The organism is Streptomyces sp. BF23-19 (genome assembly GCF_041106355.1).
Classification (GTDB): Bacteria; Actinomycetota; Actinomycetes; order Streptomycetales; family Streptomycetaceae; genus Streptomyces; species Streptomyces virginiae_A.
Genome location: NZ_JBGBPT010000043.1, coordinates 1 through 49,855, shown reverse-complemented (window position 1 = coordinate 49,855; position 49,855 = coordinate 1). Strand labels below are relative to the sequence as shown.

The 49,855-nt window shown below is 68.7% G+C and carries 45 protein-coding genes and 6 pseudogenes; 20 read left to right on the top strand and 31 right to left on the bottom strand.

The genetic code is table 11. From position 1 onward, the window contains the following. The 12 genes and pseudogenes from AB8A24_RS23825 to AB8A24_RS23770 form a co-directional block, all read right to left on the bottom strand. A pseudogene (locus AB8A24_RS23825) lies at positions 1 to 603 on the bottom strand (hypothetical protein); the annotation flags it as partial. Positions 604 to 914: 311 nt separating this feature from the next. Next, complete coding sequence (locus AB8A24_RS23820; protein WP_369477593.1) at positions 915 to 1,475, bottom strand: hypothetical protein; 561 nt, start codon at positions 1,473 to 1,475, stop codon at positions 915 to 917. A 60-nt stretch (positions 1,476 to 1,535) separates the two neighbouring features. Next, entirely contained in the window at positions 1,536 to 2,405 is an 870-nt protein-coding gene (locus AB8A24_RS23815) for a hypothetical protein (RefSeq protein ID WP_369477592.1), read from the bottom strand. Positions 2,406 to 3,454: 1,049 nt separating this feature from the next. Beyond that, positions 3,455 to 3,838, bottom strand: coding sequence for a helix-turn-helix domain-containing protein (locus AB8A24_RS23810; RefSeq protein ID WP_369477591.1), 384 nt, complete (start codon positions 3,836 to 3,838; stop codon positions 3,455 to 3,457). A gap of 138 nt (positions 3,839 to 3,976) precedes the next feature. Continuing rightward, on the bottom strand, positions 3,977 to 4,378 hold the full coding sequence (locus AB8A24_RS23805) for a hypothetical protein (RefSeq protein ID WP_369477590.1): 402 nt from the start codon (positions 4,376 to 4,378) through the stop codon (positions 3,977 to 3,979). Between the two features lie 126 nt (positions 4,379 to 4,504). Beyond that, the gene (locus AB8A24_RS23800) at positions 4,505 to 5,953 is read right to left on the bottom strand and encodes a hypothetical protein (RefSeq protein WP_369477625.1); all 1,449 of its coding nucleotides are present in this window, start codon (positions 5,951 to 5,953) and stop codon (positions 4,505 to 4,507) included. A gap of 49 nt (positions 5,954 to 6,002) precedes the next feature. Continuing rightward, positions 6,003 to 6,170 carry a hypothetical protein gene (locus AB8A24_RS23795; protein WP_369477624.1) on the bottom strand — a complete coding sequence of 56 codons (168 nt, stop codon included), beginning with the start codon at positions 6,168 to 6,170 and terminating at the stop codon, positions 6,003 to 6,005. An 85-nt stretch (positions 6,171 to 6,255) separates the two neighbouring features. Continuing rightward, a pseudogene (locus tag AB8A24_RS23790) lies at positions 6,256 to 6,375 on the bottom strand (hypothetical protein); the annotation flags it as partial. A 117-nt stretch (positions 6,376 to 6,492) separates the two neighbouring features. After that, positions 6,493 to 6,970, bottom strand: a pseudogene (locus tag AB8A24_RS23785) (DUF6248 family natural product biosynthesis protein). Positions 6,971 to 7,207: 237 nt separating this feature from the next. After that, positions 7,208 to 7,414: a hypothetical protein gene (locus tag AB8A24_RS23780; protein WP_369477589.1), complete on the bottom strand. Its 207-nt coding sequence runs from the start codon at positions 7,412 to 7,414 to the stop codon at positions 7,208 to 7,210. 566 nt (positions 7,415 to 7,980) lie between these two features. Then, positions 7,981 to 8,409 (bottom strand): hypothetical protein, encoded by a 429-nt coding sequence (locus tag AB8A24_RS23775; RefSeq protein WP_369477588.1) that lies wholly within the window; start codon positions 8,407 to 8,409, stop codon positions 7,981 to 7,983. A gap of 151 nt (positions 8,410 to 8,560) precedes the next feature. Beyond that, positions 8,561 to 8,953 carry a WYL domain-containing protein gene (locus AB8A24_RS23770; protein ID WP_369477587.1) on the bottom strand — a complete coding sequence of 131 codons (393 nt, stop codon included), beginning with the start codon at positions 8,951 to 8,953 and terminating at the stop codon, positions 8,561 to 8,563. Between the two features lie 666 nt (positions 8,954 to 9,619). On the opposite strand from AB8A24_RS23770, the gene AB8A24_RS23765 reads away from it, so the two are divergent. After that, positions 9,620 to 9,916 carry a hypothetical protein gene (locus tag AB8A24_RS23765; protein ID WP_369477585.1) on the top strand — a complete coding sequence of 99 codons (297 nt, stop codon included), beginning with the start codon at positions 9,620 to 9,622 and terminating at the stop codon, positions 9,914 to 9,916. Positions 9,917 to 11,437: 1,521 nt separating this feature from the next. Further along, the gene (locus AB8A24_RS23760; protein WP_369477583.1) at positions 11,438 to 12,622 is read left to right on the top strand and encodes a S8 family serine peptidase; all 1,185 of its coding nucleotides are present in this window, start codon (positions 11,438 to 11,440) and stop codon (positions 12,620 to 12,622) included. Positions 12,623 to 13,210: 588 nt separating this feature from the next. On the opposite strand, the gene AB8A24_RS23755 is transcribed toward AB8A24_RS23760, so the two are convergent. From AB8A24_RS23755 to AB8A24_RS23745, 3 genes are all read right to left on the bottom strand, one after another. Beyond that, positions 13,211 to 15,049: a pentapeptide repeat-containing protein gene (locus AB8A24_RS23755; protein WP_369477581.1), complete on the bottom strand. Its 1,839-nt coding sequence runs from the start codon at positions 15,047 to 15,049 to the stop codon at positions 13,211 to 13,213. A gap of 440 nt (positions 15,050 to 15,489) precedes the next feature. Further along, positions 15,490 to 16,293 carry a hypothetical protein gene (locus AB8A24_RS23750; RefSeq protein WP_369477579.1) on the bottom strand — a complete coding sequence of 268 codons (804 nt, stop codon included), beginning with the start codon at positions 16,291 to 16,293 and terminating at the stop codon, positions 15,490 to 15,492. Between the two features lie 133 nt (positions 16,294 to 16,426). Continuing rightward, a complete protein-coding gene (locus AB8A24_RS23745) occupies positions 16,427 to 16,792 on the bottom strand; it encodes a DUF6233 domain-containing protein (RefSeq protein WP_369477577.1) in 366 nt (121 codons plus the stop codon). Positions 16,793 to 16,992: 200 nt separating this feature from the next. Between AB8A24_RS23745 and AB8A24_RS23740 the strand changes: the two genes are divergently transcribed. Continuing rightward, a complete protein-coding gene (locus AB8A24_RS23740; RefSeq protein WP_369477575.1) occupies positions 16,993 to 18,012 on the top strand; it encodes a hypothetical protein in 1,020 nt (339 codons plus the stop codon). A 909-nt stretch (positions 18,013 to 18,921) separates the two neighbouring features. On the opposite strand, the gene fxsT is transcribed toward AB8A24_RS23740, so the two are convergent. The 4 genes from fxsT to AB8A24_RS23720 all read right to left on the bottom strand — a co-directional run bounded on the left by fxsT (position 18,922) and on the right by AB8A24_RS23720 (position 23,981). Continuing rightward, positions 18,922 to 21,504 carry an FxSxx-COOH system tetratricopeptide repeat protein gene (fxsT, locus tag AB8A24_RS23735; protein ID WP_369477573.1) on the bottom strand — a complete coding sequence of 861 codons (2,583 nt, stop codon included), beginning with the start codon at positions 21,502 to 21,504 and terminating at the stop codon, positions 18,922 to 18,924. Between the two features lie 215 nt (positions 21,505 to 21,719). Continuing rightward, on the bottom strand, positions 21,720 to 22,196 hold the full coding sequence (locus tag AB8A24_RS23730; RefSeq protein ID WP_369477571.1) for a hypothetical protein: 477 nt from the start codon (positions 22,194 to 22,196) through the stop codon (positions 21,720 to 21,722). Positions 22,197 to 22,439: 243 nt separating this feature from the next. Then, positions 22,440 to 23,516 carry a hypothetical protein gene (locus AB8A24_RS23725; RefSeq protein ID WP_369477569.1) on the bottom strand — a complete coding sequence of 359 codons (1,077 nt, stop codon included), beginning with the start codon at positions 23,514 to 23,516 and terminating at the stop codon, positions 22,440 to 22,442. 57 nt (positions 23,517 to 23,573) lie between these two features. Beyond that, the gene (locus tag AB8A24_RS23720) at positions 23,574 to 23,981 is read right to left on the bottom strand and encodes a hypothetical protein (RefSeq protein WP_369477567.1); all 408 of its coding nucleotides are present in this window, start codon (positions 23,979 to 23,981) and stop codon (positions 23,574 to 23,576) included. Between the two features lie 344 nt (positions 23,982 to 24,325). On the opposite strand from AB8A24_RS23720, the gene AB8A24_RS23715 reads away from it, so the two are divergent. Then, positions 24,326 to 24,547: a hypothetical protein gene (locus tag AB8A24_RS23715; protein ID WP_369477565.1), complete on the top strand. Its 222-nt coding sequence runs from the start codon at positions 24,326 to 24,328 to the stop codon at positions 24,545 to 24,547. Next, positions 24,547 to 24,798, top strand: a complete 252-nt coding sequence (locus tag AB8A24_RS23710; RefSeq protein ID WP_331745536.1) for a hypothetical protein — start codon at positions 24,547 to 24,549, stop codon at positions 24,796 to 24,798. The genes AB8A24_RS23715 and AB8A24_RS23710 overlap by 1 nt, the downstream gene beginning before the upstream one ends. Positions 24,799 to 26,081: 1,283 nt before the next feature. Here the strand turns inward: AB8A24_RS23710 and AB8A24_RS23705 are convergent. The 3 genes and pseudogenes from AB8A24_RS23705 to AB8A24_RS23695 all read right to left on the bottom strand — a co-directional run. After that, positions 26,082 to 26,252, bottom strand: a pseudogene (locus AB8A24_RS23705) (DUF5999 family protein); the annotation flags it as partial. Between the two features lie 204 nt (positions 26,253 to 26,456). Then, positions 26,457 to 26,633, bottom strand: a complete 177-nt coding sequence (locus tag AB8A24_RS23700) for a hypothetical protein (protein WP_369477563.1) — start codon at positions 26,631 to 26,633, stop codon at positions 26,457 to 26,459. 75 nt (positions 26,634 to 26,708) lie between these two features. Next, positions 26,709 to 26,945: pseudogene (locus tag AB8A24_RS23695) on the bottom strand (WhiB family transcriptional regulator); the annotation flags it as partial. 352 nt (positions 26,946 to 27,297) lie between these two features. Between AB8A24_RS23695 and AB8A24_RS23690 the strand changes: the two are divergent. Next, the gene (locus tag AB8A24_RS23690; RefSeq protein WP_369477561.1) at positions 27,298 to 27,513 is read left to right on the top strand and encodes a hypothetical protein; all 216 of its coding nucleotides are present in this window, start codon (positions 27,298 to 27,300) and stop codon (positions 27,511 to 27,513) included. A gap of 428 nt (positions 27,514 to 27,941) precedes the next feature. Here AB8A24_RS23690 and AB8A24_RS23685 read toward each other — a convergent pair whose 3' ends face one another. Continuing rightward, positions 27,942 to 29,054, bottom strand: coding sequence for a tyrosine-type recombinase/integrase (locus AB8A24_RS23685; protein ID WP_369477559.1), 1,113 nt, complete (start codon positions 29,052 to 29,054; stop codon positions 27,942 to 27,944). A gap of 65 nt (positions 29,055 to 29,119) precedes the next feature. On the opposite strand from AB8A24_RS23685, the gene AB8A24_RS23680 reads away from it, so the two are divergent. Further along, positions 29,120 to 29,515, top strand: a complete 396-nt coding sequence (locus AB8A24_RS23680; RefSeq protein ID WP_369477557.1) for a hypothetical protein — start codon at positions 29,120 to 29,122, stop codon at positions 29,513 to 29,515. Positions 29,516 to 30,180: 665 nt separating this feature from the next. On the opposite strand, the gene AB8A24_RS23675 is transcribed toward AB8A24_RS23680, so the two are convergent. From AB8A24_RS23675 to AB8A24_RS23665, 3 genes are all read right to left on the bottom strand, one after another. After that, a complete protein-coding gene (locus AB8A24_RS23675; protein ID WP_369477555.1) occupies positions 30,181 to 31,473 on the bottom strand; it encodes a tyrosine-type recombinase/integrase in 1,293 nt (430 codons plus the stop codon). Between the two features lie 105 nt (positions 31,474 to 31,578). After that, positions 31,579 to 31,788, bottom strand: coding sequence for a hypothetical protein (locus AB8A24_RS23670; protein WP_369477553.1), 210 nt, complete (start codon positions 31,786 to 31,788; stop codon positions 31,579 to 31,581). 94 nt (positions 31,789 to 31,882) lie between these two features. Further along, positions 31,883 to 32,434: a hypothetical protein gene (locus AB8A24_RS23665; RefSeq protein WP_369477551.1), complete on the bottom strand. Its 552-nt coding sequence runs from the start codon at positions 32,432 to 32,434 to the stop codon at positions 31,883 to 31,885. Positions 32,435 to 32,871: 437 nt separating this feature from the next. Between AB8A24_RS23665 and AB8A24_RS23660 the strand changes: the two genes are divergently transcribed. From AB8A24_RS23660 to AB8A24_RS23625, 8 genes and pseudogenes are all read left to right on the top strand, one after another. After that, positions 32,872 to 33,615, top strand: a complete 744-nt coding sequence (locus tag AB8A24_RS23660; RefSeq protein WP_369477550.1) for a GntR family transcriptional regulator — start codon at positions 32,872 to 32,874, stop codon at positions 33,613 to 33,615. Between the two features lie 638 nt (positions 33,616 to 34,253). Further along, complete coding sequence (locus AB8A24_RS23655) at positions 34,254 to 35,294, top strand: hypothetical protein (protein ID WP_369477548.1); 1,041 nt, start codon at positions 34,254 to 34,256, stop codon at positions 35,292 to 35,294. 83 nt (positions 35,295 to 35,377) lie between these two features. Further along, positions 35,378 to 36,820: a replicative DNA helicase gene (gene dnaB, locus AB8A24_RS23650; RefSeq protein ID WP_369477546.1), complete on the top strand. Its 1,443-nt coding sequence runs from the start codon at positions 35,378 to 35,380 to the stop codon at positions 36,818 to 36,820. A gap of 10 nt (positions 36,821 to 36,830) precedes the next feature. Further along, complete coding sequence (locus tag AB8A24_RS23645) at positions 36,831 to 39,038, top strand: Mucin-19 (protein ID WP_369477544.1); 2,208 nt, start codon at positions 36,831 to 36,833, stop codon at positions 39,036 to 39,038. Beyond that, positions 39,035 to 39,283 (top strand): hypothetical protein, encoded by a 249-nt coding sequence (locus tag AB8A24_RS23640; protein ID WP_369477542.1) that lies wholly within the window; start codon positions 39,035 to 39,037, stop codon positions 39,281 to 39,283. Before AB8A24_RS23645 ends, AB8A24_RS23640 begins: the two co-directional genes overlap by 4 nt. Next, positions 39,280 to 40,086 (top strand): hypothetical protein, encoded by an 807-nt coding sequence (locus tag AB8A24_RS23635; protein ID WP_369477540.1) that lies wholly within the window; start codon positions 39,280 to 39,282, stop codon positions 40,084 to 40,086. The genes AB8A24_RS23640 and AB8A24_RS23635 overlap by 4 nt, the downstream gene beginning before the upstream one ends. 201 nt (positions 40,087 to 40,287) lie before the next feature. Further along, entirely contained in the window at positions 40,288 to 41,745 is a 1,458-nt protein-coding gene (locus AB8A24_RS23630; protein WP_369477538.1) for a protein kinase, read from the top strand. Between the two features lie 272 nt (positions 41,746 to 42,017). After that, positions 42,018 to 43,191: pseudogene (locus AB8A24_RS23625) on the top strand (IS30 family transposase). A gap of 7 nt (positions 43,192 to 43,198) precedes the next feature. Here AB8A24_RS23625 and AB8A24_RS23620 read toward each other — a convergent pair. Continuing rightward, positions 43,199 to 43,567 (bottom strand): hypothetical protein, encoded by a 369-nt coding sequence (locus AB8A24_RS23620; RefSeq protein ID WP_369477536.1) that lies wholly within the window; start codon positions 43,565 to 43,567, stop codon positions 43,199 to 43,201. 166 nt (positions 43,568 to 43,733) lie between these two features. Continuing rightward, positions 43,734 to 44,533 (bottom strand): IS5 family transposase gene (locus tag AB8A24_RS23615; protein WP_369477622.1). Its coding sequence is split into 2 segments (ribosomal slippage): positions 43,734 to 44,195 and positions 44,198 to 44,533, totalling 798 coding nucleotides; the frame shifts between segments, so codons are not numbered across the junction. Between the two features lie 176 nt (positions 44,534 to 44,709). Here AB8A24_RS23615 and AB8A24_RS23610 point away from each other — a divergent pair. The 4 genes from AB8A24_RS23610 to AB8A24_RS23595 all read left to right on the top strand — a co-directional run bounded on the left by AB8A24_RS23610 (position 44,710) and on the right by AB8A24_RS23595 (position 47,680). Beyond that, positions 44,710 to 45,453: a hypothetical protein gene (locus AB8A24_RS23610; protein ID WP_369477534.1), complete on the top strand. Its 744-nt coding sequence runs from the start codon at positions 44,710 to 44,712 to the stop codon at positions 45,451 to 45,453. 24 nt (positions 45,454 to 45,477) lie between these two features. Beyond that, positions 45,478 to 46,377, top strand: coding sequence for a hypothetical protein (locus tag AB8A24_RS23605; RefSeq protein ID WP_369477532.1), 900 nt, complete (start codon positions 45,478 to 45,480; stop codon positions 46,375 to 46,377). Between the two features lie 225 nt (positions 46,378 to 46,602). Next, positions 46,603 to 46,803, top strand: a complete 201-nt coding sequence (locus AB8A24_RS23600; protein ID WP_369477530.1) for a helicase associated domain-containing protein — start codon at positions 46,603 to 46,605, stop codon at positions 46,801 to 46,803. A gap of 538 nt (positions 46,804 to 47,341) precedes the next feature. Next, positions 47,342 to 47,680: a hypothetical protein gene (locus AB8A24_RS23595; protein ID WP_369477528.1), complete on the top strand. Its 339-nt coding sequence runs from the start codon at positions 47,342 to 47,344 to the stop codon at positions 47,678 to 47,680. A 204-nt stretch (positions 47,681 to 47,884) separates the two neighbouring features. Here AB8A24_RS23595 and AB8A24_RS23590 read toward each other — a convergent pair whose 3' ends face one another. Both AB8A24_RS23590 and AB8A24_RS23585 read right to left on the bottom strand, forming a co-directional pair. Next, positions 47,885 to 48,706, bottom strand: a complete 822-nt coding sequence (locus AB8A24_RS23590; RefSeq protein ID WP_369477526.1) for an SMI1/KNR4 family protein — start codon at positions 48,704 to 48,706, stop codon at positions 47,885 to 47,887. A 119-nt stretch (positions 48,707 to 48,825) separates the two neighbouring features. Next, a complete protein-coding gene (locus AB8A24_RS23585; RefSeq protein WP_369477621.1) occupies positions 48,826 to 49,041 on the bottom strand; it encodes a transposase family protein in 216 nt (71 codons plus the stop codon). A gap of 246 nt (positions 49,042 to 49,287) precedes the next feature. On the opposite strand from AB8A24_RS23585, the gene AB8A24_RS23580 reads away from it, so the two are divergent. Continuing rightward, on the top strand, positions 49,288 to 49,473 hold the full coding sequence (locus tag AB8A24_RS23580; protein WP_369477524.1) for a hypothetical protein: 186 nt from the start codon (positions 49,288 to 49,290) through the stop codon (positions 49,471 to 49,473). Between the two features lie 105 nt (positions 49,474 to 49,578). Here AB8A24_RS23580 and AB8A24_RS23575 read toward each other — a convergent pair. Then, the coding region (locus tag AB8A24_RS23575; protein ID WP_369477522.1) for a hypothetical protein at positions 49,579 to 49,855 on the bottom strand (277 nt) is incomplete at its 5' end.

Below are 49,855 nucleotides of genomic sequence, written 5' to 3'. Positions count from 1 at the left end.
ATCAATCTTGTCGGCGTTCCGGCTCACCGCTGCTATTGGGCTGCCGGGAGCCGCCGCCAGCGGTTGATGGCCGGGAACCAGGATCTGAGGTCGACTCCATCCGCCCTCAATCGGCCAGAACTGCGTGACGATGCTGCCGTCCCGGCTGACCCAGAACACCTGCAGCATCCCCCGGCGGCTGACTACGCTCGGAGCCGAGTGCGGCGCAGCGATGAACTCGGGCTGCGGGAGCAGTGAGGCGCGGTCGATCCACCGTGATCCCTTGACGTCGTAGATCCAGCTGTTGCGCAGCCCCGGCCAGTGATCTGTGTGGAAGCCGCCCTCCTCGGCCGACTTCGCATATGACGCCGTGCCGCCGGCCGCGAGCAGGTTCCCGTCAGCAAGCAGCGAATGGCCGCAACAGAACAGGTCCTGGACCGGTGAGCCGACCTCCGTCACCTCGCCGGTGACGCAGTCGTACAGCCGCGTATGGTCGTTGAGGTTTTCGTTGTGCTGATCCGCGTCGTATTCACTGCCACTGAAATGCAGGATCTTCCCGGTCCGTAGCAGCACAGCGTGGGCCGCTAGTACATCGGTCTTACCTAACCTCGGGTCCCAACCCATTGGTCTCCTTCCTCGCGCCTGCCGCGAAGAGCCGTAGGGGTGCGCAGCAACCCTAAATGCGTACGGTCCCCCGGAACATCGTCCACACAGGTCCGTCTCGGTCGGTCATCGCGCGGCGTGTCCAGACAGCACCGAGCTGAATCGTCGACGCCGGACGGGTAGAAAAGCACGTGAAGTCTCTGGTGGAGACGGTCCTCCCGGTATTCCTTACGTGCTGCACGCGTGGATGGATAGGTATCAGGCTAGTTCCCCGGAACACGGCTGTCGCGTTGAAGATCCCCAGCGCGGGAGCCAAGCTCCCGGAAGGCCTGCTATTCCATGCTCGCGGGGGCCTTGGCGGCTCGGAGGCGGCTGGCGACGTAGCTGGCGCGGTCTCCGCCGTTCAGTTTGTGCCAGTTGTGGGCGGTGCCGTCGGCGAGGCCGAGGATGTCGGCGAGCATCTTCCAGTGGACGGCGCCGACCATGGCCAGCCAGGCGCCATTTCGGGCTTTGCTGACGCTGGGGATTCCCAGGCGGTTCAGTCGTTTCTGCAGGGTGCTGGAGTGCATGGGCTGGTCGGGGCGGAGGCCAGGAAAGAGGAACGGTGTCTCGCGTGTCCTGAGCGGGGCGGCCAGTTGACTCCGCTCGTTGAGCATTTGTTGCAGCAGTGCCGACAGTCGTGCCCGAAGCCAGAGGGGATCACGGCCGAGTCGGAGGCCGAGGACTCCGGGTTCTTCCGGGTGGGACAGCACGTGGTCGGTGGTGAGGTTCACCAGCCGGTCGGTTCGTTGGCCGTATTGCAGGACGAGGCAGCCCGCGACGCGGTCGAAGATGTGCAGGGAGTCGTCGGTCTCCAGGTTGAGGGCGGTGAGGATCCGGTCGGCATCACTCATGATCGACCGGTCGACTGTCTTGATCGCGGTGGCGATGGCGACGTTCTCAGGAGCCAAGTGTCAGGTCGCTGCCCAGAGCAGGAACGGACGGGCATAGCTCTGGCGGGTCTTGTTCGCGATGAGCCATCGGTCGATGAGGGTCTGGGTGACATTTTCGAGGGTGCGGCCGCGGCAGTGGATGTGGTCGAGCAAAAGACGTGCGGTTCGGAGCTGGCGGCGGAGGTTCTCGCGCTGGAAGCGGGTGAATCCGGCTCGTTCGAGGCGGTGGTGTGCGAGGGGCATGAGGTGCCAGCTTGCGTATCGGGCGAGGATGGACCGGTTGTACGGGATCGTCACCTCGTCGAGGCAGACCCGGATATCCCGTTTGAACTGAGCGAGTTGTTCCTCTCGCGGTTCCAGGACCTCCGCCAGCACCGGCAGTCCCCGGAGCTGGTGGACGGAGGGTGTCTGTCTCAGCGCGTCCAGGGCCTCGTGCGAACACTCCAGGTCGCCGCTGGCCATCGCCCGGATGAGCTGACCACCAGGTCGCCTCAGGTAGAGGACCAGAGAGTACGGGTTGTCGTACCGCTCCAGAACTTCGGCCAGGGGCGCGAGTTGGGACGAGCGGTGGCCGTCGGGGCCGGCGAACGTCTCGTTGAGTTCCTGCAGGGCCCGGCAGCGGGGGCACTGGCCATGCAGGAGGCGGCCCATCGAGTCGCAGGTGGGGCAGCGGTAGGTGAAGGCAACCCCGGCGCATTCGGGGCAGATCGGCCCGGCTTCCTCCTGGCGGAAGACGGCCGCCGGCTGGCCGCATCGGTGGCACTCTGCGTGGGTGAAGCGGACGACGTCGGTGCAGGGCAGGCAGACCGGCCCCTCCAGCCAGCGACGCTCGGCCTTGGCGAGAGTCCCGCAGCGGCTGCAGGGGACGCTCGCGGCCGCGTAGCACGACACACAGCGGGGGGGTTCCGTCCCAGGTGGACAGGGGCATGGACGGGCTCTGTCCGCAGTCGCCGCAAGTGGGTCCGGGGCGGGCGTGCTGCCAGCAGACCATGCACCAGGGGCCGCGGTGGTCGCGTGCGCTGACCACCTTCATGATGCCGCAGCCGGAGCAGGGCTCGGCTCGGTCCCGGCGGCGGCAACTGTCACACCAGGGCTGGCCCTCGTCCTCTCGGAAGGAGACCGGCAGGCTCTGGTCGCAGATGCGACATGGTTCACGAGGACGGGTCTGCTGGACGCAGGCCCGGCAGACCCCGCTGCTGAGAACGCCGATCTCGCGGCGCTTGCTGCAGCGAGGGCAGAGCACCACCGGCGCCCGGCGATTGTTGCACTTCTCGCATAGCGGCCCCTCCTCCGCGATCCGGTCGACGGCCCTCATCTCTCCGCAGTCGACGCACTTGTGCCGCGGCCGATCGCCCCTGTGTAGCCGCTGGTAGCAGGCACATTGCAGACCGGCCCGTCCTCTTCTCGAACGGTGATCTTCCGGGTGATGCCGCAGAGGGAGCACGGCTCCGCGCGAGCCCGGTTGCGGCAGGTCTCGCACCAGGCGCCCTCGTCGGTGTGCGCGGACGCTACGACTTCCCGGCCGCAGACGCAGCACGCTTCCCGTGGCAGAGTCTTGCGGTAGCAGCCGTAACACATGACGCCCGTGGGGGTGTTCCTCGTTGCCTTGAGGGTGCGGCCGCAGACATGACACGGACGGGGGACACGGCGCTCACGCTGCCAGCAACGTCGGCAGACCGGCAGGCCCTCGCGGCGAACTGCGACCCTGCCGACCCGGTCGCAGACGGAACACGGCTCGACGCGGGCCTTGCTTCGGCAGAGGGTGCACCAGGCCCCGTGCTCGTCGCGGAAGACCGGGACCTCGGAGCGTCGGCACTTGCAGCAGATCTCCGCCGGTCGGCTGTTCTTGTAGCAGGTGTGACAGAAGCCCTTCGCCTTGTAGGTGATGTAGCGGTCCTGGCCGCAGCTGTTGCAGATGCCCCGCCCCTTCGGGTCCATCGTCAGCCCTCGGCGTCAAAGAAGTCCGTGGCCAGCAGCGACATGCCGGGAACCACTGGACGCGGGCCCTTGGGAGTCGGCTCCTGGACGGACGGTTCGGGCTCGACCTCGACGACCAAGTCCTCGAACTTGCACTTGAGGATCTTGCAGAGCGCGAGGATCAGCTCCAGCGGCATCTTCGGCGGTCGGTCGGTCTTCACCAGCCGGTAGATGCTGCTGCGGTCCATGTCGAAGCCGTACTTGCGCAGCTCGGGCCCCAGCTTGGTGGTGCTGTACCAGTCCTTGCGGACAGCCATGAGTTCCTGCAGCCGCCACTCGTAGCGGGGCTGGCGAGCATCCAGCCCCTCCTTCCCCTGCGGGGTGCTGCCGGCGGGAATCGCGGCCATCAGGTCCTCCTCGGGCGACCGGCGCCGACGGGTTCACCGGCTGTCTGATCGCTGAAGTCGTCGTCCATCTCGGCTTCGGCCTCCGCCCGGGCGAACTTGGGCGCCGGGCGGCTGCCACTGCCGCCCGGCCAGGGTGGATCAGAAGGTGCAGAACCGGCGTGCGACTGCCGGGATGTTGCTGCGGCGGCGCCGGCTGAGCCCCTCGGTCACCTCGCGGGCGCACCGGGCGGCGTCTGCGGCCGCGTCGAGCAGCGCGGGGGAACCGTCGACGAGGGTTTCGAGGTAGGTGCCGTCGGCGGCGTGCAGATGCGCGGACCACGGTTCGCAGTGCTCGGACGCGGGCCGGTCGGCCCGCTCGCCGGCGTACATCAGGACGTGCAAGACGCCGTAGGCGGCGTCCTCGCCGTCCGGGGCACCCGGGGCGGCGGCCATGATCAGAAAGGTCATGCCGCCCTCACCCCCAGGGAAGGCGTGACGGCCGCGGGCGGCCAGTTCGGCGCGCAGCAGCTCGCCCTCGGTGGGTTCATTCAGATCGGTCATCTCGTTCCTTCGCATCGGGGGACGTCCGTCGGACGCCCGGGGCGGCCGGACACTCCAGGTACCGGCCGTGGAGGCGGGGCGGAGCCAGGGGCGCCCGGTCCCCGGGTGGGGCCGGGCGCCCGGGGGTCAGCGGACGGCCTGGTGGTCCTCGTCGGCGGGCAGGGGTTCCCAGGCCAGGGAGCGCGCGGTCTTGCGGGATCGGCCGTCAACGGCGACGGTCACACCGTCCATGTACGCGCGGGCGCTGGTCATCCGTACGTCCACCGCTTCGACCGTGCCGGTCTGGCCGCTGGCCACGTGCCGGACCCGCTCGCCAACGGTGCGGAGCAGGTCCACTTCCCTCAGACGCCGCGCTCCGAGCCGGTGCCCAGCCTGCTGGACCAGCTGGCCCCCTCGGGTGGCCACGGCGGCCGCGAAGGCTCCGTCGGAGTCGGGAGCCTCGACCCTCAGGAAGCAGCGGCCCTCGGGCAAGCCGGTGTGAGTGATGGTCCAGGTGTCGGTGATCGCGCCCCGGGCCTGCTCGGCGGCGGCGCCACGCTTAGCCGTGGCATCCAGGGTCGGCACGTGCCAGACGAACAGGGACGGGTGGTCGCCGGGCTCGACAAGCCAGCCTTCGGTGCGCTCGAACAGCTCCCTCGCGACGCTCAGCGCGACCAGGGGCGGCCGCCCGTCGGCGCTGGTGGTCAGCTCGCCGTCCTTGACCCAGCCGACGGCCAGGCGGCCGCTGGCGCCGTCCGGGCGGACCCAGTAGCCAGCCACCTCGCCGAGGCCGTGCGGGCCGGTGACGTCGGCGAGCGGCTGCCCGGACAGGGCGGTCAACGCTGCGGCGACCGCGGGGTGTTCGGCGTCCTCGGTCCGTACGCCCGTACCGGCCGCCGGAGCGGTCTCGGCCGGGCCGTCGGCGGGCGGCGGAACGTAGGCGGCTTGCCAGGAGCCCGGACCGTACTCCGTGAGCTTGACGAGGCCTGCGGCGTGCAGGCTCCGGACGGCGGTGAGGTTGTGCCGGTAGCCGGTGCCGATCGCGCCGTCGCGCTTGACGATGGCGTACACGCGCCGCTGCGGTTCGGTCAGGGCGTCCTCGGTGCCCTTGCGGTTCTCCTGGGCGTTGAGGAAGTCGGCGCGCTCCTGGGCGCCGGTCTCGGTCTGCCAGTCGCCCGATACGACCAGGCCGCCGGTGTTGACGACGTCGAAGCCTCCGCCGGCAGCCGGGCGGACGGAGTAGAGGGTGAGCGGTTCGCGTTCGGCGGCCGGGGCCGGCCGGGCAGCGGCGGGCGCCTGCTTCGGGGTCGTCCTGCGGGTGCGGGCCGGCTTCTCCTGGACGTTCACTTCCTCGACCGTGATGTTCTTCCAGCCGGCGCGCTCGGCGGTCCGGGCGGCTCGGCCGACGTTGGCCGCGGACATGGACCAGGTGTGCACGATGCGGCCCTCGCCGTCGCGGCGGTCTGCGATGACCGCGTGGGTGTAGTGGCGGGTTTCGCTGGTGCGGGTGCAGCCGGTGGAGGCTACGAAGGTGGTTCGGGCCTTGGCGGAACTCCTTGTGCTTGTGGTGTGTTGTCGGTGCTGGTCGGCTGCCACGGCCGAGCAGCGGGGGGCCGGGGGCGGTGGTCCGCCCCCGGCATGGGGCCTACCGGCCCAGGCGGTTGGCGCGGAGTCGAAGGCCCGCCTTCTGGATGCGGTACCGCACCTTGGAGAACTGGTCGAGGTCCCGCAGCCACCGGTGGAGGCGGAGCAGCGTGCGCTCGGACATGTCGTCGACCGTGCCGACCACGGTGGGCTCGTTGGCGAACGCCATGCCCAGCGTCCTCGGCGCGAAGGAGAGGGGCGCCGAGCGTGTAGAACCACACGCGGTATCCGTCCTTCGGCTCCTTCTCGTTCCAGAGGCCGAGGACGATGGCCCGGCGGACGCCGGTGTTCTTGCCCTCGTCGTAGCGGGGGGTGCGCACGACCGTGCCCGGCTCCAGAACAGTCTGGGTGGTGGAGGCGGTGGCGACGGTCATGTGGACTCCTTTGGAGAGGGGTGGGGGTGTCGGCGGGAATCCCCCGTCGACAAGAAAACTATACCCACTGTTCATCACTTCTGCAAGGGTGCCCCGCCCTCGGCGCGCGGATCACCGTCAGAAGGGGGCGTACTGCGCTCCGTCGTCGGCCGCGCGGCCTCCACCCCGGCGGCCCCCCGGCGCGGCTTCACCTGGCGGCGCGGCAGCCTCCTCCGGTGCGGCCGCGCTGTCGGCCGCAGCCGCGGGCTCCGCCGGGGGCATGTCGCTCTTGGGGCACGCGCACCGGCACCACCACACGCACGGCTCGCCGCCGGGCCGCAGGATCAGCTTGGCGACGCACCGGCCGCGCCCGTCTCGCACCCAGTCGGTATTGCCGTCCACGTGCGGGCCGCCTTCCTGCCGGTGGACGCACAGGTCGCAACGGCCGGCCAGGCAGTTCCAGCAGGTGCCCCGTTCGCACATGGCCCACCGGGCGAAGCCGAAGGGGTATGCGCTCGATCTCCTGGAGGTAGGCGGGCCACACCCACCCGCGCACCCAGGCGCCCTCGGTCTCGTCCATCGGCGACGGGTTGGGGACCGGGTCCACGATGCCCATGATCAGGGCGCCCTGGAAGTTCAGATTGGAGATCCCCCGTACGATCTCGCGCTCCTCCGACGTGAGGGTGTGCTGCGGACGCCGGATGACCGGGTGAATGATGTGCCGCTCCGCCGGCTGCCAGCCGGCAGCGCTGCGGGTCTCGTTCATGCGGATCCCTTCGATGCTGAGGGTTCGGCAGGCCCGCGCACGGCAGGGGGCGGGTTCCCCCGCTCCCGCTGCCGTGCGCGGCGTAGGTCAGCGCTCGGTCCGGGCGCAGTTGTGGCGGTCGTCGGTGGCGGCGAACTCGACCAGTTCGGGAACGTGCGCGCCCACCCAGGTCGCCAGCGGGCCGGGGGTGTCCTGCCGGCCGGTGAGCCAGCGGTAGACGTCCGGCTGCTTGCGGATCGGCGCGGAACAGCGGTCGCATTCGAGGATCACACGGATGGCGAGGGTGTTGGTCATTGCGCGCTCCTGGTCTCGGGCGGCATGAGGCAGCCCGCTTCTCGCTGTGTTTTCGGTGCCGGCTGGGCACCACTCCCAATCGATGGAGAAAACAATACTCATCATTCATCACATACGCAATGCTGTCGACGCCTTCACATGTGACTGCCCGTCAGATTCGTGGCCGGTACGGCCGCCGGCCGCCCTCTGCCGAGGCCCCGCCCCGGCCGCAGGCTCCGGCACCGTCCGGTGCGGCAGGGGATATCCGCCGCGTTCCGTGCAGCCGCTTCGGGACCGACTGGCCCAAGGCCGAGAGGCGGGCCACCAGCCGCCGGACCGCGCGCGGCCCGGCGGCGCGGGCCCCGGGCGCACCGCGCCCACGCGGGCGGACCGTAGCGCGCAGGATCTTCCCGGAGTGGGCGCCCGACTCCATCCACCCCCACACACCCTCAGGCCCGGGCCACGTGGTGGCGCCGGGTGGAGGGCCACCGCACGGGAAGGAGTCCGCGTTCCGCAGCCAGCGCCACCAACACCCGCTTGCACCCTCGGGGCCGTCCGGCGCGCCGGGCACCCGACGGGCCCGTCCGCTAGATCAGCGCCAGCTGCGCAGCGGCGTCGGGCGTCGCGTAGTGGTTGGCCTCGACCTCCACCAGGTAGCCAGGAATCTCACCCGTGAAGCGGAACTTGGGTGTCGGGCGAAGGTCCGCCGCCCACGGGGATGCGTGGGACACGAACGTTCCGCGCTCAGCCCGCCGGAGGATGACGCGCGCACGAACCGCTTCCTGCTCTTGCAACCACCGCTTCCCCACCCGCTCCGAAGCCGCCTCGGCGGCGACAACCGCAGCTCGGTAGGCGGGGAGGTTGGCACCGCGCAGCTCCGCGATCTTCGCCTTTACGGCTTTTGTGTGTGCGGTTTCGAGCTGCGCCACGGTGCGAACCCGGCCTTCAATCTCTGTGCGGACCTGGTGGTCGACACCAGCGACACGAACCGTCGTCTCGCGGAATCGGTCTGCCATGACTTCTCCTTCGTAAGCGCTGGTCAGTTCGCGTGCCCCGGGCCGGAGACGATCCGGCCCGGGTGGGGCGGGGGCACCCGCCGCTGTCCGGCCGGCCCCGGGGGAGGACACAGGGGCGCGGGCCCGCCCCGGCGGGGCGGGCCCCGCTCGCCTACGCGGCGAGCTTGGGCGCCGGGTAGTCGCGCTCCAGCTCCAGGTCGACCAGCTCCTGCGGGGTGACGGCAAGGTGCGCGAGGGGGAACACCTCCGCCGCCTTCTCCTTGGGGACGGCGAGCACGTAGCGGATGCGGTGGATGGTGTACGCCTTGATCTGCTCCAGGCTGAAGGTGCGCATCTCGCCCCGGGCGCGGCACATCGCCTGGACGTTGATGTCGCCCTTGGCGGTGGTGAGGATGTTGTGGATCTCGATGGTGCGTACCGACTTGTCTCCCTTGCTGTCGACGTAGGTGATGGTCGTGGCGCGCTGGCCGTCCATGGCGCGGATCAGGTCGGTCAGGGTGCGGGTGGAGGTCTGACCGGCGGTGTTCCTCATGGAGTTCGACACGGGTTTCTCCCTGGAGCGTGGGTGTTCGGTGGGGTGTTGACCGGGTGCCACTCCCGACCAACAAGACAACTATAACTCATATACATCACTTTCGGCGCCGGATCGCCCGCTTTTCTTTCCGCGATTTCAGATTCACCCGGCTGGCGCCCCGCGCATCGACCGCGCCCCGACGCGCGAAGAAATCACAGGCGCCCCGCTTGACAGACGATGATGAATGCTAGGCATAGTTATCTCGTCGATCGGCGGTGGCAGCCGGTCGGCGACCGAGGAACGCGCACCACTACAAATCCACAGCGAGGAGCCCCGAGATGGCCCGCACCTACAACGACCGCCCCGCACACCTGCAGTACCAGGAGCGGCCGTGGCCGACCCCCTTCCTGAAGGACGGCAGCAGGTGCCCGCTCCAGCGGGCGGCTCACAAGCGGGACCGCGCGGCCCGGCTGGCGCTGCGATTCGGCGTCGAGCCCCCGCTCCCCCAGCGCCGTCGCGTCGACTTGGACATGCCCCCCGCCGGCGGGGCCGCTTCACATTCAGGCCTTCACTCGAACGCGCACGACCAGGACCCACGCTCACCACTTGACCAAGTGATGTATGTGAGTTATTGCTTTCTTACCGAGCCGGCAGTGGCAGCCGGCTGAACCCGGAACCACGATTCGAGGAGCCCCGATGAGCGTCACCACCCTCTGCTACAGCGCCCCCTGGACCGCCCTGCCCTCCAGCCTCTGTACCGCGCTCGTCGGCTCCGGCGCGACGCTGAGCGCGAGCGCTCGCCCCCACTCCCTGTACGACCTGATGTGCAACCTGGACGACACGGCCAAGCTGCGCACCGCCCGCACCAAGACCACCGACCCGGTTTCCATCGGCTACCTCGACGGCGAGCTCGTCGACCTCGCCACCGAACACACCGAGATCCGGCACTCCCTGATCGCCCGATTCCACGGCGTTGAGCACGACCACTTCTGACCGCCCGCCCGAAGCGGCCCCGCCTTCCGGGGGGGCCGGCTTCGGCATGTCCGGACGAAGCCTTCACACGCGGAGGCGGACGCGGCGTCGCCGGCAGGCGGGGCGGCGCCGAGGCTGGGACGCGGCGTCACGGCGGGCGGACGGCGGCGCGGGGCGATGTCGAGCGGGGCCGGGAGCCGAGCGGCTGGGCAAGCGGTCGGACCGTCGACAGGCCAGCCCCGGGGTGGACTGAGCCGAGCCGGGCTGGACCGTGGGGTGAAGGCCGGGCCGGCCCTCGAAAGAAGCAGGCCTCTTGCTCCGGCTATCGCGGAGAAAGAGGTGTCGTCGTGGCGATCAGGCTTGCCCACGGGGCCTGACCAGGCACGATGATCAAGATCGAAAAAGTGGGGGTCCCACTCCCGGTCACACCTCCGGTGCAACTCCTAGTGCACCTCTACGTGCAACCCTCCAGCACCCCTCCGGTGCAACTGTCCTGAGGCCACGTTCACATGGGCTTGCCCACCTCAGCAGCGCACCGAACGGCCGGCTCCTGTCTACCTCGTTCGGTGGTACCGAAGATCGTGGCGGCCAGGCTGGCCGGACATCACGTCGTAGCGGTCGGAACAGGACAGCCCGAGCGAGGCGATCATCCAGCCCCCGATCGCGACGGTCGTCCCGCAGCTTCCGCAGTGGTCGACGTCGGGGGTCGGGCAGGTTTCCGGAAAACGGCCCCGCGATTTTCGTGCTGGGGAAGGCCGGGCAGTATGCGATCCAGCTGCGCAGCTGATACTCGGCGCAGGCGTCCTCCAGGAGGTAGAACTGGCTGGGAGCGTCCGCGAGTTCGTCGGCCTGGGGACCGTGCACCTCGACGTCCCACGCCCGACCGACTACCCGTCGCCGAGGGGTCAGGGCAGTTCCACGATGCGCATGCAGGTCGCCGTCGGCCCCGAGCCGCGGACGCCCTTGTCGTCCGGGATCTGCACGTCCACGGCGGAAGCGACACGGAACTCCTTCACGGCGTGGTGCGGTCGCGGCGCCGGCCTCGGCGGCCGCGGCCTGTCTCTTGTCCTCCGTCTCCTGCTCGACGGCCCGTTGGCCGGCCGGACCAGCCTGGCCGCCAGCTGAACCCCACAGGGGTGGGGGCAAGCCTCCTGAGCAGGCATCTTGCGGCCTGGGCAAGCCCCCACGCCCCTCGGGCAAGCCTGGACGTCAGGGTCTGGGCAAGCCTCTGCAGATCGTGGGCAAGCCCGGTCCAGAGCGGTGGGGGTCAGTTCGGTGCGGCCGAGCCACACCGGCGCAGCGTTCAACGCCGGGCCCTTGACGAGGACCCGACGCTGAACGCTGCGGCAGTTCGGGCCACAGGGGCGAGGTCGAGGCCGCGGACGCGGGTGGCGAGCTCGCGGCGTGAGGGTCGGGCCGTTGTCCGATACGGGTGGACATGGCGAGCGGAGTTAACGGAGGGTCAGGTGCTGCCCTGGACAGACAGTGTGATGGGGTGGGTCCGCGCGAGATTGCAGCGCGCATGGACACAGAGGGGCACAAATGCGGGGCGACATACGTCGACACGGGTCGTGGCGGAGAGCGGCGGCCCTGATCGTCGCCGTCGGGACGATCAGCGCGGGCACGGTGATACCGGCGGCCGCCGATACCGACCTGCCGGAGTACCTCAAGAAGATGAGAGCCGAGGAGATGTGGAAGGTGTCGGACGGCACCGGCATCACGGTGGCCGTCATCGACAGTGGCGTCAAGGATCTTCCGGGGCTCAAGGGGCGGGTCCTGCCCGGCGTTTCGTTCATGGAGCCGCCGGTCGGACACCCGGATCAGACGTACCCGGCGCACGAAGATTTCGGCGGGCACGGGACCACCATGACCGCGGCGATCGTCGGTGACGGCTCGGGGGGCGGCCCGCAGGGCCTCGCTCCCGGCGCCAAGGTGATGCCCATCCGCACCAGCATCGGCACGCCGATGGCTTTCGGCGCGATCGGCGAAGCCGCCAAGGGGGTTCGGTACGCGGCCGACAACGGCGCCAAGATCATCAACCTGTCCATCGGCGGCTGGTGGTCGTTCGACAAGCTCAGGCCGGCTGTCGAGTACGCCCAGAGCAAGGGCGTGCTCGTCTTCACCGCCATGGGGAACGAAGGGGAGGATAACAACTCCACCAACCCCATCGCCATCTTGGGGGGAATCCTCGGCGTAGGAGCCGTCGACATCAACGGTGAGCCCATGTCGTTGTCCTCCCACGGGCAGGACACGGACCTGGCCTCCTTCGGTGGCAAGGCCCCGATCCGCTGCAAGGAGAACACCGCCTGGTGCATGTCGGACGGAGGTACCTCGTACGCCACCGCTCTGGCCTCCGCCGCCGCCGCGCTCGTCTGGTCGGCGCACCCCGACTGGACCGCGAACCAGGTGGCCCGCGTCCTCATCGAGACCGCCGGCGCCCCCCGCGACGGCGTCAAGCGCAACGACTACGTCGGCTACGGAATCCCCCGCCCCAGCAAGGTGCTGCTCGATCGCGCGGGAGACCCGGGGGCGCCTGACGTCGACCCCTTGGACGGCCCGGCCCCCTCGAAGGCCCCCACCCCCAGCGCTGGCCAAACAGCTGCTGCGGCGCCACGCGCGGAATCTGCGGCTGCGAAATCCGGCTTCTCCTGGAAGTGGCCGGCACTCGGCGCCGTCGCCGCCGTGTGCCTCGGCGTCGGCGTGATCGTCAAACGCCGCCGACGTTGACCCGGGCTCGCCCGCTTCGGACAGCATGAACATGGCTGCGCCCCGCCCCGACCGTGCGGAGACGGGGTGCCGCCAGGCACCGGCCTGCCACACTTGAGGCCACCCAAGGGAAGGAAGGCCGTGAGTACCGACTTCGTCCGTCTGACCGTCACCGACACCGCCCACGGGGCGCCATGCATCGTGTCGACGCCTTACAGGCGCGAGCTGTGGGATGACGTGACGGAGCACGATCGCCAGGGCCCGGTACGGCAGCTGGTTCCGCGACGAGTTCGGGTTCCGGCTTTCCGACTCCCACCTCGACGCCCTGCCCGTCACGGCTGACTGATCCCTGCCCTTTGTCGGCGCCCGTCGCAGGCCTCTTCGCACCCCCATTCAAAGGTTGACGCGGGCGCCTCGTTACATGATCCCGTCCCACCGGACCCCACACGAGGACAGCGCCCGGTGGGGCGGAGGTCCGTCAGGCCTCGTCGGCCGGCTCCGGATGCCGTACGGCCTTCATCACCGCGGCCACCACCTGATTCCAGGGCGCTTCCGCCCGACTCCGGAACACCGTTTGCCGCCCCAGGCTGCCCGGGTGGCGCCATCGTCTCAGCGTTTGACGCGGTTGCGGACGGCGAGAATCGCGAGGCCTAGGAGGATGGGTTCGGTGAGGCGGGAGGTCATCTCGATGTAGGTGCCGGCGGTGGTCAGGTCCTGGCCGGAGGAGCGGAACACCACCGAATTGAGAGTGACCTTCAGCGCCTTCTCGAAGCGCTTTCCGGTGAAACGGTTCCCGGTGGGGTTCTGGGGGTCGGCTTTGTCGATCTCGAAGGTGACCTTGCCGCCGCCAGCCGGCACGGTACCGGTGGCCCGCTGCTTCGGGTCGTCCTGGGGCAGCCCGAATCCCATCATCAGCACGATGGTGGCCAGCATGCAGGCCGCGAGCCAGCCCAGAGCGCGGGAGGCTCGCAGGCCGTAGCCGGACAACGCCCAGTAGGCGGTCAGAAGACCTCGCTCGCTTCGGGGGACGTCGTCGGCGTGGCGGCGCATCTCCATCTCCCCGTAGTAGAAGTCGGCGGCTCCAGGCTCGTGCTTACCGTCCTCGAACGCTTTGCGCAGCGCCCGGTACACCGGCGCCAGCTGCAGCGGTCCGACCCGCCCGGCGCCGGGCGCGGCCTCGTTCCAACCCGGCACCGCTGCAGGCTGTCGGGCGCGCCAGTGGTGCTCCTCGGCGAGCGTGCGGCGCTGAGTGAACTGCACCGGGAGCCAGCCCCGCCAGTGTCTGCCGGACGGGACTGAGGCGAAGGAGCAGGCGCCCTCCAGGCGCACCTGGTCCAGGTGCACGGTTCCCGTGAACAGGCACTCCGACAGGTCGACGTCGGAGAGAACCAGGTGCGCCGCGTCCACTCCGCGCAGCGAGGCCATCCGCACGGAGGCATCGGGGTCGGTGGCGAAGAGGGTCTCTTCCATCGGCTGCAGGAGGGGCTGCGGGAATGGGCCCGTCTCCGCTGCGATGGTGAGGGGGTACTCGAAAACGGCCTGGGCGAAGTCCACCGTGGTGTAGCGCAGACGTATCTCGGCCGTGGACAGCCAGCGGGTGCGTCGGCACTCCAGGTGACGCACGGCGAACGAGAGGGTGACCGGCCTACCAAATATCGCCCCGGACAGGACGACCCGCCCGGCACACACCAACGGCCCCAAACTGACCGCCCGCTCGAAGGTCACCGACTCGAAAATGGCGTCGCCCTCGAAGGTCGCCGACCCCAAATCGGCGCCTCGCTCGAATGTCGCCGACCTGAAATCGGCGTCATCCTTGAAGATCGTCGACTGGAACGAGCCTCGCTCGAATGTCGCCGACCCGAAATCGGCACGGTGCTTGAACGTCGCCAGCCTGAAGCTGGCGGTGTCCTTGAAGGTCGCCGATATGAAGCCAGCGAAGCCGGTGAAGGTCGCCGACCTGAACAGGACGCCGCGCTCGAAGGTCACCTCCCTGAATTCGGCGTGGCCCATGAAGGTCGCCCGCCGAAACTCGGCGCCAGCCTCGAAGGTCGCCAACACGAAATCGGCGTCGCCCATGAAGGTCGCAAACCCGAAATCGGCCTCGCCCTCGAAGGTCACCGCCCCGAAATCGGCCTCGCCCTCGAAGGTCGCCGCGCTGAAGCCGGCGGTGCCGAGACGGGGGTGTCCGGTTCCGGGGTCGTGGAAAGCGCCTAGTAGTGCCGCGAGAAGGGTTTGCCTGAATGTGGTGCCTCTGTGATCGACGGTGCTGCCGGGGGCGAGGCTGGCCAGGTAGGCGTCGCGGTCGGCGTCGGTCACGTGGGCGAGGCACTCGGTGTGGCCGGGAATGTGAATGCCGGGGCAACCGACCGGGTCCTGCGGGCTGCTGCCGTGGGCACAGTGCTGCCAGGCAGGCGGAGTCGGTAGGGGTGCGGGAGTCGGCTGCGGCATACCCCGGAGGACGACCATGTACGGCTGAACGGTTGCTGTCCGCGCCGCGGGTCGTGCGAGGTAACGGCTCGGCGGCGCAAGACAACTCTTTTGGGGGCTGAGACCTGGGCGCCTCCTGACCACTGCAGGATCGGCGTAGATTGCCGGTGAACTGGCAAACAGTGGTGCACGAACCGGGAGGACGCCCCGCTGATCGCCCTAGGGTATACCGCACACCGCGGCCCGTACGCCCGGGCCGACGTCCTGCAGCACGGTCCCGACCTCGGGGTACGCCGCCCTGGTCCGCGGCAGTGACGTGCGTCCGTTAGACGCACCGGAGCGTCCCCGCCCCGACGTGGTGCTCGGTCCGCATCCGGCCTCCCTGGACCAGGTGCGCCGCCGCACACGTACGAGCAGGCGCGCAGCCCCGTGCGCCGGCACCCCGACCCGCGCACCGCCGGTTAGGCCGCACGTCCCATCTGACGGGCGGTGACCTCTCGCTTGGCCTGGCGCCGTTGCCGCCACAGCCATCGACGCCGGGGCCGCTGCTCGACGAGACCGGCCTTGCTGCGGCGACGGCGGGGCGGGTTCTCCCCCCAGGCCACGACCGCAGCTTGTAGGGCGTCGCGGGCGGTGGTCAGCTCCTCGCGTCCGACGTGCAGCATGTTGTTCTTCCTGCCCTGCTCCGAGGCGATGCGCCTTTGCCTCTCGGCCGAGATGAGCAGCAAGTCGACGGCGCTCTCGCTGTACGCCAGTGAGTCGAGCAGGGCCTTACGGATCGGCTCGGGGTCGGGGTGACCCCCTTCCCGCTCTTCCTGCCGGTAGCACCGGAGCATCTGATACGCGCCCAAGAGGGCGAAGTCGGAGTCGTCGAGCTTGTCGAACTCCTGGGGGTCCTTCTGCATCAACTCGATCGCGCGTACACGCTCCTTGAGCTGTCGGCGAAGGATGGTGTACGGGTGCCGGATCTCGCCGAGCCGTTCCCGAGTGCCGTGGTAGTCGCTCCCGGCCTCGATGACCCTCTCGGCGAGGACGCGCAGCGGGCCCGTCACGGAGATCCGGACATCGTCCGTCGCGCGCAGGATCTCTTGGACGCTCCCCCTGTCCGGGTTGCTTGCCCGGTTCAACTCCTTGAGGGCCTCGAACACGTTCTTGCTGTGGGCGGCCCGCCACGTCATGCCGCTGGTGCGCAGCGCGGCGCGGGTAGCGGTGGTCGCCGCGACGGCCGACGCCCCCGCCGCCGTCAGGATGGTCGCTATGTCCATGAGAGGACGATGCCGTGCGCGGGGACGCCGGGGTGCACATTTGAGGGAACTCAGAGGTGCGCTGGCACCGCATGGCAACGCCGCGCCCCTCCCGCGCGTAGGACCAGTGATGGTGCACCGCGGCCCACCGGGGTCAGGCGTCGGTGATGCCGAGCTCTCGGGCAGCAGGGCAGATCGAGCAGGCTTCGACCTGGGGTTGCCGGAGCGTGTCGAGGGCTTGCTCCTGGGTGACGGGCCGCGTACGGCCTGATGCGAGGTGGCAGTCCGCCGTGTGAACGAGCATGCGCGACCCCTTGCCGATGGGGTGCTCCAGCTTCCATTCGGTGAAGGGCGTGACGATCGGTCCGCTCCGCGCGGCTTCGGTGACTCGGTTCCGGCGCTCGATCTCCGTGACGCGGCCGCGGATCAGCTCCAGCAGCACCAGGCACCACCGCTCCAGGGTCCTTAGGCGCTCGACGTCGGGCGGGAGCAGCCAGTCGAGGTCACGTCCGGCGGGCATGCTCTACGCCTTCCTGCGCGGCTGGAGGCGGCCCGTGGAGGCGCCGGTCGTCCTGACTGGCGGTTCCGGGCGGTGTGGTGCCGGGAGGGCAGGGTCGGAGGATCACAGGAATATCGTACCTCTGTTCGAATCATTCGTTCCGCTTACCGAGGTGCTTGTTCGAATATATTTTCGATACAGTGGTTGTGGGAGGTGTCGCCGTGGACGACGAACAGACCGATCAGGTGGGCGCCGGCTCCCCGATCCTGCACGTGCGCTGCCCCATGGACGTGGATCCGGTTCTCTACCGGCACCTTCTCGGCCTGTTGGCGGATGTGACACCGGTGGTGCAGGCCGTTCCACCGTCCGTGCTGGTGGCGGACGTGTCAGGCAGCGTCCGATTCTTCGACCGGGATCCGGCCGAGCTGGGCTGGATGGTCCGGGCGCGGGCGATGGCGCTGTACGGGCTGCCCGTGGCGGTCGGTGTCGGGCCGACGTGGTCGGTGGCCGCGATGGCCTCCCGGGACGCCGCGCGCTGCGGCGTGGTCGCTGTCGGATCCGCTCCGGAGCAGGTGGCCGCGTTCCTGCACCATCGGCCGGTCGGGGAGCTCTACGGGATCGGCCGCGCCCAGGAGCAGCGGCTGGTCCGGTTCGGGGTGCACTCGATCGGTCTGCTGGCGCAGTTGCCGGAGGCGACCGTGCAGCGGGTGCTCGGAGGGCGGGCGGGGCGGCAGTTGCGTGAGGTGGCCCGTGGGATCGACCGTCGGGTGGTGGTGCCGGCGGAGCTGCCGCACAGCACGGCCGCGCAGCGGCGGTTCGGCCTCGACACCCTGTCCCCCGAGGCGGTCCGTGCCGCGCTGCTGTCGCTGGCGGTCGAGCTCGGCGACCGGCTGCGGACCCGTCGGCAGGCGGCCAGGACGATCACGATGACCGTCACCCTGGCCGACCGCTCCCTGGTTCACCGCAGCCGCCAGCTGCCCGGCGGCCCGACCGCGCACACCGAGGATCTCCGCGACACCGCGTACGAGCTGTACCGGGTGCTCGGCTTCCAGCGGGCCCGGGTGCGCGGCATCGCGCTGCGCTGCGAGCAGCTGGTCGACGCGGCCTCCGTCGCCGAGCAGCTCTCCTTCGACCAGGGCCGCGAGCGCCGACTGCGGGCGGAGAAGGCCATCGACCTACTCAACGGCCGGTTCGGCTCCGGCACGGTGGGACCTGCGGCCAGCTACCGCCAGGCTGGCTGACTCCCTCACTGCCACACTGCTCCGTGCCGACGTCGTTGCCCCGGGAGTACGAGATGGAGCGGGCCGCGTAGGCACCGGCCCCCTCTGGCGGCAGGGCGGTTCGGATAGCCCCGCGGGAACAGCGGGTACAGGTAGGCGCCGCCGGAGCTCGGGTCGCCGAGGACGACCACCACCCGCCGTAACGAACCGATGCCCAGGCTGGCCGAATGTGCGGATCCGTCGTCCGGCGTACGGTCGAAGGAAGCACGCCGTGCGCACAATCGCGATGAGAGCGGCCAAGTTCCCCTCGTCTTGGCGTTTGGACGCCAATCGCACCCCCTCCTGGTTCGGTTGGTCTACGCTGATTCAATTTGATGCCGTTAGCCATTCTCTGACAAGCCCTCCGCAGAGAAATTGATCCCGGATTTCACGACCTTTTCAGGGAGGCGCCATGGAAAGAACATGGATACCGGAATACGTGGTCTACCCAACCTCCGGGCCGTCGCCGGTATCATTCCCGCAGCTTATTGATTTGGCAACTCGGGAGGACGCGCCGTCCCCAGACGTCTGGCTGGCGGGTAAGGACGGGACGCTCTGGCATTATGGTGGCGGAGCCTTCCCTCCTCGTATTGCAGGCCAGGAACCCAGCCCTGGCAATGTCACCGGCTTAGCCGTGGCACTCGACGACGGATTGTGGGTCGTGCTCCCGAGTCAACCCCCGAAAGACTTCCGGAGCCGACCACTAAGAGGCAGTCACGCAGGAAACGTCAGAGGGCGGCCCACATCCGGGCCCCCCTCTGGCGTTCACGGACTAGGCCACCGAATTGCGCAGGGTTGGAACACCGCCTCTTCACCAGTAGAACGAGAAAGCGCATCGGCTGCAAGCAAGGGGCAAGAATGCCTATGTATGTGGCTTGCTGGTCACCACTGCTATTCGGACGCTCGCCATTGAGCGAGGATCATTTGCGCATCCAGAGTTAGGGGGTGAGCGGGCCCTAGCACCCGCAGCAGGTCGTCCACAAGTTCGGTGAAAGCGATGACCGCCTCGTCCGAGCCCCCCCAATGCACCTGCAAAAGACCGAGGGTGGTCCGGGCCTCCAGGGTTGTCACATCGTCGGGCCCCAGTACCCGCAGCAGGGCGTCCACATTTTCGGTGAGAGTGACGACCGCCTCGTCTGCGTCCCCCGATTCCAACTGATAGCGACCGAGGGCAGCCCGGGCCTCCAGGGTTCTCACATCGTCGGGCCCTACTATCCGCAGAAAGCCGTCCACAAGGACGGTGTAGGTGATGACGGCCCCGTCCACGTCCCCCGATTCCCCCTGCCATCGGCCGAGGGAGGACCGGACCTCCAGGGTTCTCACATCGTCGGGCCCGAGTACCCGCAGCATGTCGTCCACCAGGTGGGTGAGGGCGGCGAGGGCCCCTTCTGCGTCCGATTCCCTCTGCCAATGAGCCAGCATGCTGCGGTTGGTCAGAATGTTGGGGTGGTCGGGTCCCAGTACCCGCAGAGAGTGGTCCAGCACTTCGGTGTAGGCGGTGACGGCCCCGTCCACGTCCCCAGCTTCCCACCGCCTATGTGCAAGGTTGGCTCGGGCATTGAGGGTGCTTGGGTGGTCGGGCCCCAGTACCCGCAGAAAGTCCTCCAGTACTTCGGTGTAGGCGGTGACGGACCAGTCCAGGTCCCCAGTTTGCCCCCGCCAATAGGCAAGGTTGGCCCGGGCAGCCAGGGTGCTCGGGTGGTCCGGCCCTAGTACCCGCAGCAAGTCCTCCACCAGGTCAGTAAAGAGGCTGACGGCCTCGTCCTCATTCCCTGATTCCCCCTGCCATCGGGCGAGGTGCTGACGAGCGGTCAAAATGTCGGGGTGGTCGGCTCCCAGTACCCGCAGAGAGTCCGCCAACACCTCGGCGAAGGCGCTGACAGCCCCGTCAGAGTCTCCTGACTCCCCCCGCCACCGGGCGAGGACGACCCGGGTGGCCAGAGTGGCGCGGTGATCGGGACCGAGCACCCGCAAAAAGACCTCCAGTAGCTCACCAAGCGCCGTGACCGCCCCCGCCGCGTCGCCCGATTCCCCTCGCCAAGCGGCGAGGGTCATCCGGGTGGTGAGAGTTCCTGAGTGGTCGGGACCGAGAACCCGGACTTTGTCATCCAGTAGTTCGAAGGCCGCGCTGATGGCTCCACCCACGTCCCCTGAATCCGCCTGTGCGTTGGCAAGGCGCTGACGGATGTCCAGGGTCTGGGGATGATCAGGACCAAGATGATGACGGGAGGAACTGAGCAACCCCTCCCAGTAGGCGTGCGTGGCGTCGACGAGACCGCTTGCCGTGAGGCTGTCCCCGGTACGGAAGAGAACTGGATGGCCCTCTGGCTGCCACAGCACACCTGGGGCATGACCGGTCAAGGCGTCAACATTGGCACGCAGGGTGTGGGTGAGAGAGGTATCGCGCTCGATCTGCGGCCAAGCGCTGTAGAGCGCGGCGGCACAGCTGCGGGCAACGGCATCGTGCTGGTCGCGAGGGAGGGCCTCTCGGGTGGCACGCTGGACAAGGTTGTGGACGCGCAGCGCCTGGTGGGGGGTGTTGGGCGTGTGGTCGACCAGGCTGAGCCTGTGTAGGCACCGCAGCGCGTCTGCCGCATCCTCCGCACTGGCCGCAAGCGAGTGCCCATCCAGGGCGTCGGCGCTCTCCCAAAGCGTGCGGTGTTCGGTCAGATAGGCCAGCGCGGGAGGACTGGTGAGGACGGTGGCGGGAATGCCGTTGGGATCCAACATGCTGGCGAGTTGTAGCAGAGGGCGTGCCAGGCCCCTCGGCCTGAGGCGGTCGGCGTGCTCGGTGGAGAGCGACCAGGAGGCGGCCAGGGTGGCTCGCTGATCATCGGGCAGGCCGCTGTTCTCAGGAGCCAGATCGGCCAGTGCCCGACGGCGGTCGGCCAACCGCGTGCGGTAGCCGGCGCAATCTAAATGGAGGTCGAGAAGGTAAGCGGCGGCCTGGGACAGCGCCAAGGGTAGGTGACCCAGATCCGCGGCGAGCCCCGCGATTTGGTCGGGATGGTCCGAGCGGTCTTGGGCGGCGAGTTTCGCGGCGAGGTAGCCCGTGGCTTCGGCGGGGGTGAACAGGCCGACATCGACGCGGCGGCGCTTTTGGCCAAAGAGAGCGGCGTCACGGCGCCGGGTGGTGATCAGCACCCGGCACCCGGGCTGGGCGACGGGCCATAGGCCTTGCAGGTCGGCGGGGTCGGCAAGGTCGTCCAGCACGATCAGCCACCTGCGATCGGTGGTTTGGGCCCAGGTCAGGAAACGGGTGGCCGCCTGTGCGGGATCGCCCGGGTCGGCCCCGGTAACGTCGGTGCCGGTTTGCGCATATCCCGTGACGATCGCTTCCCGGCTGGAGGCGGTGACCCATACCAGCAGGTCCACCATCCTGGCCTGCTGGACCGTGCGGGCGTAGCGAGCGACGAGTTGTGTCTTACCGGTGCCGGCGGCCCCGGTCAGTACTGCTGTTCCGCCGGCGAACATCGCGGAATCCAGAGCAGTGAGCGCCCCACGGTGCTGGAAGCACTCCGCCTGGCCCGGGATCGCCCCCACCTGGTGCGGCCAGGACAAAGCCGTCCGCGGCGCGGCAGGAAGAGCCAAATGCTCGATGCGCAGGTACTGAGCGGCGACGGAACCGTACTGGGCCAGGATCGATGTCTCTGCAATGACACGCGGGCTTTGCTCAGCGCCGGGTGCGGTCAGCTCCGATCCGGACCCGGCCGCGAAGGGTTTCCCAGGCTCACGTCACCCATCACCCCGGCAGCCGCGGACCCGTGATCGGCCCGGATGCTCGCGTCCCCGCCGACAGCCAGTCCCCCGTCCCCGGCCGAGACTCCAGCAGGGGCCTGGCCTGCCAGGGCCACCAGCTCGCGCAACCGACCGGTCGCTTCCGCCCGTTCGGCCTCGTCCAAAGTCTCCAGCCAGTCCTGAAGGCGGGTCTGCCAGGAGGCCGCCATATCGGCACGTATCCGTTCGGTCTCCTGGGCGCCGACACTGTCCAGGTCCGCCGCCGACCGGTCCAGACGTTCCAGAGCAATGCGGCTTCCCGGTGAGCCGTCCTGACCGAAGACGCGGGCCAGCCGTTCCCGGAAAGCCGTCCAGATATCCGTCCCAGCGGCCGTGGCCACCGCTGCCCCGCCGGCCGAAGCAAGAGCAACCAATGCTTGATCCAGCATTCCAACCCCCGTGATCCGCACCGCACATGACGAACAGAGCTCCACAGCAGAGCGTACCGACCCGCACGGAGCACAAGTGCAGGACGGGCAACATCAACCGGCTACCCGCCCCCGCCCGAGGAGAAATCCGACGACATGAAGACGACCGTCAGGGCAGCACTCGTCGGTCTCGTCGACATCGTCGCCGCACGAGTTGCAGAACCAGTAGACGGGCTCGCGTTCTTCCTCAGGCATGGCTTCTTCTTACTCCTCACCGCTGATGGCATCGTCCGTGGTCACCTTCGGACGCTTGGTACCGCGGCGCTGATCGCGCAAGGCAGCGAGCAGCTCTTCGGGTTCGGGCCGCAGCCCGCTGCCCAGGTAGCGGATTCCCTCCCCCTCGGGCGGGGTGTCGGTGGCCTTGCCGATGGGGTGACGGCGGCTTGTCGAGGTCCGCCATCCGTAGCGGGAGTCCCACACCACGGCCGGTGCCGGCTGGTCGGCGTCGAGCGGCACGGCGGCCGCGAGGTGCTCTCCTTCGAGCTGGCGCATCTCCACGTGGGCCTGCTGGGCGATGCCGGCTGCGGCCAGGAAGTCGGCGGTGTGCTGCAGGTACGGCTTGGCGCTGCGGGCGCGCAGTTCGCGCTCGGCGACTGCGATGGCGCCGCGGTGGGTGCTGGTGGGGTAGCCGAGCTGGAGGGCGGCGTCCTTCAGGTCGAGGTCGGGCCGGTTCTCGACGAGGTCGGCGATGCGTCGGCCGCGCAGGGTGGCCAGGCCGGACTGCGCGGTGGGGAACTTGGTGATGCCGAGGGTGTCGGAGACGGTTTCCACGGTGATGGCGGGGTTGGCGTCCAGGAGCTCGGCGATCCGCGGGAGGATCTGGTCGCGGGGGATCATGTCGCCGCTGCCTTCGCGGCGGCCGCCGCCGGCGCCGCGGCCGGGCCGGCTGTTCTTGTAGGCGAGGACCAGGCGGCGGGGCCAGTGCTCGGTGCCCTTGGGGCCTTCGGGTACGAGGACGACACCATCGACCAGGTCCTGGTCGCGCTTGTACGTGTTCCAGGTCACGGGGGCGATGCCGAGCAGCTCGGCGGCCTCGTGGCGGTCCAGGAGGTCCTCGTCGTCGTCGGTCCGGGGCAGTTCGGGAATGGGCCGGTCGGCGTAGTAGGCCTTGGTCTGCTCCGAGTCCCAGAGCTGGTTCCGGGCGTTGGGCGAGCTGATCGGCGCCGGGTGGCCTTCCGCCGCGTACGGCTTCTGGTTCCGGATGGTGACGAGCTTCTTGCCCAGGAGGTCGGCCAGGTCGGACATGGTCTGGACGTACTTCAGGCGTCCGGCGCGGATCATGTGCTTCTCCTACATCACGGGGGCGGGGCGCCCATGGCGCCCCGCCCGCGGGGCGTGTCAGTCGTTCGAGGGGTCGGGCAGGCAGAACGGGTTGCACGGCTCGCCGGCTTCGGCGCCGCATCCGTCGCAGGGGCGGGCTGCCGCCTCGACGAGCGGGCGGAGGACGGCGAAGGCGCTGTCGGCGCCGGTGTGCGGGGTGAGTTCGCCGCCGCCGATGACGTACAGGGCGTGCGGCGGGCGATTGGTGGTGCGCACCCGGATGCCGGCGGTATCGCCCGGGCCGCTGGCGAGGTCGGGGATCGCCAGGACGCCGGCGGCGGGGATGACGGTGACGCCGGCTTCCGCCAGGAGCTCGGCGAGCCGGACGAGTTCGGCCTGGGCGGCCTCGGTGGTGGCCGGCCACGCGGATGCTTCGGTCGCGGCCTGGGTCGGGCTGCCGGCGGGGTGCGTGATGGAGAGGGACATGGAGCCTCCGGGAGGTTGGTGTGTTCGGTGTCGGCGAGCTGCCACGACCCGCCACAAAAAAACATTACCCATCTTACGTCATCTCTGGCAAGTGGATGGGGTCCCGCAACGGCGCGTCGTACGGATACACTCGGAAGCGAGATACGCCTCTCGGGTCTCCCGGAGTGTGTGTTTTCGGTTGGCCGGCGCCCTTGCCACCCGCCTCGGCGGAAGTGGGCGCCGGCCGCTTTCGTTTCCGCCGACTGCAGGGCCGTGTCCGAGCACCAGGCAGCTCCCCGGATCCTCTTCGTCTTCCGGGTTCCGGCGGCGTGCTGCTGCGCTAGCCTCGATGCAGCATCTACGACTTGGAGGCCGCGATGCGGATCGTCTTCGACCCGGCCGAGCAGGAGGCCCTGCGGGCCGACGCGCGGGAGATGGCTGACGGCGACCCGCAGATCGCCTACGTGCTGGAGCGGCTGGCCGGCGAGGGTGTCGACCTGGACCGCGTCACCTCCTGGGAGGACCTGCGCGAGAACCTCGGGCAGCCCCCGCTCGACGACTCCGCTCCGACCTCGCACGTCGCCTGATGGGGCGGCACGCCCCCAAACGCGCCCGCATCGTCTTCTACGACGTGGCGCAGGACCAGGTCGAGAAGATGACGGAGGCCGAACGCCTCCGCCTCGACCCCGTACTGGTGGCCGTCTCCAGGAATCCCGAGATCGGCGTGCTGTCGAAGCACGGTGCGATCCGTGAGCACCGCGAGGGCGGCGCCCGGATCCTGTACGTGCCGACGGCCCTCGGCACCCTGGTCCTGGTCGCGTACGTCGAGACGGACTGACCGCAGCGCACCGGATCCCCCGCCAGCTCCTCGACGGAGCCAGCCACCGTAGAGCCCCGGACAGACGTCCGGGGGCCTCGCCCCGCACCCGCTCCAGGAGCGCCTCGGCGTCGGCACGGGTCTGCGCCGCAGCGCGCTCCGCGCCGGCCACCAGCTCGGTCCGCGTGCTCTCCGCGTCGGCGAGCGCCTTCGCGGCCTCGGCACGGACCTGCTCCGCCACCGCGGCCGCCGTGGCGGCGACCTGCTCCGCTTCTACGGCTGCCGCCGAGGCGATCTCCTCCGCCTGTCGGCGGGCACCGGCGAGCACCTGCTCGGCAACCGTCTTGGCGGCGGCGAGGACCTGGTCGGCCTCGCCGCCCCCCGTCTTCGTGACGGCGTCGGCCTCGCGGCGCGCGTCGGCGAGCAGCTGCTCCGCCATCGCCTCGGCGGCCGCCCGGAGCTGGTCGGCGTCGGAGGCCGCCGTGGTGGCGGCCTCCATACGGACCTGGTCGGCGTCCGTCGCGGCGACGGCCAGGAGGCGGGCCTGCTCCGCGGTGGCGGCCTCGGTGATCGAGGCCGCCTCGGTGCGGGCGCCGTCCAGCAGCTCGGCAGCGCGCGCCTGGCCGTCGGTGAGGATCCGCGCGACGTCGTCGACGGCCAGGTCCCGGAGGTCGGCGGCGCGGTCGGCGGCGTCGGCCACAACCAGGTCGGCCTCCTCGAACACCAGCGGCACCGTGTTCTCGGAGGTGGCGGCCTGGGCGGGAGCGGAGGTCGGCGTCGCCGGTGCCTTGGCGCGCCCGTTGCGGGGCTTCAGGTTCGCCGCGGGCTGGCGCCGGCGGCGGGTAGCGGGCTTGGTGGCCACGGAATGTCCTCTCTTCCGGGCGCCTCCGAGAAGGGGCACCGTGGATCTGCGGCGGTGGGTAGGGTCACGGACCAGGCCCTCCGGGGCCCCGGCAGCGTGAATGCCGGGGCCCCGGAGGGCCGTTGTGCTGGGGCGGTCAGCACGGAGCAGCCGAGGGTCAGGCCGCCTGCTCCTGCGCCCTGGCCGCGCCGGGACCGTAGGTACGGGCGAACCGGGCGCCCGCGGCCAGCAGAGCGGTGATGTCCGCGTGGGTACGGTGCTGCCGCTCCGACCACGGCGTGGCGCGGGCGGTGTCCGATCCGGCGTGGGCCCGGATGACCAGGTCCATGACGTCGGACGCGATGGAGGCGGTGTCCGTGTCGCCGTGTCCGCCGGCCTCGCCGATGTGGCGCAGGGCGGTGGACAGGGTCCGCTGCGGGTCCTGGCCGATCTCGTCGCGGAGCCGGTGCGGGGCGATGACCTGGCCGTCGGGGAGGAGCTCCCCCGTGTCCTCGAACACCAGAACGGCGTTGCAGAGGAGCGCCCAGCCCTGCTCCGGGTGGGCGGCCACGACGCGTGCGGCCTCGTGGTCCGGGCTGTCGGCCGTCGGACACTTCGGGGTGTGCGTGCACAGCGAGTCGGGCAGCCGGGTGGTGCCGGTGGCCGTCGCGGTGTCGAGCGGGGTGCTGGTACGCATGGGCTCTCCTGCGGGGGTGCGGGCCCGAGACTCTCCTGGGCTGGAGGCGTGCGAAAGGCCGCCCGCCCGTGGTGCGGGCGGCCGGTCTGGTGGAGCAGCGGGACGCGGGTCAGAAGTTGGGTTTCCGTCCCGCAGGGCGGGTCAGCCTCGCTTCTGCTTCTGCTGGGCGAGGTAGGAGTCCTGGAGCCGGGCGAACGACTCGTACAGGCGTCGGCCGGTGTCGCACCGCGCGTCCGGCGAGCACCCGTTGCAGGTATCGCCGTGCGTGCGGTTGGCGGCCGCGGCCTTCATGTAGCGGTCGTACAGGCCCTCAGCCATGAGCGCGGCGACCGAAGTCGTGCTCCTGCTCGGTCCGGCGTCGCCAGTCCTCCAGGCGCTTCTGGTCGGCGTCACTCATGCCGTCGCCACCGTGTTCCGGGCCCGGTTGCGGGCGGCGCGGCGCTTCATCGCCCGCCGCTCGTCCTCGGACAGGCCGCCCCAGACACCGGTGTCCTCACCGGACTCCAGCGCCCACTGGAAGCACTGCTCCATGACCGGGCAGCGGCAGCAGACAGCCTTGGCCTCCTCGATCTGCAGGAGCGCCGGGCCGGTATTGCCGATGGGGAAGAACAGCTCCGGGTCTTCCTCGCGTTCTCTGAACTAGAAGAACGACACCGACTCAAGGGGCAATGAAACCGATCAACCCACGGCGCCGAGTTCCGCGCTTCGCGAGGGTAATGATCGGATACGCAGGCATGGATCCTCGTGATCTAGGGGTTTCAAGTCAAGATCGCGCCGGTAGGGTCAGAAAGCGGGCGACAGAAAGGAAAGATCGATCCGGTTTCACTCGACCACGATCTGAGTAGGGTTCGTGGTGCCAGCCTGGTCGAACCAAGGCCCGCGCGCACTGGTCGCCCTTCTGGGCATGGAAAGAGTGGGTCGCTTTGCAGAGCGACCCACTCCGGAAGGTCCATTTCAGCCTTAGCGAGCGAGGAGACCTCCCATGGCTAAGAAACGTATCACCTGCAAGGCATGCCCCCCTGAGGGCTGTCCTAATCAGGCGTCGATTGAACCTGGCCGCAGGCCGAGCCGGGCGTATGCCCGGCTCAAGGTGCATGGCCCGGTCGGCGTCGTGGTCATGTCGATGGTGTACTACGGCATGAAGATCGCGGACGAAGTCTCTCAGCTGATACACACCGGGCTGGGAGGTATCACCTGACAGATCGGTTTGGAGTGGATGGCAGGCCCCAAGCCTGCCATCTGCCATGTCAGCGCCAGGGCTGTGACCTGTGGGAAGGCAGCTGGACCCCCGCCACCCGCGTCCCGCAATGGAGTCATGGCAGGTGTTGAACGGCTTGGCATTACAACCACCCACTTTTGATGCCGAAGAAGCGCGGAACTCCTTCTGAATGTTCCATTTGAGTTCTCCTCCACTCACGCAACGTGAGCGTCAGTTCCGAGCTGAGATCTCGCTGAATGACGGAATTCCGAGGTGAACAGCTCGCTGGGCCTGTGAAACTTGCGCATCAAGCTGGGCGAGCTTTGCGTCAGCGCTAGCCAGGCTGACCTTGAGACCTTCCACCTCTCCAAACCATCCTTCGCGTTCGGCTTCGGCGATACGATCAGCGAGGTTTTCCTTGATCTCATTCAGGCGGGGCCGCCGGGCGGATCGGGCCGGAGCATTGGGCAGCGAATGCAGGCGTGCTCGTGAATGCACGGGGTGCCGAATGCCCTGCCACAGGTTCCGATGGATAGCTTGCGGCGCTCGAAGTGGCCGAGGAACTCGTCCCACTCTTGGCTGGTCGGGGTGCGGTATTCCTCGCCGGGCCGGATGGCCCGGCGTCGGGCGATAAAGGCGCGGTGTGCCTCGATGGCTTCCGTGGGGTAGATCGCCTTGTAGCGCATGGTGGTGGAAATGTCGTCGTGACCTGCGAGGATCTGAGCGATGTGGGGTGGAAGGCCGCTCATGATGGCGTCGGTGATGAAGATCCTTCGGAAGTCGTGGGGCTGGTAGTTCAGGGGCTGGCCTGTGTTGTCGGTCAGGCCGGCGAAGGCGAGCGTCTCGTTCAGGGCCCGGCGGATCGTGGTCTCGGAGATCGGCCGGTTCTGGCCGCCTGTGCGCCACTGGAACAGCAGGGGCATGGGTGGGTTCCAGACCTTTTCGCCCGTGTCGTAGGAGCGGACGAGCGGGACGGTGCCGGAGGCGTCACGGATCCGGCAGACGATGGCGCTGAGGACGTCGGCGAGTTCAGGGCTGACCAGCAGGAGTCGTTCCTGGTCGGTCTTTGACGGGGCGATCTGCAGCAAGGGGACGACCTCGCCGGTGCTGGGCAAGGTGTACTGGGTGATGCTGTGGTGGCTCACCTCCAGCATCTCCTCGATGCGGACGCCGGTGTGGCGGAGGAACTCCACGGTCGCCCAGGCCCAGAAGGCCCTGTTCTCCGAGTAGCCCAGAGTGATCCTCTTGCCGTCCGTGTCGTAGACGGTGGTGGCGGGGACTCCGTCTGCCCAGCGGCTGTGCTGAATCCGCCGGTAGGTCTCGCCGAAAACGGCGAATGTGGCGCCCGGAGCTGCGGCGAGGGCCGCCTCGTGGCGGATCCTTGCTTCCTTGAGCTGCCGGTCGGCCGCGTCGACGAGTGCGGGGAGGACCGGCAGCCGTTCCCGGGTGCGCTGGTCCGACTTCGCCTTCTGCCGCTTGGCGTGCTTCTTGTGGGAGAGCTCGGTTTCCTTGATCGGGTAGGGGGCGACCCAGGGCCCCAACGGCCTGGTTCCTCGGCGGCCCACTGGGCGATGTCGAGGTAGAGGGCTCGGACGAGGTTCAGCACGTGGATGGCGCTCTGGCGGACTTCGGTGATCTCGATGTAGCTGCCGTCCGGCTGTCGCTGGCGGCGGGTCTTGGTGCGGATGCGGTCCTTCCACGCGGTCGCGATTCGGCTCGGCAGGCGAAGGGAGTCGATGCCGGGGTGGTGACGTTCAAGGTCAGCCCAGAACAGCTGGGCAAGACTGCGGGAGAGGTTCTCCAGCGAGGTGTAGTCGAGAGCGGGCTGGCGTTCGGTGAGGTAGTCGACGATCAGGTCACGGACCGGCCGGCACTGCAGTTGATAGCGGTCCACGAGCTGTTCGACGCTGACCTGGCCAGCCCGGCGCTGGAAGTTGCGCAGGTTCGCCGGCGAGTCTGGCGGGAAGACCTCCAGGTCCTTGAGCCAGAGGTAGAACAGTGATCGGCCGCTGTTATTTGTCATGATCTCGGCTTCGATCTCGCGCAGTTCCAGGCAGTCTCCGACCCGGATGTCGCGGACCTTGCCGCCCTTGGCCAAGATGATCGTCGCGAGCTGGTTGCGGGCCTGCAGGCCGAGTTTCGCGGGCCAGTTTCCCGGCGCCGAAGCAGCTTCCAGCTCGGCAAAGCCTTCCGGGTCGCGGTACTGGGCCACCATTTCGCGCAAGTGGCGTGAGCGGCGGGTCAGTAGCCAGGCAGGTCCCGGGCGGATGACATCAGCGCAGGCCAGAGACAGCACACCGGATTTGAGTTCGCCCTCGGCAACGCGGTGCTGCTGGGCCCAGGCATGGAGCTGAGCGAGACCGGTGTCCTCCGTCTCGACGGGACAGTTCGCCCAGCGTTGTTGCCAGCTTTCACCAGGGAACTGCTGGAGCCAGGCAAGAACGTTGCGGGCGCCTCGGCACCGGATGTAGCGGGTGTTCTTGTAGGAGCTGCTGAAGAGTTCGTTCAGGCCGTCGAGGATCTCTCCCTTCCCGGCCAAGGTCGCCGGCCATGGCTCCGGTGCTGACCGCGCCGGATACGTCTGCCGAAGAGCCTTGTGCTGTGAGCCTCGAAGAGCCAGAACCGGCCTCTGAGCTGGCACTTTGACCAGTAACGTCGCGGTACTCATCACAGCCGCCCGAACAGAACGTCCAGGCTGGAAGCGTTGTAGCCAGGGGCGGGCGGCCGCGGGGCGGGAAGCTTCCCGGCGGCCTGGCGGGCGTGGTGGGCCAGCAGCTGTTCGACGATCTCGTCCTGGCTGGCGGCCAGGTAGATCTCCGTCGTCGACAGATGCGCGTGGGCAAGGACCCACTGGACATCCGTGAGGGACAGTTCCGGGTCCCGGGCCATGCGGTAGGCCGCGGTGTGCCGCAGGTCGTGGAGGGTCCAGTTGGAACCCAGCAGCTGGTTGGCCCGGATGAACATCGCCCTGGCCGCGTGATAGTTCAGCGGCCGCCAGGGCTTTCGCAGGGTCCACCACAACGTCTCGTTGCAGCCTCGAGGCGCACCCTTGCGCCAGTGTTCCTCCTGGGCCAGCCGTAGCCAGACGAAGGCGTCGCTGGAGGCCGGGATCTCCTGGTAGGCGCGAGTTCCCTTCCGGATCACCCCGATCAGCTGCTGGCCCGGGTGGGCGTCCTTCTCCAGGCTGGTGAGGAGTTCCTCCGCCCGGGCCCCGGTGGAGACCCAGAAGGCCAGCAAAGCCCGGTCTCGGTGGTGGTTCAGGGCGGCGAACAGCGCGTTGAACATCTCGTCCGGGATCCTCTTCGGGATCCGTTTGGGCACTGTCGGGCGGTAGCGGCCCTTTTTCTCGTTGTGGAACACCTCCATCGGGTTGTGGTGGGCGTTCGCCCTCTGGGCTTGGCTCCTTCGCGACCCTCGGGACCGGTCGAGAGGGAACGGGTTGATCAGCGGCCCGGCGCCCTCATCGCTGTGGAAGTCGTAGAACGTCCGGATCACGGTCTCGCAGTGGGCCCTGGTCGTCGCCGCGTACTTCGTGCCCGGGCCGGGCTTGCCGGTCACCGCGTTCGGCGTCCCACGGTCGGGCCGACGCTGCGGAGGGAGACCACTTTCAGGGATGCCGTTCTTCTGGTAGCGCCAGTGCAACCGGACTGGTTTGTCTGCCAGTTGGAGCCATCGGGAGAAGTCCCGCGCGTCAGCTCTTGCCGCCTTGTCCCATGGGACTTCGAGCGTCCAGAGGAACCTGTACCAGCGGAGCAGGTCCATGCCGTACGACCGGATCGTTGCCGGCGGCTTCGACGCGGCCTGCAAGTCCGCGAACCACTCGGCCACCGGCTCGACGACAGCACCAGAAGGATCAAGCAGCCGGTAGGGCTCCTCGGCCTTCCCGACCTCCTCCAGCCGCCCGATCTGCGGCACGACGAGGTTCGCCAGGTCCTTGCGGAGTACTTCAGGAGAGTTCACAAGCGGCTAACGCCAACTTGGCTCACAGGTCACTGACCTGCGGAAACTACGGTCTTAGTTCAGTCAACAGGCAGCAGACCGCGTTGTGTCGCCAGTCCATCCCGGTCACCGCCCCTGTCCGACGACGGTCATCTCGGCGAGCGTGCCGCGGGCCTTGCGGCTGGCGCGGGCCGCGCGACGGTCGCCGTCGGCGGTGAGGTGGCGGACGAGCTGGTGGAACGCGGTGAGGTCGTCGGGCTCGAAGCCCTTCTTGTTGTCCTCACGCTCGATGTCGTCGATGATCCCGGCCTTCGGCCGAGGCACCCCACGTGTCATGCTGAGCTGCATCAGGTCCTCCGATTCAGGTCCTGGACAAGCCCCGGGGGCGCAATCCCCGGGGCTGTCGTCGTTCAGGCTGCTCGTGCCGTTGTCAGCAAACCGGGCGCTGAGGGTGAAGCGTTGTCAGCGGAACCGACGGGCCGTCCAGCAGAGCGTCGCTGGCGGGCACCTGCCTACGGGCGACGTCGACGTCAGCGACCTTGGGCAGTACCGCGTTCCAGTCGGCCACGCGTCCGGCCGGCGTGCGCTCCGCACGAGCCCGGAGCGTCTGGTCAGTCCGGGGGCTGAACGCCTTGGGCAGCACGAGGGTGGGGCGCCGGCTGGCCGTCTCGGCGCCGCCGTCCTGGAGGCGCTCCTGCCACGTCTCGTACGCGACATCGACGTCGATCAGACGGTTGCTGCCCTGGCAGCGGACTGACGGCGCCTTCCCCGCACGGCCGGTGTCGTGCGGAACCAACTTCTGCTGCCGGGCCTGGATGCCGGTGATCGGTACCCACGTCTTGCAGTCGGGGCAGATCAGCGACACGCAGGCGGGGCGCAGGTCGTACTGGTGGGGGTGGAGGGTGGAGATGACAAGTGCCGGGCGGCCGTTGATGTTCCGGCTACGGGTCCGGGTCTTCCGGGGGGCGGGCGGTGCGCTCAATATTCGAAGCAGACATGCGGACTCCTCGTGAGTGAAGAGGCAAGGGGCGCGTCGCGATGCTCTCTCTGCCCTCCAGGTCGCCCGGCTTGTCAGGCGTCCCGCAGGACAGACAGCGCATGCGCTGCGACGAGCACGCAGTCGTCGGGGCCGTCAGGCGCCGGGGGAGTTTGATGAGGCTCTCGACCCCGGCCGCCCCTTGGGGGCGGACGACGTGCTGCGGTGGATCTGATCAGCGGTTCTCGGCATGGGGGTGCCTGTGCCCCTTCACTCAGCCCGACCGGACCTCGCTAGCGACATGACAGGGAAAACCCAATCTCGCTAGTGATGTCAATATTTCGCTAGCGATGTATCCTCGTGTCGAAACGGACGCCGCCGTTGATCCCGTGATGCCGCGTCGTAGGATCGCTAGCGAGGTAGGAGAGGGGATGACTGGCGGAATGACCGAGCAGCCGAAGTACCGCGAAATCGCAGAAGCGTTGCGGGAGGCGATCCTCAACGGCGAATACGGGCCGGGAGACCGGCTGCCTGGCGAGAATCCCCTCGCTGCCCAGTACGGCGTCGCGGCAATGACAGCACGTCAGGCCTTGCGGGAGCTCAAGGCCGAGGGCCTCGTGGAGTCCCGCAAGGGCGCGGGCTTCTTCGTGCTGGAGCAGTTCACACCGATCCGCCGCAGAAGTGTCGCCCGCCTGTCCCGGCAGCACTGGGGCACGGGCCGATCCCTCTTCGCCGCGGACGACAGCCGCGCCCTGACGACCGACAGTCACGTCCTGGGTGCCGTGACACCACCAGCAGAAATCGCCGAGGTTCTCGGCCTGCCCCAGGGGGAGCAGGCCTTCGCCCGCAGCCGGCGCCATGTCGTCGACGGGCGACCAGTCCTGGTGTCCACCTCATATCTCAGCGAGACGCTTGTCACCGGAACCCCGATTACACAGACCGACACCGGCCCAGGCGGAATCTATGCCCGCCTCGCCGACCTCGGCGCCGGACCCTCCCGCTTCCGCGAGGAGGTAGCTGTCCGTATGCCGTCGGCAGACGAGCGCGCCAGCCTGGGCATCACGGCCGACACGCCGGTGATCAAGATCTCACGAACGGCCTATGCCGAGGACGGCCGTGCCGTCGAGGTGAACGAGATGACCCTGGACTCACGCGCGTACGTGCTGGAGTACGACTTCGACGCCTAGTCCGCCCAGATCCGCTGAATTGCTCCACATGAGGAGAGCCTCCAGTGCCCCTGAACCACCCTCCGCAGGAAAGACCAACGGCCGCCCTGGTTGCACAGGAACGGCCGTTGAAGCGACTCCCCCGCCGGCAAGCAATCGGAGTCGTGGTCAGCGCGGTGACCGCGCCGGGGTGCCTGGACCACCAGGGCCCAGCGATCACCTACCCAACAGCATAGACAACGACTCCCGGGCAAACCCAGTACAGGCATGCCCAGTGGCCTGAGTCACACAGTTGATCAGCTGATCCACGGCTCCCTGACTAAGGGACCGTAAGTGTCACACCAGTACAAAGCCGCCACAGCGGTCGCACCGCCTCAAAGCTTCCGACGAACCGTTGTCCCCGGACACACGGCCGGTATCAACGGCTTGCCCACGGAAGGGCTGCCCAGCCCCCGCAGGAATGGGCAAGCCCGCTACCTCGGCCTTTTGAGTGGAGGGCAAGCCTTCGGGCAAGCCCTTGTTCGGAGAGTTCACCGCACGACTTCCATCACGAGGAGTGCAGTGAACCCAGACATCACCCTGGCTACCACCAGTTGGGTGGAGGCCTACGCTTCTGCGCCGCTGTACGTCACCAGCCTCCGCCCGCAGGGGGTGCCGGCATGAACGCCCCGATCCACGACTTCGATGCCTCCGGGCACCTGGTCCGCGGCGCGGGACCGCGCTCCGTCCCGGTCTACCGAGAGATGGTTTTCGGCGGCGAGCTCGTCCACCCGCTCGACTTCGTCGTGCTGACCCACGCGCTCTTCGCCATCGCAGGCCGGGAGGAAGTCACGGTTCAGGGCCTGTGGAAGCGGCTCCAGGAGCTCGGTATCAGGTCCGCGAAGAACGCCCAGGAACTCGTGGGCAAGAACTCCGTATACGAGTCCTTCAACCGCATCATCTCCGCAGGGTTTATCCGCCGAATCCGGCTCCCGCACCCCGACGGCGGCGGTCGCAAGGGCCCCGTCGCGTACGAGGTCTATGAGTTCGCGAGCGACAACCCGGACTTCCAGCAGCCCTCGGATACTCCACTTCCCGGAGCTGGGGACGTGGACGTTGCCGCAGGTCACACCACTTCCCGGAACCGGGGATCTGGTGTTCCGGGATCTGGTGTTCCGGGACGTGGTGGTAGGCATGTTTCCGCAGGTCAACGCCACTTCCCGGGTTCCGGGAAGCGGGCGGCGCTCCCCCCACACCCCCCGGAGGAGGTAAATACCTCCTCCCCCTACCCCCTCGGGACAGGTGCGGATGGTGTGGCGCCTGCGGCGCGGGAGGAGGAGGGGGAGATCCTCTCGAAGCCCACTGCCTCGGCTGAGCAGGTCGAAGCAGCGTCGCAGTTCCTCCAGGTCCTGCCCCGCCCTTGGACCGCAGGACGAGTGACGGCTCGAACCCTCGCTCCGTTGCTTGCTGAAATCGTCGCCGAGCAGGGCTGGCAGCTGGACGTCTTCCTGGTCCGAGAGCTCACCCAGAACCCCGAGGGCGTGAAGCGTCCGACGAAGGTGCTGAAGAGCCGCATCGAGGACCTCCCCCGCCGGCTGGCCGCCCGCAAGGACGTCCCCAGGCCTCGCCCTGCCGTTGCCGAAGACCCCGACTTCGAGCCGGTCCCGATGCCGGACAAGGTCGCTTCGATCCTCACCGGCCTTCGACGGCCGGCTGTCTGAAGCAGCCCCGGACATGACGGCGGCGGCCGCTCCCGCGAAGAACCGGCCGCCGCTGCAGACCACTACCCGACAGGAAGAGATCCATGACCAGTGTCCCATCCCCCGCACCGCCAGTGGAGGACGAGCCGTTCATCGAGCCCACCTTCCGCTCCGCCCGCAACCAGCCCGACCACCAGGCCTTCGAGCGGCTTCCGCCCCAGGACCTGGACGCGGAGCGGTCGGTCCTCGGCAGCATGATCCTGTCGAAGACGGCTATCACCGACGTGTCCAACCTGCTGGCTGCCGACGACTTCTACCGCCCCGCCCACCAGACGATCTACCGGGCGATCCTGGAACTGGCGGCCAAGGACCCGGTCGACCCCCTCACCCTTGCCGACGCCCTCCTGAAGTCCGGCGACCTCGCGAAGATCGGCGGTGCCTCGTACCTGCACACCCTGGTGCATTCCGTACCGACTTCCGCCAACGCCGAGTACTACGCCGAGATTGTCCGAGAGCGGGCCGTCCTGCGCAGGCTGGTGGCCGCAGGCACGAAGATCGTCCAGATGGGGTACGAGGGAGCGGGCGAGCTCGACGAGCTCACTGCGGCTGCTGCCGCGGAGATCGCGGCCGTGACCGAGGGGCGCGACCGGCAGGACGACTTCTTCACCCCGAGCAACACCCTCGAAGGAACCCTGGACATGATCCAGGCCGCCGAGTCCGGCAAGGAGATCACCGGTGTAAGGACCGGGTTCACCGACCTGGACTCCCTGACGAACGGCCTCCAGCCGGGGCAGATCATCGTGGTGGCCGCCCGGCCCGGCATGGGCAAGTCCACGCTGGCCATGGACTTCGCGAGGGCCTGCACTATGCCGCGCGGCAAGAACCGTCAGCCCATCCCCGACGCCGGCCGCCCGGCGGCCTTCATCACGCTGGAGATGAGCATCGACGAGCTGAACATGCGCGCCCTGTCCGCGGAAGGAGACGTTGCCCTCCACCACCTGCGCTCGGGCACACTTGATGAAGCCGGATGGGAGCGGCTCGCAGTCGCCGCCAAGCGGTACAGCGAGGCACCGCTCTACATCAACGAAAGCGCGCGCTCACTGGCCGAGATCCAGGCGAAGTGCCGTCGGCTCAAGACACGCATCCCCGACCTCGCCGAAATCATCATCGACTACGCGCAGCTGGTCGAAAGCGGCGGCAAGCGCCACGACAACCGCGAGCAGGAAGTCAGTCACATCTCGCGGAGCCTCAAGCTGCTGGCAAAGGAGCTCCACTTGCCGATCATCCTGCTGTCGCAGCTCAACCGCGGGCCGGAGATGCGGGCGGACAAAAGGCCTCAGGTCTCGGACCTGCGTGAGTCCGGCTCGATCGAGCAGGACGCGGACATGGTCATCCTGCTGTACCGCGATGACGCCTACGAGAAGGAAAGCCCCCGGGCCGGTGAGGTCGACATCATCGTCGGCAAGCACCGCAACGGGCCGACCGCAACCATCACCGTGGCGCAGCAGCTCTACATGTCGCGCTTCGTCGACATGGCCAACACCTGAGGGGGACCAGATGGACAACAAGGAATACTCCGCCGGCCTCACCGAGCTGCGGGCCGTACGCGACGAACTCAAGCCCCTGGAACGCGAGCTGGCCCAGCTCCAGGCCAAGGTCGGCAAGCTGCACGACAGCCGGGCCGAGAAGATCCGGCAGCTCGGCGAGTATGCGAAGGCCACCTCGGACCGGATCGCGACGGCCGCCGGCCTTTCCGTTATCGACATCGTGGCCCTGGTGCCCTCTCTGGCGCCCCAGGGTGCCCCTGGGGCGTCTGGGGAGCCCCCCGTGACCGAAACCGTCGCCGTTGATCAGCTGGGCGCTCAGACGCCCGCTGAGCCGATCAAGGAAATGGTCGCGCCGCCGACGGCGGAGCCGCAGACCGCCGAGGTGGCCGGTACCGTCGCTCGCCTCGGCGCCACGTCCACCGACACCGACCTGGAGGCACCCGCCGAATCCGAGCAGGCCGCAGCCACACCGGCTCCCGCTGCCCCCAGGACGGGAGAGGCCGAGCGTGTCCTGCCCTCGATTCCCGAAGGCGCCGACGGCGACAGGTGGTTCCACGCCGAGCCCGACCTGGCCTCCAAGCGTCCGAACTTCCGGCAGGACGCGCGGGGCATGGCCTTCCTCGATGCCGCAACCGGTGTCCTGGTGTGGCAGGGCGGCACCGTCCGCCTCGACCTCGGCCGGGCCTCGGTCGCGGAGATCCTCACCGCCGTCTACGCCGTGGCCCCGGTCGCCGTGGAGCGGATCTACATCACCGCGGGCGACCCGTGGCACCAGTCCAGCGAGCGGCACGACTTCCTGAAGGACGCCGTCGCCGAGTGGCTGAACGGGCCGCTCCCGGACGGCTGGACGGTCGAGTCCTCGCGCGGCAAGGACCGGCAGGCCGGCCACCTGGTCCACCCGCGCAACCCCGTGGGCCGCTGGCAGCGGGGCAAGGACCAGCACACCGAAATCCGCTCGGTCGGCGAATGGTTCGACCCCGAAGGCGCCGACCCCGCGACGGTGCGCGCCGCGTTCGTCGAGTTGTGGAAGGCGCTGCGGCCGCACTTCGAGGACGTGGTCCTCATGGGTTCGCCGTCGCAGACCGGGCGGGACCTGTGGTCGCGGACCATCCCGGCCAAGGCCGGGGCGAAGTGGGCGGACGGCTTCCCGGTCATGTCGCAGGAGATCCGCGGCCTGCTGCACGCCACCGCCGGCCAGGGCCGCACCGAACTGATCGCGCCGCCGCGCGTGCCTGAACGTGTGCCCGGCTGGTTCGAGGTCGACCGCACCTTCGCCTACGCCAAGCACACCTGGGCCAGTGGCGTGGGCGTGCCGCAGCGGATCACCGCCGCCCGGTTCGCGGCCATGAGCGAGAAGGAGCAGACGAACGCCTTGTTCGCGCCGTCGCACTGGCAGGTGCGGGTGACGATCCCGAAGGACTGGAACCACGTCGGGCTGCTCCCGGCCCCGGCGCCCGGGGAGCGGTCCTGGCACTACCCGTACGAGGGCGGCCGGACCTTCACCACCTGGGCGGGCGGCGCGGAGGTCAACCTCGCGCTGCGCAACCCGCTCATGCCGTGGCGGATCGAGATCCTGGACGGCCTGCTGTGGGAGTCCGGCGACCCCCTCAAGAGCTGGAGCACCAAGCTGCAGAAGGCCTGGCGGTCCCTGCGGGCCATCGCCGAGATGCACGGCGACGATCAGCAGCGGGAGGCCTGCCGGCTGGCCTACCGCGCGGTGCGCAGCATCCTGCTGTACGGGATCGGCACGTTCGCGCAGCGGCCGCGGATCACGACCGGCTCGCTGGAGCTGGGCACCGGCGGCGAGGTGCCCGAGCTCCCGGACGGTGGGCGGCTGACCGGTATCACGGACACGCACGTGACCTGGGAGCGCAATCAGGGGTTCGCGCGGGACCAGTACGCGCACCCGGAGTGGGCGGCCGGTGTGTGGTCGGGGGCCCGGGCGGCCCTGCTGTCGGGCAGCACCAGCTCGAAGGACCCGGAGACCGGGAAGCCGCTGAAGGCCGGCGCGCTGCACCTCCCGCCCGGGAGCGTCCTGGCCTTCCGGACCGACGCCATCTACAGCTCGGCACCGGTCGAGTGGCCGTACGGCGGTGAGCCGGGCGACTACCTGCTCAAGGGCCGCATGACCTGGGAGCAGCCCACCCCCCGCACGGACGAGGAGTTCTACTACCTGCAGGGCCTGGCCCGCCAGGCCCTGGAAGCGGAGGACATGTGAGCGCCGAGGTGGCCTGGGGCGGCCAGTGGGAGCACCCGGCCTGTGGCGCCTCGGGCGAGGCCCTGTGGGAGGACGAGGCAACCGTCGACTCCGGGCACGACTGCGGCCGGGAGGGCGCGGTGGTGTGGAGCGCGGAGTGGCACTGCCACGGCTGCGGCGAGGAGGGCGACGGCCAGTTCGAGGACGCCGGCTCGGCCTACTCCGACCACGAGTGTGACGACGAGGACGAGGAGGCGGCCGCATGACGCCGCGCAGGAGGAGGCCTGCGGGCGGCCGGGGCGCGCAGCGCAACGAGGCCGCCCGGCTCACCGACGAGCTCGCGCGGGCGGGGTTCAGCCGGAAGCAGGTCGGTGAGATCCTCGGCCGCAACCCCAGCCTGGTCTCGCAGTTCTTCACCAAGAACAAGGGTGCGTCGATGGTGGAGGCACTGCAGGCCGTGGTCCAGGAGGTGCAGGCCGGTGGGCCGCGGGACATCGCGAGCCTGAAGGCCCTGGCCTCCGGGCACGTGCGGCCCCGGCTCAACCGCGAGGGCTACAAGGCCCGCGTACGCGGCAAGACGCGCGTGCGGGCCGAGCGGACGGTCAAGGACCAGAAGGGCCGGCCGGTCATCGGCTCCGACGGCAAGCCGGTCAAGGCCTGGTCCTCGTCCCTCGCGAAGGCGGGCAAGCAGCACATCGCCTCCGGCGCCGGGCGACTGCGGCCGGTGGTGGACGACGCGGCCGCCAACGGCGGGAAGATCGCCTTCACCGTGCGGGCCCGAAAGGGCTCTTTCAAGCACGACGCCGGCCGCCGGGCCGACTCCCCCGGTGTACGCCGTGGTGTGGTCCAGCGCCGCGACGGGACCGAGGAGCGGGCCTACGCCGACAACCGCGGAGGCCCGGGATCCGGCGAGGAGGGCTTCGACGGCGCCGAGTTCAAGGCCCTGGTCGACGCGGCCGGCGGCGACGTCGCGGCCGCCGTGCAGAAGTGGCTCGTCGACACCGACAAGATCGAGCCCGGCACACCGATCGTGGGCCTGGAGATCCGTGCCTGGATGCCACAGAACTGAGCGAGCCGACGGCCTCCTGCCACAGGAGCGATGTTCCTGCAGGGGGCCGTCCGCCTGTGCCGGCGTCGGGTGCGTGGGCCGGGTCGACGAAGGTGGGCGTGCCTCCGCGAGGAGGGCCTGGATCCGATTTCGCGGGACGCTGCCCAGCGGCCACCCTGATGCGCAGAGCTGGCCGCCGGGCGGTCAGGGAGGGAGGCAGTGATGCAGGGGAGCGTCCTGGCAGGCCGGTATCGGCTGGAGGACCTGTTGGGCGCCGGTGGCATGGGTCAGGTGTGGCGGGGTACCGACCAGCTCCTTCACCGGAAGGTGGCCGTCAAGCTGTTGGCCCGCCCGGGAGATCGTGTGCTGGCGACTCGACTGCTCGCCGAAGCGCGTGCCGCGGCGGCCTTCTCCGATCCGCACGCGGTAGCGGTACACGATGTCGGCGAAGGCCAACTCGGCGGCGTTCCGTCAGTGTTTTTGGTGATGGAGCTGGTCGAGGGGCGATCACTGAGCGAGTTGCTGCACGACGGGCCGCTCCCGGTGGATGACGTGCTGCGGTGGGGCGAGGAAATCTGCCAAGCTCTGGAAGCGGCACACCGCGCTGGTGTGGTCCACCGCGACGTCAAGCCTTCCAATGTCCTCATCACGGCCGCAGGGCGAATGAAGCTGTGTGACTTCGGGATCGCCCGCCGCGCACTTGCCACACAGGGGCTGACCGCGACGGGCTCGGCCATCGGCACTCCCGGCTACATGGCACCGGAGCAGATCCGTGGCGACACGGTAGGCCCGACGACCGATCTCTACGCAGTGGGCTGCCTGCTGTACGAGCTGCTCACCGGCTGGCCGCCGTTCACCGGCGAGGCATTATCGGTCTTGTCCAAGCATCTGGAGCAGACGCCGGTTCCGATCCGCGATCTCCGTCCCGAGGTCCCTGCCGCGCTGGACCGGCTGGTGGGGCAACTCCTCGCCAAAGATCCGGCGCGGCGCCCGGTCAGCGCCGCCCTCGTGGGCGACGAACTGCTCGACGCAGGCCGGGGCAGTGTGGCACCCAGGATGCTTCCGCCTGGCAGGAACGACGCGGCGGCCGATCCTTCCGCCGATACGCAAACCGCGGCAGCTGCTATCCGCTCCGAGGTGGACATGCGAGCGCCGAAGTGGGGTCGCGGCCGTGCCGCGCTCGTACTAGGTGCGCTGTGCGGAACGGACCTCGTCTTCCTCGCTGACATGTCAGTGCTGTGGGCCTCGGTGCTTGGGGTGTTGGCCGCGGGGCTGGTTAGCCTTCTGTACGACGACGGGGCGGACCTGCCGGCCAGGCGGGAACAGCAAGTGCGGGAATCCGGCGGGACCCTCCTGCTCGCGTTGGCGGTCACTGGTGTCGTGGCGGTGGTGCTGCTGTTCTGGAGCCCGGCCCCCTGGTGGGTTGCTCTGCTGACGTTGATGGCAGGCGGTCCCCTCCTCTTCGCCAGCGCGTCCGGTATTGCCGGGCTGCTGACGCGGCTGCGCGGCAACGATCAGCAGACGGACATGGCCGCCGGAGTGGGCTTGGTGAACGGAACACTGGCGGCCCTGCTCGTCTCGCCCCAGCAGGGACTCGTGGCATTGGGATTGGGCGTGGGGGCCTGGCTCGCGACCGCCGCTGTGACGGCTCTGCTCATGCCTACCATCCGCCGTGCCTGACCCGATCTAGCACCTGGCACACCGATCGTTGGCCTGGAAACCCGAGCCTGTAAGCCGCAGGGCTAACGGTGCGCCGATGGGTTCCGGAGCTGATCCGGGGCCCCGCTGATGGTGTTCGAACGAAGGATGGGAGAAGCCCCCGGCCGGACCTTGCGTTCTAGTGGTCGTCGCAACACCCCAGCTCAGGGGATGCGATGGACTTCGAGATCCGGGAGAACCGGCGGCCGGGCGGAGGGAGGCTGGTGCGGGAACGCGCCGCATACTTCGAGCTCATGGAGCAGGGCTACAGCACGAGGGATGCGGCGCGGATCGTCGGGATCAACCTGCGCACCGGCAAGCGGTGGCGTAACGGCTGGCACTCACCGCCGCACGGCCAGAAGCCGGTCCCGCCCATCTATGGGACGGGGCCGGCTTCCGTGTCGCCTGAGCCCGCTGACAGCCCTGGAACGTCCCGGTTCCTGACCGAGTCGGAGCGGATTCACATCGCCGACCGGCTGCGGGGGAAGGCGTCGATCCGGCGCATCGCGTGCGAGCTGGGACGCAGTCCTTCCACCATCAGCCGGGAGGTCCGGCGCAACCGGCGGCCCATGCCCAATGGCGGCTTCGCCTACCAGCCGTTCCACGCCCACCGCCGGGCTGAACGGCGACGCGCCCGGCCCAAGACCGGAAAGATCGGGCAGAACCTTGAGCTGCGGGACTTCATACAGGACCACCTGACCCTGCGGTGGAGCCCGGAGCAGATCTGCCGGGTCCTGCGCGCCCGCTTTCCTGACCGGCCGGAGATGCACGTGACCCACGAGACGATCTACCAGGCCCTCTACGTCCAGGGCCGCGGGGAACTGCGCCGTGAACTGACACGGGCTCTTCGCACCGGCCGGGCATACCGCCGGCCGCACCGTCACGCCGCCAAGCGCATCAGCCGCCCGGTCAAGAACATGGTCATGGTCAGCGAGCGTCCCGCCGAGGCGGCCGACCGGGCGATCCCGTTGGGAAGGCGACCTCATCATCGGCAAGGACGGCCGCTCCGCTATCGGAACCCTGGTCGAGCGCTCCACCCGCTACGTCATGCTCGTCCACCTGCCCCACGGTCACAACGCGCAGGCCACGCGCACCGCTCTCGCCGCCACCGTGGAAACGCTTCCGCGGCATCTGTGGCGGTCGTTGACCTGGGACCAGGGCTCGGAGATGGCCGCCCACCGGGCATTCACGGTGGCCACCGACATTCCGGTCTACTTCTGCGACCCGGCCAGCCCCTGGCAGCGCGGATCAAACGAGAACACGAACGGACTGTTGTGGCAGTACTTTCCCAAGAGCACCGACCTGACGGTCCACACCCCCGAGGACCTGGCCGCCGTCGCCGTCGAACTGAATAGCCGCCCACGCAAGACGCTCGGCTGGGAAACCCCTGCCGCGCGTCTGCGTGAGCTGACAGCTCCGCTGAGCTGATCTCCGACTACCTGGGATCGTCGCTTTCCCAGGGATAGACGAAGAGGTCGGGCCGGACGCCCCATGCGTTGAGCACGGTGTTCAGCTCAGACTCGTCCGGGGCGGCGGCGGACCCGATGAGTGCTGAGCCGATGTCGTAGTCGAAGCCATCCATGCGCTCGCGGTCGTACTCCCAATGCTCCAGCCGAAAGCTACGTTTAACGTCGCTGCGAACCCAGCCCTCGTCCCGAGCCTGGACATCAGGCTCGCTCCGCGCGGGGCGGATGGCCACGAATGCGCGGCGATCTGGCCGCGATGCCGGAACTTCCGCAACCAGCCTCCTACCGAGTCGGAGCGCGGTCAGATTGTCCGTCGGCCAGTCCGATCCGTCATTCATGAGGCTCATTCTGTTCCTGCCCGTGGAGGGCTGAGGAGCGGGGGCCAGGCGGGACTCCGTGAGCCACTCAACCCCGGGCTCGCCGGAACGGGCAGCCCACTCCCGCCGACAACGCAGCAGTGGCTCGGCTGGGAACTCCCAGCGGAGCCACTGCTTAGACGGCATCTCATTTGGTCAGTCTTCGGTAGCAGATGAGGGAGCAGGCGATGCTGGCGAAGGCTAGGAAGTGGTCGGCTTTGCGCTCGTAGCGGCGGTGGAGGCGGCGGCAGCCGGCGAGCCAGGCCATGGTGCGTTCGATGGTCCAGCGGTGGCGGCCCAGTCGCTGTGAGGACTCGATGCCCCTGCGGGCTATGCGGTGCTTGATGCCACGTCCGCGTAACCATCTCCGCAGGTGGGCGTAGTCGTATCCCTTGTCTGCGTGGAGCTTGGCGGGCTTGCGCCGTCGGCGACCGCGGCGTGAACGGATGGGCGGTATGCCGCGAACGAGGGGTTCGAGGGCCTGACTGTCGTGCAGGTTCGCGCCCGAGATGCCGACGGACAGGGGCAGACCGGTCCGCTCGGTGATCAAATGGATCTTTGATCCGAACTTGCCCCTGTCGACAGGATTCGGACCTGTCAGGTCCCCCTTTTCAGGGCCCGCATGTTCACGGAGTCGATCGCGCAGCGGGACCAGTCCAGCTCACCGCGGGCGCCGAGCTCGTCGAGGACCAGGCGGTGGAGCTTGGCCCACACCCGGGCCTTGCTCCACTCGGAAAAACGCCGGTGAGCCGTCGCCCCCGACGGCCCGAACGACGCCGTCGGCAACTGTTGCCACGTACAGCCCGACGTGGCAACGAACACGATCGCGGCGAGTACTTCCCGGTCGCCATGCCGACGCCGACCACCGCCCTGCGGTCGCGACGGCGCCTCCGGCACGACCCGCTGGAACAGCACCCACAACTCATCCGGCACCAGCCGGTCAACAATCCCCACCACGATCGACAGCCTACCCAATCCTCCAAATGAGATGAAGTCTTAGGCGCTTCGCGACCTGGCACCATCTGCGGCGCCTCCGGCGCGAGGCCGGCCAGCGGCCGCTCACCTCGACTCAAATAGCGTCGGTCCGGGCCAGCATCCGCGCGGCGGTCGCCCTGCTGACCTGGTTGCGGGACCACGACACCAGCCTCGGGCTCTGCTCCCAATCTCACCTGGACGAGTGGATAGACGCCGGGACCTCGACCCGTTACAACGCCCGCGGGTTCATCGAGTGGTGCGGCCAGAACCGCCACACCGGCCGAAGGCTGGAGATTCCGTCGCGGGAGAAGGCGAGCCACGTCCAGCCGACGGACGACGCTGACCGCTGGAGGCTTACCCGCCTCCTCATCAACGACGACAGCCTGGCCATCGAGGACCGGTTCGCCGGGCTTCTCGTCCTCCTCTATGCCCAGCCCCTCACGGTCATCAGCCAGCTGCCGGTCACCAGCGTGACCATCGAGGGAACGGCCAACTCGCTGATGCTGGGCAAGAAGCCGTTGCAGTTGCCTGAACCCCTGGACAAGATCGCCCAAGAGCTCGTGGCACGCCGCCAGGGCCACTCCACCATGGGCATCACGGCGGACTCCCCCTGGCTCTTCCCGGGCGCCTTCACAGGTCGGCATCTCAGCGACTACCGCCTCGGGACCCGCCTCAAACGGCTGGGCATCTACTCCCGGCCCGGCCGGACCGCAGCCCTGATGGACCTCTCCACCCAGCTTCCAGCCGCGGTCCTCACCGAGCACCTGGGCATCAGCCCCGAGACCGCCACCGCCTGGACCCAGAGCGGAGGCAACTGGGCCCGCTACGCCGCCGAGGTCCAGAAACGGCCGCACCCACGAAACTCCGCCCCGAAAACCCGGCCCGCCCCATGACCGATCGGACCTAGGGTCCAGGACATGGAATCCGAACAGCTCAAGGTCTCGTCACAACGGTGGATGTCCGGGGCACTGGCCGCCTTCTCGCAGGGACCGGAGTCATACGACTTCGCGGTCCATCACGCCGGGGTCGCGGCAGAGCACCTGCTCAAGGCATACCTCGCGAACCTTCACCCGGCGTTGATCGCCGAAGGCCAGGACTTCAATTCCCTGCTTCACGCGACAGGCCACGGCACCCTCGCCTCCGCCGACCTGAGCCGAGCGAAGACCATCGGCGTCGTCGAGGCACACAAGCGAGTGCACGGGCTCCTGCGGAAGCAGCTGCCCATCGACGCTAAGACTTTCCTGCCGGTCGCCGTCGCACGCAACGGCGTTGCACATGTCGGCATCCACGACGTCGCTGAGGTCCAGACCGTCTTCACGACGTGCCTCCGAGTGATCGACCCTCTGCTCTCAGAGCTGCAGATAGACCCCAAAACCTACTGGGGCGACGACAAGCAACTCCACGACATGTTGATCGCAAAGCATGTCGAGGAAGCCCTCATTGGCCTGGAGAGCAAACTCGTCAAAGCGCGAGCGGTCTTCGCACAGCGATACGGGCACCTGTCTCCGAAGGAGCGAGAGGTCGTGCTGGCCACGATCACTCAGCCACAGCCGTCACCTGCCCATGGGGAACACGTCGAGCAAGCGCTATGCCCGGCTTGTGGGTCACGGGGCGGACTCGTTGGAGAGACCCACGCCCTGAGTAGCGATGAAGGCGTCTACTTCGCTCCCTACGCCTTCAACTGCTCCGCCTGCGGCCTCGCCCTAGATGGCGACCAGGAGCTTGGGGATCTTGCCGAGGAGGTTCCCATCGACATGACATTCGACGAGTACTACGCCGATTGGGAGCCCGACGAGGACTGGCTTCGCGATAGGTGACACCTCCAGATCCGAGGTACTCCCCAACATCCGTTAGCCGTAGTTACCAATAGTGGAAGGCTCCCGGACGGTTCCGGCATCCTCGTCGAGGACGGCGAGGACCTCGGCCGCTGGGCCGCCGCGCAGCGCCAGGGGTTCGGGAAGCTGGCCGGGGAGCAGCAGGAGCTGCTCACCACGCTCGGCATCACGCAGACCCCCGCCCCCGCCAAGCGGACCCGGGAGGAGATGTGGGCGCACAACCTGCGAGCGGCCGCCCAGTACCGAGCACGGGTCGGCAACCTCGACGTACCGCGCAGCCACACCGAGGACGTCGACGGCGAACCCGTGCGGCTCGGGGCCTGGATCAGCCAGCAGCGCACCAAAGCACCGAAGCTGACGCCCGACCGCGTCGAGCAGCTGTCAGCGCTCGACATGCGCTGGCCCTAGCGGACGCCGATCCGAAGGACATCGAGGTAGCCACCACCTACAGCGGACGCCGCGCAAGTCCGTAGGCCCGCTCATACCGTTCCGCCGTCTGTCACACCAGAGCAGCAGACTGAACGCGGGGCCACGCACTGTGGCCCACGCCCGCCACGAGGGGGAAGTAGATGATCACCACCGACCCGAGTACCACCAAGACACCCGCCCAGCTCGCCAGCAGTGCCGCTCGCGACATCGCAGCCTTGCAGGGCTGTCGATGCGGTCGACGGCGGAGCCGAGGCTCACCTCCGCGACGTCTACCACGTCCTGGGCCACCTCACGGCACTCGCGGCAGCACTGCCGGCGGGCGTATCGGAGATTATCTAGGGTGCAAATGAATTGTCAGGAATGTGAGGCAAGTGCTCTCCAGACCTACATGCCTCACGGATATCTGCGGGTCGGTCAGGCGAGTTGGTACATACGCGCTGCGGCGTCCTCCCCTTCACGCATCGCCTGCCGAGTCAGTTCCGACGTCTGATGCACTCAGCCATAAAGCCGAGTCGAAGTGCGTAGCGCTGACAAGCAAGAAAGACTGCTCGGGGAGTTTTCTCCTTACCTGATGGTTGCGCAGCGAGGAGCTGATGAGATGGGTAGTGCGGAGTCATGTCGACGCGCCAAAGCGGGGCTGAAGCAGGCAGAGGGGAGATTTGGAGCCACCTCCGATCGGCTGGGCGAAGAAGAGCGTGAGCTCGCAGCCCTGCGCACGTCGGGGGCAGCCCCGGCAGTGATCGAGGCGAAGAAGAACAGTGTGGAGCTCGCCCGCTCCGCGCGCGATGCCGCTCAAGACGAGGTGACGTCATGGGAGAGCATGGTCAGTGAAGTGTGCGAGGGGCCGGACAAATAGCGCAAGGTCGATCTCCGCAGGGGTGAGCGGTTCCTCTGGCTTACGGATGCGGACGGGCTTGGGCCGGAGCAGCAGGCCATCCTCCACCGCGGCGGCCTCGGCTTCCGCGAGTGCCCGGTACAGCGAGGCGACGGAAGGGGACTTGCCCGCATTCTTTCCGGCCCTGATCGTGAGCTTCTTGGCGATGTCGGGGACCGGGATCGGTCAACCGCTTTCCCCGTAGTTCATGAACCAGTGGGTGTCGAAATAGCGGGCCATCGTGAATGGGTGGTGCGGGTCGATAAGGATGCGGCAGACGAACTCCGCAGCCTGGCAGTCAAAGGGGACGTCCTCGCCGTCAAAGGACCGGACCACGATGGGCCAACGGTCGGGGTCGTCGCCGTCGGCCCTCCAGCAGTACAGGTCCTCGTGCTCGGTGCCCGCCCAGATGAGCAGCCCGTCCTCCCTGAGACCCGTCCACGGCTCCTGATTCAGGTCCAGATATCCGTCGAAGGCGCCTTTACCGAACGTTTCAACCATGCGCTTGTAGTCGCTCGGCAGCGCGGTGCCCAGGCGCGATTCCACCTCCGCCCAGTCCACGTCCGTCCGCTGGGCGGGCTGTGTCCAGCCGGTGATCCGTCTGAGCCGCTCCATCCAGTCGACATCCTCGTCATCATCCGGAGCGACCGCCAAGGGTTCTGGCACGTCCCTGTGAGCGACCACCAACACCGGCCGCTCGGCGCCCTCGGCGTCGCGCGCCGTACCTGCGCCGACCCACTGATCCCCGTAGGCCCATGCCCGTATCTTCACGGCCCGGCCCTCGAAGAGGGCGAGGAGAGCCGCGCCCCTGGACTCGTCGACCGTCGGATCGGTGAAACCGTCGAGGACGAGGGTGCGCGGGGCGCCGTACCTGTCGGCGAGCAGGTCGGTCAGGTCCTGCGGGTCCAGGTCGCTGGGCAGGTGAATGTAGCTGTCTCCCGGGCCGAGTTGGGCCAGCAGGTCGTTGACGGTCGTTTGCGTGAGATCCATGACGGCAGTGAAGCGCACCGCACTGACAATAGGGATCGTCCAACCTAAAGCTCAGGTCATGGGGCTGGCGTGGGCCGGGACTGGGGTGCTCGCGCCGGCCGCGACGCCTTAACTTCGCGGCATTGGGTGATCGCCCGTCACCGTTTGACCTCGGCATTCGTCAGCACGAGGAGGGCCCGCAGGAGCGTGGTCGCGTGTCGGGCGTTCATGCCGACCTTGGTGAGGATCCACCAGTTCTTCATGTCGGCGAAGCCGTGCTCGTTCGCCGCGCGCTCGCGGCTGATCAGCTTGTTCGCTTCCTTCTGGGCGGTGCTGAGGGGATGGCCGCGGGTCGCTTTGCGGCCGGTGACGATCCGGATCGTCGTCCAGGCCGGTGAAGCCGAGGTCCGCCAGCGCCCCGAGGCCGGCCTCCCGCAGCTTGGCGGTGATCTTGTTGTGCCGGGCGGTGGTTACCTCGCTGGAGCGGCCCGGCCTTGCCGCCGAGATCCACCAGGTTGCCGCGCTCGTCGGTCAGGGCGAGAAACAGCAGGCCATGGGCCTTGTGCTCCCCGCTGTAGTTCGGCCGGTTGGCATCCCCGGTTCGCCTGCGAGTACGGACGATGGCTGCGTGGTACATCGCCGACCTCGCGCGTGACGGCGATGTCGTGACGCGGGACGGCTCCGACATCGCGGAAGCCCAGTGCCACCTGGAAAACGTGCTCCTCGACATCAACGCGGCGTCGAGACTGCTTCCCACGGCACTCGGCCGTGCCCAGGACATCATCGGCAACGTATCTGCTGCCTGAACAACCCGCACGCGCGCGGGCTCCACCATCAGGGAGCCCGCGACTGCGTTCGTACCACCGGCGGTGAAGTCGCCCCGGGCCGACTCGAAGGCCGGCAAGGAGCTGCTACTCGCTCTTCTTCGGGCGGGGGAGCTTCCAGCGGTCCGCCCGATATCGCGCGGGCTCGTTGTTGCCGGGCTTCGGCGGGTTGAGCCTGCGGACCACGGCGCAGTCAGGCGTCAATGTGAACGTCACCTTCAGCCCATTGACCGTAATCGACGTGGGCCCGATGGTCACCCTGCCCTTGGTCGGGGCCCGCAGCAAAGTGTCCACCACCGCGCGGAGCGCCTGCGGACGCTCCTCGAGGGGAACGTCGCGGAAGAACGGGGAGTTCAGGGCGTCG

Excerpts from the sequence above, each read along its gene's own strand:
- AB8A24_RS23820 (WP_369477593.1), bottom strand. The coding sequence starts at position 1,475 with ATGAGTGATGCCGACCGGATCCTCACCGCCCTCAACCTGGAGACCGAC.
- AB8A24_RS23810 (WP_369477591.1), bottom strand. The coding sequence starts at position 3,838 with ATGGCCGCGATTCCCGCCGGCAGCACCCCGCAGGGGAAGGAGGGGCTG.
- AB8A24_RS23805 (WP_369477590.1), bottom strand. The coding sequence starts at position 4,378 with ATGACCGATCTGAATGAACCCACCGAGGGCGAGCTGCTGCGCGCCGAA.
- AB8A24_RS23795 (WP_369477624.1), bottom strand. The coding sequence starts at position 6,170 with ATGGCGTTCGCCAACGAGCCCACCGTGGTCGGCACGGTCGACGACATG.
- AB8A24_RS23780 (WP_369477589.1), bottom strand. The coding sequence starts at position 7,414 with ATGACCAACACCCTCGCCATCCGTGTGATCCTCGAATGCGACCGCTGT.
- AB8A24_RS23775 (WP_369477588.1), bottom strand. The coding sequence starts at position 8,409 with ATGGCAGACCGATTCCGCGAGACGACGGTTCGTGTCGCTGGTGTCGAC.
- AB8A24_RS23765 (WP_369477585.1), top strand. The coding sequence starts at position 9,620 with ATGAGCGTCACCACCCTCTGCTACAGCGCCCCCTGGACCGCCCTGCCC.
- AB8A24_RS23760 (WP_369477583.1), top strand. The coding sequence starts at position 11,438 with ATGCGGGGCGACATACGTCGACACGGGTCGTGGCGGAGAGCGGCGGCC.
- AB8A24_RS23755 (WP_369477581.1), bottom strand. The coding sequence starts at position 15,049 with ATGCCGCAGCCGACTCCCGCACCCCTACCGACTCCGCCTGCCTGGCAG.
- AB8A24_RS23750 (WP_369477579.1), bottom strand. The coding sequence starts at position 16,293 with ATGGACATAGCGACCATCCTGACGGCGGCGGGGGCGTCGGCCGTCGCG.
- AB8A24_RS23745 (WP_369477577.1), bottom strand. The coding sequence starts at position 16,792 with ATGCCCGCCGGACGTGACCTCGACTGGCTGCTCCCGCCCGACGTCGAG.
- fxsT (WP_369477573.1), bottom strand. The coding sequence starts at position 21,504 with ATGTTCGCCGGCGGAACAGCAGTACTGACCGGGGCCGCCGGCACCGGT.
- AB8A24_RS23730 (WP_369477571.1), bottom strand. The coding sequence starts at position 22,196 with ATGCTGGATCAAGCATTGGTTGCTCTTGCTTCGGCCGGCGGGGCAGCG.
- AB8A24_RS23725 (WP_369477569.1), bottom strand. The coding sequence starts at position 23,516 with ATGATCCGCGCCGGACGCCTGAAGTACGTCCAGACCATGTCCGACCTG.
- AB8A24_RS23720 (WP_369477567.1), bottom strand. The coding sequence starts at position 23,981 with ATGTCCCTCTCCATCACGCACCCCGCCGGCAGCCCGACCCAGGCCGCG.
- AB8A24_RS23710 (WP_331745536.1), top strand. The coding sequence starts at position 24,547 with ATGGGGCGGCACGCCCCCAAACGCGCCCGCATCGTCTTCTACGACGTG.
- AB8A24_RS23700 (WP_369477563.1), bottom strand. The coding sequence starts at position 26,633 with ATGGCTGAGGGCCTGTACGACCGCTACATGAAGGCCGCGGCCGCCAAC.
- AB8A24_RS23690 (WP_369477561.1), top strand. The coding sequence starts at position 27,298 with ATGGCTAAGAAACGTATCACCTGCAAGGCATGCCCCCCTGAGGGCTGT.
- AB8A24_RS23670 (WP_369477553.1), bottom strand. The coding sequence starts at position 31,788 with ATGACACGTGGGGTGCCTCGGCCGAAGGCCGGGATCATCGACGACATC.
- AB8A24_RS23660 (WP_369477550.1), top strand. The coding sequence starts at position 32,872 with ATGACCGAGCAGCCGAAGTACCGCGAAATCGCAGAAGCGTTGCGGGAG.
- AB8A24_RS23655 (WP_369477548.1), top strand. The coding sequence starts at position 34,254 with ATGAACGCCCCGATCCACGACTTCGATGCCTCCGGGCACCTGGTCCGC.
- dnaB (WP_369477546.1), top strand. The coding sequence starts at position 35,378 with ATGACCAGTGTCCCATCCCCCGCACCGCCAGTGGAGGACGAGCCGTTC.
- AB8A24_RS23645 (WP_369477544.1), top strand. The coding sequence starts at position 36,831 with ATGGACAACAAGGAATACTCCGCCGGCCTCACCGAGCTGCGGGCCGTA.
- AB8A24_RS23635 (WP_369477540.1), top strand. The coding sequence starts at position 39,280 with ATGACGCCGCGCAGGAGGAGGCCTGCGGGCGGCCGGGGCGCGCAGCGC.
- AB8A24_RS23630 (WP_369477538.1), top strand. The coding sequence starts at position 40,288 with ATGCAGGGGAGCGTCCTGGCAGGCCGGTATCGGCTGGAGGACCTGTTG.
- AB8A24_RS23620 (WP_369477536.1), bottom strand. The coding sequence starts at position 43,567 with ATGAATGACGGATCGGACTGGCCGACGGACAATCTGACCGCGCTCCGA.
- AB8A24_RS23605 (WP_369477532.1), top strand. The coding sequence starts at position 45,478 with ATGGAATCCGAACAGCTCAAGGTCTCGTCACAACGGTGGATGTCCGGG.
- AB8A24_RS23600 (WP_369477530.1), top strand. The coding sequence starts at position 46,603 with ATGTGGGCGCACAACCTGCGAGCGGCCGCCCAGTACCGAGCACGGGTC.
- AB8A24_RS23580 (WP_369477524.1), top strand. The coding sequence starts at position 49,288 with ATGGCTGCGTGGTACATCGCCGACCTCGCGCGTGACGGCGATGTCGTG.